The organism is Marinobacter maroccanus (assembly GCF_002933275.1).
GTDB classification, from domain to species: Bacteria; Pseudomonadota; Gammaproteobacteria; order Pseudomonadales; family Oleiphilaceae; genus Marinobacter; species Marinobacter maroccanus.
This window is the reverse complement of the sequence record NZ_PSSX01000015.1, coordinates 54,849-106,325: the sequence shown is the minus strand read 5'-3', so window position 1 is coordinate 106,325 and position 51,477 is coordinate 54,849. Positions and strand designations below refer to the sequence as shown.

Below are 51,477 nucleotides of genomic sequence, written 5' to 3'. Positions count from 1 at the left end.
CTGACATGCCCCCGGCCATCGATAAAAGCGGGGGACAGTAGCTGGTTCTGTGGCCTGACGGCCACTCGGAGGTGGGTCAAAACTAATGGCCAGTAGTGGGTCACTTTAATTGGCCACTAACACCGCTCCGGAATCGAAGCGTGGCGGCGCAACTCTATTCACTGTATGCGAGCAGCTCGGTCCCTCACTTCGATAGTTGCTGCATCCCCAAAAGTCGCCGTATCGGCCATGGCGTTTCTTCATTGGGGCACCACAGACTGAACAGAGTGGTACCCAGGAACGGCAGGCGTCATTGATACAAATTTTGAAACCACCCTGTTTTTTCATGGCACTTCCACATGAAGTGCAACCAGGTTCTGTATTTGAGCAGTGCGGGTAGTTTGAGCAGCCAAAAAACGTAGAGCTGGAAGAACTTCTCGGCACCATCGTCCCTGATTTGCAGACAGAGCAAGACAATTCGGTTGCATGGATTTGATTGAGAGAGGTTAAAAACTCAGCGGTCTCGACCGGATAATTCTCATTTAGAAGTTCCTTAATAAAGACCGAGGCGACACTCATGTCGGTCATAAGATAGGCTCGATGACGGGCTCGCGTTAATGCAACGTAAAAGAGTCTGCGTTCTTCAGCGAAATCATATGGCTCGTCGGGCGGCAGCAATGCATTCAGCAATGGGTGCGTCTCTTTGGTGGAGGGAAAACCGTAATGGCCCTTATCGAGTCCCACTACGATCACAAAGTCTGCCTCTTTCCCTTTGGACGCATGAAAGGTTAAACGTTCGATGCTCAGCTTGGGGAATTTTCGCTCAAGTCCTCGGACGGCAGAGCTATCAGGTAGTCGAAACCAGAATCTCCCCAGAATATAAACTTTTGCTTTACTCTCCACCTGATCTGAGATTGCCTGACACACCTCGTCCAGTTCTGAATCTCGTTCGCGCTCAGCTTGTCCCCGTCGAAGTATCGATACCGCGTTTCGGGAAACAATTTTATGGGTCCTTAGCTCCTTTTTGACCTGAGCCGGATTTTTCATCACGAATTTCGACGCGACGTCGCAAATTCGATTGTTGAACCGGAAGGTTTTGTCCAATGATGTCGTTCTAGTGGAACCAAACTCCTTCTCGAATCCTGTTGTCAGTGTTACGTCGCTGCCTGTAAATCGATAAATCGCCTGCCAATCATCTCCAACGCAGAACACGGTACAGTTTTTGGTTTTATCCCTTAGCGCTTTTACCAGTCTCGCTCGTGGCCGTGATATATCTTGAAACTCATCCACCAAAATATACCGCCAAGAGGGCGTAAAGCGTCCCGATTCGACATAATGAAATGCTCGACCAATCATGTCGTTGAAATCAATGCATTCATTTGATTCAAGGTAGGTATTGTATTGGTCCACAATAGGTTTCAGTAGGTCCATAGCCGCGTGAAACTGAGCTGGGTTTGGTGTACGGCTGGCGCGGACTCTCACCTCCTCCCATGTTTCATGGCTACCTTTAAACGCTCCTACCAACTGGGTCATGAGACGAGAAAATTCATTGATTACCCCTCTTTCCCTGAGTGTGTCGAGAATCGCTTCATTGGGCAAAGGCTCAAATTTTACTCCCAATACGGAGAGCTTCCGTTCAAGCTCACTCAGTAGGCAACCTTCACTTCTCTCGTAAGAAAAGGTTTCAACGAGCGTTGTGTGATGCTCTTTGTGTAATTCGCGTTTCCAGCGGATCCCCTCCTGGTAAAGCTCGGCATCAATATAGGGCGCTGTGGAACCATCGCGTCCTATTCCAAAGTGCTCAAGATAGATATCGTAGTCGGGCAGGTAAAAGTCCGGAAGATAGGACCGAAAGTCGGGTGTCCGAGTTGGCGCTGCCTTGTAAGGCGATTCGTACTGATATTCGACGCCCATTCGAAACAGCCAGTTCGCAATGAGTGCCTCCTCAAGGCTTTTGACGTTTTCGCCTTTAAGAGAATAGATTCTGTTGGCCCGAATGTATTCGAAATATTCGCCTTCATCAGCGAAGTCGAAACAGTTTTTTTCGGGGTAGAGATAGTCGGAAAAGTAGCGTACCACCTTCTCCTGATAGCCGTTATCCTCCAAGAGCGATTGGAGCCAATCATCGACAGTTTTTGCCAGCAAATTTTCATCCTCAGATAGTTTACTTATCTGAGGTTTCCCGCCCTCGACTTCGCCTATAATTTTCAAGCCGAGGGAGTGAAAGGTGGCGGCTTTCACCTTGGCCCCTGGAATTTTTGCTGCGACCCGTTCTTCCATTTCCTCCGCCGACTTGCGTCCAAAGGCCAGCATTAAAATATCGCTATCCTGGGCTCGTCCACTCTCCAAAAGATAGGCGGTTCGTCCAATCATAGTGCTGGTTTTGCCCGTTCCGGCACCAGCAAGAACCAGATTGTTGTCCTCATCGATGACGCAAGCCTCCCTTTGCTTCTCCGTAAGAGGATTGGATTCAACAGCGTCAAATAAAGCCTGGAATCTGGTGAGTTCATCGCGCAAGAAATTGTCTCTCATGTGCTCGATGAGAACGGGGTCCGACCCGGCCCATTGCCGGAGCCTCTTGTAGGGATGAACTAAATTTTCAGGGAAATCGATATCTTCAGGGGGAAGGATCAAGCGATGTCTTTGGGACTCTGCAAACCGGGCTATTGCAGCTGCATGGGTTGATCGAAGATAGCCTGCTTTTTCGACGAGATCGTGGATTCGTTGAAGAGCTGCCGTTGCACGCACGCCATGCAACTCAAGGAGTCGGCTACAGAGGCTTTCCCTTAGCGCTCTGGTAGAGGTTTTGCTGAGCCAGCTGATGCTCTCTTTTTGATTATTGGCTGTGAATTCGAGTTTTGAGAAAAAGAGCCCTTGTCTGATAATGGGAGCAGACGAAAAAGCTTCCCAGGGGATTTGACGAACAAATCCTTTTGCGGACCCCAAAACAAGCCCATCGTCTAAAATTCTGATTTTTAAAGGGGAACGCCCTATAAGTTTAAGAAACCAAAGCTGACAAAAAACGCTCATGACACAATCCTTGAGGGCGACCCTTTGCCGACCAGGCTCGTTGAAAAGGCATCCCGAAATTTTGGGCTGCAACACCAACCCATAGGCGATGTAAACATCTCTGTTTCAGTTGCACCGCCGGTTAATCAATGTTGTGGAACTATAACGCCCCGGCCTTGCCGGGCTCGCTGAAGCTTGATTGCGGTTAGTGGAAAAATAGCTGCGGTTTTCTATCGTTCTATCGGCACACCCCAAACTTCTGCAATCGAAAAGTTGAAATTCGATTCGTTGAGATCATCGGTTCCATACAGATCTGTATTCAATTCAATGCCCGTTGATTCAGAATTTGGGAGCACACGAATGTATCCGGTTGTGGCCGTAGTTTGATCGGTCCAGCCCTCTCCCGACAAATTTAACTCTAGCTCCAGTTTGGTGACGATAAAATTTGGGTTGCTGTTCTTCACTGAAAGATAGTGCAATCCATCGTCTCCAAATTTCAAAGTTGAGGATAGGCCCATGAGTTTAGTGAGGTCTTCGACGTTATCTCGGTCGAGTTTGGTTTCATACTTCTTGTCGCACGTTTTTTTGGCGACAAACAATGCGGTAAACCGGCTGCCTGGTTCCAGGTTATCTGAAGCGATCTTGGCCTGTTGGGTATCGATGCATTCCTCGTGACTGCCAAAAGGCCAGTACTCATTTGCCGCAAAGCCAGCTGCGATACCGATAGCAAATGCAATGATAACTTTGAGCATATTCACTCCATGATTGTGGATGTTCCAGCTTAATTTTTTGGTTAAACGTCGAAGACCAAGCCCGAATATCTATCCGTGCACCTTCTCTGTTAACTCAAGATACTCGGCTTTGAATTTCCTCATTTCGGGCTTCTGGACTGAAGGTAAAAGGCAAAACCCATTTTCAACGCCCTTAACCAAGCGATATCCCCAAAATGCAGACCGAGGAGATAGCGCCAACTCATACTCTTTCAACTTGTATGGCAGCCGTCCCTGTTTGATCTTTCTTCCAGCATCCAGAAGAGCAACAAGCCAAGCGCTAGCTAGTTCGCCATAATCGGACAGTAATCGACTGGCTGTGGAACTTGCCGTAGGGCTCTGAATGATTCGCTGAGCCAAAAATACAAGAATGGCATTCTCATGGTGGGCCCAATCTTGCTCTCTTTGTTCTGTTGAAAGTGGCGAAAAACCACTGAAAGAGGTGCCTGTCACAAAGGCAAGCCACGCGGCGTATCCAAGCAATTGGTGATACTCCTCATACTGTTGAAGGCCCTCTTGCTTTCCAGAAGGGTCTATCGCCTGGGATTCGGAAAAGACATGCGCAAAAATAAAGTAAAAAGCATTCTTCAAGGCTTCTTCGGATACGCTGCTTTCCTTTTGCTTGGTGCTGAGCTTGTATCGATGAAGTTGCCGACACACGCCCACAACCGCCAGTGTTGCCGCTAGCCCTTCGGCACTCAGTTCACCCGCCTTTATATAGTCGCGATTATCTGCCAATCGCTTAACCAGAAGGTTAGTTCTACGGCGGGTATAGTCGACTAATTCTTCAGCCTCTTGATCCGATAAAGCGTTGTGTATCCTCTCCTCTTCCGGCTCCTCATCGTCTGACCCGCGCAAATCCTCCTCATTGCGACCGGAAGCATCTTCACCAAATGCTGCGGCGCTATCTCCCACTTGACTGGAAGTCAGGCTGTAAATCAGCGCGTCCAATAAAAGCGCAATATCACCCTTGGCCGCGCGCAAACCCTGTTCATTCGCTTTTTGATCAAGGGTATCCCGGTTCACAATCAGGCTATCCACCTCCTGGCTATCATCGATAGCTTCGGGTGAAGCTTTAACCTTTGACAGGCCTGAACCTGGCGATCGGCTCCCGCTCATTTGCATCATTTTGTCGATGCAATTAAACAACAATGTGATGTCTGGATTTTCTGTTTCCAAAGAACCCAGTGCCATCTTGAGGCGCTGCTGGTGGCCAGTCATCGCCTGCTGCTCGATCACCTTCGTGTGGTGCGTTAACACAATTGCTGCCAGTTGGTCATCAAGTTCAATATGTAGAGCCATCCCTGACCGCAAATGAACCTTTGCTACCTTCAGAGCGTCTCCGGTTATGGTCACATCTACCTGATTTTTCACGGCCATCGAACCCGAGTAATAAGCAGAAACCTTGCAGGTCCCAGGCTGCAAAGGAATCGTAAGCCACTCGCTATCGGCTACCGAGAGGACGAAGATTTGAATCGACGTTCCTTGCTCGACAAATTCAGGCTCACTTTGCTCGGCAATCGCCTCCACCGGCTGTGCATCAGCCAGCTCCCCTAGACCGAGACTTTTTATACCGGCTTCAGCCAGTGAGCCGTTCAAGAAAAACACAGCTTCAGCATTGCGCTTATCTGGCGACGCAAGCCATGCCGACCAGGTAAGATTTGCACTGCCCGCGATCAGCCAGGATTGTTGATCACCATGAAGTGCGATGACTTTCGCGTGCTTATAAGCAGGCGCACCCCCACGATTCGCAAAGTCATCGGTGTTAACCGTGCGAAATCTAAAATCAGTGCTCAATGCGACGGGCGCGCTTACAAAGTCCGGCTGAATACCGACCAAGGGCGGCGTTTTGCTCTTGCTGGCCAACTCTGCGAGAAATGCCAATTTCTGATCGACAAACGGGGCGATGGCCTCAATCGTTTCCAAGCTGTCCGGCAATGTTGGTAATACCTGATCCCACAGATTTTCTGTAGACGCAGAGGTGTATAAGAACTGGGCACCAGCCGAATTTGGATTCTCTCGCTTTAGCCAGGGACAAAGGTTCAAAGTCTTTTCCAAGGCATCCGGTATAACGAAAGGGAGTGCCTTACCATAGTCACGTAACCAGACACGAAAAGCCTGAAAAGCAGTCCAGAACAGTCCGAGATGCCGGTCGTTTTTATGGTCGTATCTAACCACATTGGTTACTTCCAGGTTTTGTCCATAACCAGACATCGTCAGATTGTGGCTGCCTACTACCAAAAGTCCTTTCTTGGGGCCCAATAACATAAAGACCTTGGGGTGAAAGGCCCCTGGGCAATCCATCGGAGCGAGGGAATACTGATAGCCAGCTTTCAGAGGGGCTTGAGTTAATAGGGCCTGCTGGAGCATTCCTTGGTCAGCCAGGACGACATGATGTCGAATTCCCCTCACCTGCATGCGACGCAGCAGCACATCCTCGTAGAACGGGAAATCCAGATTAAAGGTCGTCATCAAACAGGCTTCGTAACCACCCTTCTGCAACTCGTCGAACAACGCAAGCCGCTCACTCATTGCAAAGGCTCCATCAGCGGATCTGCGACAGGACTAAGGCTGCCGTCAATTTCTTCCAGCACTCCCAAATCCATGAGAATGCGGATGGACTGTGCCAACCTGGGCGAGGTTTCTACCGCTTCGGGAATCTCTTTAACCCATAACCCTCGTTCTGTTACCTCAAAGCGAAACGTGTTTTGGCCCTGCTGACGCAGCTTTCTGAGCCCTACTCGTATATGACCGTTGAGGCAATACTCCTGGCTGAGCAATATCAGGGCTTCTCGTACAGACATTGCCTTGAGCTTTGCTGAAAAGTCTCGCTGCCAGCGATCGATGTTTACGGGATAGTTGTCCAGGTAATTTGGTCTAAATTCAACTGAGCCGTATCCGACAGAGTTTTCTTCGCGAACGATGAGTGCTGTCAGGATACGCAGGGCACCGACCACTATCTCCGAGAGCATGCTCTCATTCGGACTTTTCATCGCACTTAGTTTGCAAACTGATGCGGCAGCATCCATTTCATGATCAGCAGCACGCCAATTCTTTAAATCAGGGAGCGTTTCTCCTTGGTCTATTACCCAGTCACCGAAGGGTTGATCGGAGTTCGCATCGATAACTGCTCCTCCGGGGCCCTCTGTCCAGAACCAGGCACAAAGTGCCCGGGTCGTTGGAAAAGTCCGCGTCGCCCCGAGTAGATCGGCACTCCTTAGCAAGGAGAAAAACAGCCCCTGAAGGGCCACCGAAAACAATTCGTGACGCTGGTAGGCCTGCCATCGACCAGTGACGCGTTGAAATCCAGGCGGTATGGCGAGCTGTTCGCCCTGCTCATTGGCTTGGGTATAGACAAGAAAGCGAAACTTCTCGTTTTCGAATGTCTGTTTCGACGCTCTGGTTTGGCCAGCTAACCAATAGATGTAGGCAAGGCTTGCGGACCTAGCACCTGTCATTTCGTCCTGGCCATTCTCAGGAGGCGACACGTGCCCTCTCATCAAAATTGAAAGCAACAGGTGCCTCTCAGCCTCGCTCTTTTTAAGGACCCACGGGCAAAACGTATGAAGGGCATCAAGATCGGCGGTTGTAAATCGATCAGCCTCCAACAGAGCCATAAAAGCATCGCCATCAACGCCAGCATCCATAGCTTTGGCTAACTCTGTTCCAACGGGTTCCACCAATTTAGCCTCTGAAACGCTATCACCGGTCATAATTCCCAACTGCCAGAGCGATCCAAAATAGTACTGACCAAGGCCACCCGTCGGATTCTTAAAATACCGAGTTTTACCCTCATCGGCTTGGGAAAAAACTGATAAGGACAAGTAGCCGTCCGTGTCCAAGTTTTGCAGCGCGTTTGAAAGTACAGCGGAGCCGACCATAGCGCCGGAGTACGCAGACTGATCATCAACGTTGGCTTGTCCATGGTGCAAAGCAATCAATGCGAACAAACATTCTGCTTTGCGCAGCATAGGCTGCCATTCACGGTATGCTCGCCAGCCTTTCTGCTCAAACTGCCAGAAAAGCCAGGCATAAAAACTGTAATAGCGGGCGCGATCAGTAACGTTGGTGATTCCAGGTAGGAGCTGACCATAGATCTCAATGCCTGGTGCTTGGACACCCAGGTGATCTAGCCCTTTAATTTGATATGGGGGCTTTACCCAACCTGTCTCAAAGTCCGCACGTTCCTTTGCCACTGCAACTACCATAAAAAAACGTCCTTATTCGGTCTGTGGATGATCCTAGGCTATCGTCACAGCTTTCTTTATACAAAACGGGGACGCCCGTTTTGAGTTCCCGTGACCGTCAGGGTTGCTCAGCATGAGATGTGCAAGTTATCGGCTAGTGCGTCGGTAAATGGCTCAACATAGCCCGTGGCTCATACCTGCAACAGCTAGCGCAGTCGACCACTAGTTCTTTCTGGCGCTACTAAAAAGCCCATGAAGTAGTCAAGAATAGAACATCAGTAGCGTTCTTCGTTGCGCAGAGCGCGGGAGGCCTCACTCGCACTTTCTTTCGCGGGAGGGAGGGACGATCTCAATTCAGTCCTATCAGGGAATTCTACCGGTTCCGAGACAACGGAGGTGAGGCGAGCCACAGCTTTGCCATGGCGCATGATGATAAATTCCTCCCCTGCCTCTACCTCGTCCAGCAAACTGGCGAGCTTTTGTCGCATGTTGCGTACATTGATAGTTTGCATCTTCACTCTTCAATGCTGTGCCAGACATGAACATACATACAGTTCAACTCTGGGAGCAAGAGTTCTGCACGAATAATGACCACAAAGCTCTACAACTCCGGCAGAGTCCCCTGTGGCAGTCCTTTGTCGTAGTACCCACGCAATGCAGCGTCAGCAAGGGCGTAGCCCCAATGAATCAGATTCTCTGTATCCGTTTCACTGAAAGGACGAAGCTGTGTGCCCAACTTCTGGAGCTTTTGAAAAGTAGGCGTGTATCGAACGAGCGCAGAATCGACCGGGTACTTGCCTATATCGACATCAATTCCCCAGTAAGCGCCATTGTAACTGTCGTCAGACATCAAGTTTTTCATCAACCAACGTTTGCGCAAAGCCCTCTGCTGATAAATCATGATGTCTGTCATTCGCCTGAACTGTGAACCCCAGTTTTTGCGCCAACCAATTCCTTTAAGGAATTTTCCCCAAAGTCCGCCTGATTGCTTTACCGGCGCTGCAAATGGAGCACCTGCGTCGCAAGAAAACACCGTGTCGTACTCTCGATCAGATCCGGTTTTCCAAAGCATCTCAAGACCAAGATTGTCATAAAGGCCTCCGTCGCATAGGTAAAGTTTCCTTTTGAGTTGCTCTATGTCGTGAAGGTCGGAATATTTAGTGTTCTCCCAGATCCAGTCTTCGTTTTCTACAACTATCGGCGCGAAGAATGGAGGAAAACTACTCGAAATGCAGACGGCTTGGGCGACGGTGAGACCATGATTTACAACCTTCCCGATTCGCCAGTCCCTGAGACATTCTTTACTTATTCGGACACTCACGCCCGTGTCGTAGTTTGTCGCGTAAAACACGAACTGAGGTGCTCTCTCGTTAAGAATACTGTCGAGCCTGGTGTCACCGAATAGAAGCGACTCATATTGCTTCAGAAGCTGGTCCCCAACGCTGCTAGTCGGCAAGATCATGCCTTTAATGGCTGATGGGATGTCGATGTTGTTCTGTGTGAATCGAATCAGTGGTTTCGCGATTACTGCTTGGAAATTCGTCGCTACTGATTTGTTTCCAATCTCTTCAAAATCGAGATCGTCCCACCTCAAGGCAAGGTAGCCCGCCGTAATGGCCCCACCGGAAACACTGGTGATCGTGTCGAGCTGCCGGAGTAACCCGGCATCATTAAAGCGCCAGAGGCTGCCAAGACAGAACAGAGTTGCCCTGTAACCGCCGCCTGAAAGCGCTAAACCAATCTTAGGTTCGTCCATAAGTCACCTTCCGATGTCAGGCCGAGGATTTGTTTTAGGCAAAGCAGGTAAATACTTAGAAAGGTCAATCTCTGTGTAGAGATGCTTTGGGTCAGACTCTCGGGCTTGATTACTTTGGATGTTTTGTCCAGGGAATACTGCTTTCACAGAAGGGTCCGGATGTCCGTAATGATTCTTTCCGTATGAAATCAACATCAATGAGTCTGCATCCATGTATATCTGACAGAAAATTGTGAAATCCCCCAACCCTTTTTTAGAGCCATGGTGAGGTGCAGAAAGAAGGGAAATTCTAGTACTCGGCAAGTGAGGGATTCGATGTAGCGGGCAATCACCAGGAAGGACGACTTGCGACGACTCAGTTATTTGAGAATTGTGAATCGTAACTGCCAGGCCTGTTGAATTTCGATCTTCATAGGGAATCTCCTTGTCGTGTCTACCACATTTCCTGACAAGAACCGTGTGATCCCGAAGGCTTACTCCAACAAGCTTCCCCTCATAATCCTCCGGCCATCTGAATGCATTTTCAAGTTCAGCAGAGAACTTAGCGGCCTGGGGGGAAATCCATTGGTTCGGGACAAGCCACATCGACTTTTTCGCATCGGTGTTTTTCTTTTTGGCAGACCAATAATGATCTTTATCCCAATGGGAGAGAACAATAACGCTTTTACCAAACTCGTGGTTTACAGGCATTCGACTTTTCGTGCGCTCAATGTTCTCTCGGTCCGGATGATCCATTACCCCTCCATAATCGACATACATTAGAGGGAATGAGGTGCGATCTCTTCTTGCTACGATTGCGAAGCAGTCGCCTTGGCCGACGTCGACAAGCCTAATACCTGTTAGATGGCCGTCCGCGAGGTTCCCAGTGAGATGGTCATGCAGCTCACCGCCCAATTGCAGTAAACATTCCAGTGAGGTGACGATTTTGTGGTGTCTCGGCATGATCTGGTTTCCTCAATGTTGTAAGGAAAAGCACAATCAGAGATGAGTTGGAAAATTCAAGAGGGCTAGACCTCTCTCGGCCGATTTGCAGGATGAATTGTGCCTGTCTCGTTCCCACCACTGATTTCAAAAAAATCAATTCTGAGATGCTGGTAAGGCGTAAATTGATAATAAATTGGCTTATGTATATTAAAGTCAGCCTCTGCCAAGTGGCCCAAGCTAAAAACGTTCCTGAGTTTTGCTAACCCATCCCCCTCAACACGACTTTCAAAAACGATCCAAACAACGTCGATCCTTTCCTGCTCGTAGTCAGGCGACTGGAGGCCCGGAACACTGTTAGTTTCTTGCGAATCATAAATGCTGACCTCAAGCCAGGCGGTTTCAACCAATTCGTCAAAGAATGCCGAGTTATCGTCTTCATGAATGGCTAACAAGAATACGGACAACTTGCTTGGGTCCAAGGAATTAAGATGATCTCTGCGTTGCTCTCGACCTGATGGCGAATTGGAGTCAAACGGGGTGTTAACCCACATCAAAGACTCAAAATAGGTTTTCTCAATAGCATCTAGCCACACCAGATGAGTCGGGTCTTTTCCTGAGTTTTTTCTATATAATTCAATGGCCTTTCCTGCCTCATTAGATTCATCGGCGACAGAAATAGAAGCGGAAACGTCCTCAACAAAAGCCAAAAATTGATGGGAAGTCATAAAATCTCACTCCCTGAGACGATATAACTCAACACTGCGAATGGAGAGTGGAACCAAAAGGTCCATGGGTACGGGTTGGTAGTCATTTTTAAACGTAGTCTGCCTACTCATTATTTTCAATAATGCTTATCCCCCGGTCACGGCATAGCTTGAAATAATTATTCAGGTGTCGCTTTAACGAGTGATTGACGAAACACGGAACAGCTAGTTCCTTAGTAACAACTGCAATTGAGGAAGGCTAAGAGGACTCCGGTGTGAGGCCCCGGTTTTGTGCTATACCCTTGAGATGAATTGCTTATGATGTGCCTCGCTGAGGCTTTCGGCTCAAATTGACATCCACTCGAAACCAGGAAGCCAGTTCAATGACCAAGCAGCAATCACAATCGCCCCTGTCGGTTCCGGAAACAGTGACAATTAGCGATCTACGTCGCAATCCGACACGCTGCTTCTCAGATGCGACGGTAGAAGTGACCTACAGAGGAGAAAAGGTAGGTTATTTGATGAGTTCAGAGCAGTTCGAAATCGGTCTGAAAATCCTTGCTCAAGTTGAGGATCCGGAAGTTCTCAAAGAAAAACTGGGACTTACTGACTCTTGGCTAAAAAGTTTGGGCGAGCCAGGCCAACCGTAAGTTGGCTCCGAGCTGAGACCGCCTAGGCCATCCGCATTGAGAGTGCTGCCAAGTTCAAAGTGAGCTTGGGGAATCTTTGCGAAACCGTAAGGCATTGAAATTAGATAACTCTGGGTCCAACCATTTCCTTCCCTCTCCCCGCGACGTCTATGAAATCTGGCCCCTGATCCTAGCGAGTCATGATTTTCAGTACCAGTGTATGCTAGAACGATAGCATGGGCAGTACCTCTGAATGAAGCAATCATCGCTCATGGATTATTCCGTCGGTCAATGCGAATCCGAGAGCTGTGTTTGAAGGTCGGCCATCACTTCTAATTCCTTTGGCGAGTGCCCGGCCCTAAGCGCTTAGATTGCTCCCGCTGGCGCAGTTACCCGCCTGCCTGAACCTTTGTCTAGGTAAAGACTTTTCTTGGTCTGAAAAAACCGATCCCTCAGCTCATTGAGACGAGGCTTGTGCAGCAATAATCGCCCGGTACCCACCTCCCTTCGAGCCCCTTGACGAGGATTCCCCACAACAGCGGCTTGTGCATTTGCTCGACTCCATACCCAAAATCAATCAAAAACCAATTCTCAATAACTTTGTCTACTTCTAAATCCTGTTTTATTTCTCAGCTCACAAAAATTTTTTTTGACTGATTCGATATCTGAACGTTTTCCGTTATATCCAAACGCGATATCCAATATTTTGGTTATTAATAATTGGATAGAAGTTTTCCTTTTAAAATTCATTTAGGTAGCCCAAGAACCACTGCACCCCATTAATATCAGAAAAATTAAATGTCTGTTTTATATGTATTTTTTAGGGTTTCTTATTAGATTTTCTAGTATGGACGCCCCTGTTTTCTGCCGCTAGTCTTCTCCCAAATTCTGGAGAAAAAGACATGGCACGAAAAAATCTTGACCGCTTTTCACAGGTCAAACCAACAATCAACTTCTACTCGAAGAAGAACCGCTCACTAATGTTTTGCGAAAGCTACGTAGAGGTAGGCGCATTGCTGGAGTTGGAGTTCGATCCAACAATCTCACGATATGTGACCCAGCCCATTTCCTTTCAGCTGTATCGTGGCAACAGGAAGACCAGGTATACACCTGACATTCTGGTTAAAGCCCAAGACGGAAGTTTCTGGTACGAGGAAGTAAAGAGCGAGAACAAAGCAAAGTCGCCAAAATTCATCGAAGACCATCAATTCCATGCCTCGGCCCTTTTGGAGGGTACGGGTGTTCCCTTAAAGCTAAGAATCTCTGATGCACCCCACCGATGCACTTACAGGCAAAATCTAAAGTACTTGTACCGGTTTCTGGAGCACGGATTCGATGATCAGGAAATAGATCTGTTTCAAGGCGTACGTCAACCGACTGCCTTGCAGAGAATTCACAGGCAATTGCTTTGTCGGGGTCTGAGTAAGGTCGCAGCGTTCGCTGCACTTGCACAGGGTCTGCTGAGATTCGACAAAAAAGTTCGCGTAGATGATGACTCCATCGTCTGGAGGGGTCAGTGATGCAGAATTTTCTTCGACTTGGCTCGAACATCGTCTACGAAAACCGGAAGGCGACCATTGCATCAGAAGCCAGTAACGCCTTTCTCCTCCGATTCAAGGGTGGGGAAACCGAGTCGGTACCAAAATGCGCTATACAGACTGCGGTTAACCAAGGCCGACTTGTGCCGGATTTAGACCCACCCGGCTCAGACTCAACTGGTCTTCCATTTCTTTCAGAAAAACAAGTGCGTGAAATCGAGCGAAAGTTCGCCTATATCAAGCCTCTTCTTGATGTTGAATTTCCGAACAGCGAAAAGGAAAGACAGCGGGTCATTGAGATCGTTGCGAAGCAACGAGGTGATTCGTTGGCCAAAAGCGAAAAGGATGAAACATCGCGAGAGAAAGCGCCTTCGCTATCGCAAATTCGTCGTTGGCGACAACGCTTTGAGGAATCTGGGCGAAACCCACTGAGCCTAGTGCGCAAGCATGAGCACCGGAAGCGCACAAGCAAGGTCGCCGAAGTCTATCTGGAGTTGATGGATGAGATGATCGACGAGCACTACATGTGCCGAAACCACATGTCCATTACGGGTGCCTACGCTCAATTTTACGCTCGTTGCCTGTCCCGAAATTATGATCCCAAAACCATTCCGACGTACGAGACCTTTCGAAAGCGCGTAAAAACTATTCACCCGCTAGAGGTCTTGCAGTCGCAGGAGGGGGCCGCTGCGGCTCGGATGGCTGGACGCACGGTAAACGGTGTTTACATGCCGCGTAGACCTTTGGAACGCGTAGAACTCGATGCCGTTCATCTCAACTTAGGATTGCTGAATGAAAAAGGCGATTACATTGGGATGGTAGTGCTCTTCATCGCAATAGATGTCTATACGCGGTGTGTGCTTGGATACTCCTATAAGGTAAAGCCTAAGCCTTCAGAGGACGGAGAAACTGCCATTGAATGCCTGAAAATGGCAATGCGTTTCAAGCCAAAGAATAGCTTCCCTTTCCAGCTAGTTAATGAGTGGGAAATGAGCGGCAAAATTGACACCGTTGTCGTCGATCCAGGCACCGCTCTGATTGCGAAATCCATGACAATGTTCCTCGGGGGCCTTGGAGTGCATCGGGAAACTACTGCATCACGCAGCCCTTGGCGCAAACCCTTTATTGAACGGTTTTTCCGAACCCTTCGTGGCGAGTTGATGGAACTTCTTCCTGGATACGCTCGGAAAAGGACAGAAAAATATCTGGTCGACTATAAGCTCCCAAAAGACGCATGCATGACGGTTCAGGAATTCGAATACTGCTTGACGAGGTATATTGTCGACGTATACCACCAGGCTCAGCACCGAGGACTGGGCGGCAAAACACCTCATGAAGCATGGCTTGAGGGGATTCAAGATCACGGGGCTCCGGAACTAGTCCACAACATGGACTTCTTGATGAACTTTGCTGCGAACCAACTCACGTACGCCGCCACAGTGAAGGATGGTGTCGGCATCAAAGAGGTCAAATATAACTCCCGGGAACTTCAAGACCTGATCCTACGGCTACAAAAACCTAATGGTAAATGTCGTGTCGATCTTCTGCGATGCACTCACGATATCTCAAAAATCCAGGTTTACGATCCATTTGAAAAAAAGTACATCGTCGTTCCATCGAAATTCCCAGCATTACGCGAAGGCACCAGCGAAGAGGAATACATGGCTGGAAAGAAAAAGGTGTCTTACGGCCCAAGAGTAAACGTCATTAATAACAATAACCCCGTTATCGCAGGGGCTAAAGACCGGCAAAAGAAAAGAAAAGCTGACAAAAAAGTGCGGAACCAGCCAGCACCCTCCGGACTTAAGACGCTATCTACGATGGAACTCAATGCCCAGCTAAACGAAGCGAACATCGATTTGAACCCGAAAGCCGCTGAAATGACTGAGGTATACCAACAGAGCACTGTATCTGCTCCCGAAGCGGAAACATCTTCGAAACCGAAGAAGTCTGGGAAGAAGCGTTTTAAAACCTGGAGCGCATCATGAATAGACCAAGACTGAAGCCTGAAACTGTTCACCTTCAAAACACGATCATTCTCCATCCGGATTTTGAGGTGGCAATGGATGCGCTGCGCATGTGCCATAAGACTTCCGGCTTTGACGCCAGAGGAACGGTTATCTACGGAGACCCCGGCGTTGGTAAAAGCACACTCTTGAAGGCCTACAAAAAGCAGTTTCCGGATGAAGAATTCCCCGACCGGACCACCAAGCCAATTGTGTACTTCAAAGGACGTTTCGGACGCGCGCCAACGACCAAGATGGTGCAACAGCGGGTATTGAGCACAATGGGGATACCCTACAAGGGCCGGGATACGGAAGCGGACCTCACGGATTCCTTAGCACAAAGCTTCAAAGATCTTGATGTTCAAATGGTATTACTTGATGAATTTCAAGACATTCTGAAGCGAAGTCGAGATTCAGAAGACATCATTCATTTCATCAAACAAATGATGGATGACACCAATGTGCCTTGGGTGCTCGCAGGCATTGAAGAAGTTTGTGACTTCATGGACCGATCGGATGATCAGATTCAGCGTCGATGGCACGGAGCATACAGTCTTGATGCGTTTTCTATCACCACGGATGACGAGATGGAGGATTTCGCTTGCTACATGGAATTGATAGAAGAAAACCTGCCGTTTCGTTGCCCATCGCTTCTGGAAAAAAACATGTTGCTTCGTATCTATCTGGCTACAAAGGGGGTTCCGGGGCTAATTTCCGACCTGATGACAATGCTCGTAGAGTTTCATGATGGTAAGAGTGCGGTGACGTTAAAAGACTTCACTAGGGCACACAGATTAGCAAGACAGGGAAGCCGACGGATGAAAGGATCCGCACCATTTGCACGGGATCCTTTTGACCTTACCCCATCTGAATTACGACGAATTACGGGGGCGATGTGATGGATCCCATTCAAACCATTCTACCGTACAGGCCGCGTCCCCGCAGCGAGGAGGATATTCAAGGATTCACGTTGAGATTGGCTTCGCGGTATGGCTATAAGAACCATACCACGTTTGCTAAAAATGTCTTTGGGTGGACTCTTCCGAAATATTTGGACGCCGAGTCCACGTCTGGACAGCGTTGGCTGGAGCACTTAGAGGCTGCATTGCGAATCGGGCCGCATGAGCTTTCTCCAGGATGGGCCTCGTCTGCGGCAACGCAGTTTACGCTCGGCTCATCCAGGCTGATCCAAGATGTCAGAGTTCGTTCTCCTCGGCTGTGTGAGCATTGCGTAGCGCAACATGGTCGCTTCAACAAAGAATGGCAAATTGCACATCATCTCGCTTGTCCCGTGCACTACTCTCCTCTTCTAAATTGCTGTCCAAGTTGTCAGAGTCCTTTCGTGTGGGAAAGGTCTCTCTTTAAAGGCTGCAAAAAATGCGGGCACGAATGGCAAGCCAAGGAAACAAATTCGACAGCCGCATACGAGCTACTCGCAAATCTGCAATCCAGCATCTGCCCCGAATCTGTCTACCGAGCCTACTTGCATGCGATAAATCCAGAAGGCCATTCAATTTGGCTCCAAAAAAACATTAAATTCGATCCGAGAACTCATCATGATGTGATGCTAACTGCTTACGCTCTGGCTTCATCGCCGGAATTCAGTGAGAAGTTCTTGACGGATTTTTCAGTCGATAGTAATTCAAGCCAAACCGCTGTCGGGGAGCAGCTCGATCGATTGAGAAAGACTCGGATTCGCAACCTGTTAAATGAAGATGCAGCCGGTATTGAAAGTTCGATATTTCCAAGAACTGACTTCATGAGGCCTGATCCAGAGAAGCTTTGGGCCATGGTCCTTCCCAAATATCGCCGGTATCGCGACAACCGAACTATTAACGATCTGGCTGATAGTACTACCGCGAGTGAAGTGTTGGGTATCACGGTTCATGATCTCAATCGATTGGTCGATACTGGCATCATTGACTGTTTGGGAAACTCGACGGTGCTTCGAGACCGGGTATACAGCCTTGCAGCGTTAAATGCACAGGTTGAGCAATTCTTCAAAAAGGCGGAAAAAACGAAGGCCCCCTCTACTGGCCTCAGTCTTAACTCAACGCAGAAGGTGCTAAAACGATTCGGCTTTTCAATGATCGATGCAGTGATTTGGGCATTCGACGCAAAATTACCGTTCTGGATCGCTCCATCGGTTAAAGATGACGGGGCACTGAAATGCGTGTACCTAGAACGGACCTCGCTTGTTCGAAGATGCGAAGAGGAATTCCACAATCGTAGTGATGATGAGGTGCTCACTCGACAACAGGTACGAGACATCACCTGCCTTTCAGACGATGCACTGCATCAGGTTTCTCAGATGGGGCTTCTGCCATCTAAGCGTTGGTCCGGTCACGGAGCACAATTTGAAATCAGGACGATCAAGAGTTTCCTCTCACGATTTCGGAGTACCAGGAGAGAAGCTGCGATCTTGGGAGTTCAATCCAAAGTCGTGAAATCAATTCATCCCGATCTTCTCGATGATCATCAAATTGTACATTTGAGTAAGGTGCTCCACTCCCATCCTTCCCATTCGTCATCTTCACTGAGGAGTAATGCATAGTGGCAAATCATTGGCGCGACAAAAAAGTGGTGTCTCTGTCGGACTATCGTTCCAGACGATCCCTGTTTAATGCCGCAAAAGATTGGGTTCAGTCGCTGCCAAGTCCTTCTCAACAATTCCAATCACTAGTTTTCGTCTACGATGAAAAGCTTGCCATTCAAGGTAGAGAGCTGCTGTTTGCCCACCTCGACGAAATGGCGAACAAGAACAGTCAGATTCTTGTGATCACAGATGTCGGGTATAGCCGGACGGGGTTCTATGTAAACTTTGATGAGATCGGCGAGGGTTTGCAGGATGATCCAGGATACGATGACCTCATTGACACGTGGAGTACTTCACTCCTCAAATAAAATGCTGCCCATCATCGGCTTGCCCCAACTTGCTTCAGCGACCGCTTTAATTTCCGCATAATCAACTCGACACCACCACACCAATCCTGCCCAGCGATTTGCCGTTTTACTTCCATCAGACTTTCTACTAATCTGTTTTCAGGTTTTTCATATTTATCAGTATTTTGGATGCTTCATGACTTACGAACTTCCATCTTTAGCCTGCATTTTCTGAATACTTTCAAAATTACGTTGCAGTTTTTCTGTCAGTAAAATTGGAAGTTTGCGTAACCCTTTGAATTAGGAGAGCGGCGACTTTCAACTCAAAGCTTTTCCTACAGCCCCCACATGATGACTCTCCCGTTCAGTCTCAGCGACGCCAGAACTGCGGTGAGAACATTACGAAAACGGTCAGCAGCTCCAACCGCCCCAGCAGCATGGCCACCATCAAAACCCACTTGGCTGCATCAGGCAATGGCTGGAAATTCCCGGCCGGACCAATCGTGTCTCCAAGCCCGGGTCCTACGTTTGCCAGGGCTGTGGCGGCGCCACTGAGGCTGGTTGTCATATCCAGCCCCAAAAATGCCAGGATCGACGCAACCACTGCCAGAGTTGCCAGAAATATGAAGGAGAAAGCGACGCTGGACGCCACGATTTCATCGCTGATGATTCGACCGTTGTAGTGTCTGGCGATAACCGCATTCGGGTGCAGAAGTCTGAGCACCTGCTCTTTCAATAACAGCATGGATAACTGAAAGCGGAACATCTTCATGCCGCCACTGGTGGAGCCAGAACACCCGCCCACAAAGGTCAGAAAGAAAAACAGTACAACGACAAATGGTCCCCAGAGCGAGTAATCCTGCGATGCATAGCCTGTCGTGGTTACAACGGAGGTCACGTTAAACAAGGCATGGACAAAGGCATCTAATGGGAACGTGCCGTCTTTCCAGACACGATACGCAGCAATTATGCTGGCGATGATCAGTAAGAATTTAATGAAAAAACGGATCTGTTGATCTCGCAGCAGTGGCTGCGCGTGGCCATTCAGCAACCTGACGAACAAAAAAAACGGAATGCCGCCAAGCATCATGAAGATGCTCGACGCGAACAGGATGGAGAGTTGATCAAACTGCCCCATCGAGCTGTCGGACGTTGAGTAACCCCCGGTGGCAACGGTCGTCAGCGCATGATTCACTGCGCCAAAGAGGTCCATGCCCAACGCCCAATAAGTCAGCACGCAACCGAGCGTGAGTGCGAGATAGCTGAATACGAGCCCCCTGGCGAGACGATTGGTACGAGGTACTGCTTTCTCGGTCCACTCGGACGACTCTGTTGCGAACAGCCGCATGCCACCGATCCGCAGGAATGGCAGGATCGCCACGGCCATGCCGATGATTCCAATGCCCCCCATCCACTGCATCATGGAGCGCCACAGCAAAATATCGCCAGGCAGGTGATCAAGGCCGGTCATAACGGTGGAACCGGTGGTTGTAACCCCGGAGATACTTTCAAAAAAGGCGTCGGTAACACTGAGTTCGAGATCGCTCAGCAACAGCGGAAGACTTGAAAACAATGGTATGAATATCCAGGCCGACACCGTAAGGATAAACATTTGCCGTTGTTTCAGTGCATGGCGCTTACGTCCGGCGCTGAAAAAACAAATCAGGCCCACCCCAAAACAGATGCTTGCGGATTTCACGAACGCCAGCCAATCCGGCGTATTTCCGAACATCAGAAGGTTCACCGGCAATGTCATCAGAAAACTGAGGAGAATCAGTAGAAACCCGAGTATCTGAATTACAGGGAGGATATTCAAAAGCGCTACCATCAGGATTGCCCAGACTGTTCACGGATCATTTTCTTCAACACACCTTCTATAATCACTCCGGTTGGAATTGCCGACACGCCCTACTCTCAACCAGATTTGTCTGAGACGGCGTAAGGAAATCACAACTTGTATAAAATGAGGACTGTTCCTCACTAATTTTTACGGTATTTTTACGGCATCTCTTGGGCGACCATAATAGGTGTATGAGAAGATTTCCTCCACTGGTTTTCGAGACAAGTAACCAATATCGGGATCGCACCCATGATTGAAAAACAACAGTTTATTGTTATCGGCCTTGGTGTTTTCGGGGCCACGATTGCGCGAGAGCTGACTCGCCTCGGCCACGAAGTGCTTGGAATCGATTCGGATGAACAGCGGGTTGACCGACTGGCTGAGGAGATTACCCACGCAGTGATTGCCGATGTCACTAACGAAAACTCGCTGATCGAATTGAACGCCGGCAGCTACGACGCTGCGGTTGTAGCCATTGGCCGGAACGTAGAAGCAACCATGCTCGCCACGCTGCAGCTTCGGGAGCTTGGCGTCAAGAAAGTCTGGGCGAAAGCGCTCACTAACCAGCATCACCGGATTCTCGAGAGACTTGGAGCCAACCGCATAATTGCACCGGAGTATGAAATGGGTGTCCGGATCTCCCAGGAACTGAACTATCCGATGGTGCATGATTATTTGGGGCTCGACGACGACTATTTCGTCGTCGACTTCCACACCACGGAAGACCTCGTTGGCAAATCCATCGGTGAAGTGATCAACGGCGAGCCGGTCGAAGCACTGGTTGTGAAGCGACTGAAAGAAGCTCATCCCCATCCGGATCATACCTGGAAGATCCGCGCCGGCGACAGGCTTGTTCTGGGCGGCCAGCTGGAAGACCTCAGGGATCTGGTCAATCGTTTATGAAAATTCATTTCCTGGATCTGGCGACTCACCAGACCAAAAAAGGTAAGACATCTGCCACGAGTGGCATCAACCCGCCCCGGCTGCTGCTTGAGTCGTTTCTTGTTCTCATTGCCATCGGAGCGTGCCTGCTCAAGTTGCCATTTGCGACGGTTGAGCCGGTAACCTGGATGGAGGCGGCCTTCACGGCGACCTCGGCAGTGACCGTAACGGGGCTCGTGGTTGTCGATACCGGAAGCCAGTACACACTGTTTGGCCAGCTGGTGATACTTGCCCTTATCCAGCTTGGCGGGCTGGGACTGATGACGTTTGCTGTCCTCACTGCCCTCGCCCTGGGCTTCAAACTGAGGCTGGAGCACCAGTTGGTTGCGCAGGAAGCATTCAACGAAATCTCGCTCCAGACAGCCAGGCGGGCGGGTGGCTCAATTGCTCTGTTTGCCTTGACGGCCGAAGCCGTCGGTATTGTGCTGCTCAGCCTGTTTTTTGTCCCCGAACTGGGGTGGTCTGACGGGCTTTATGAAGCGCTGTTCTACACCATCTCCGCATTCAACAATGCCGGTTTTGCATTGTCGCCCGACAGTCTCTCTGCCTACGTTGACCATCCGGGTATCAGTCTGTCGGTGACCGCCCTGTTTATCACTGGCGGTCTGGGCTACATCGTGATCATGGAGCTTTTAGACAAACGCTGCTGGTCAAGGCTGTCGGTCTATGTGAAGGTCATATTGCTGGCGACCCTGCTGCTGAACCTGTTCGCTACCGGCGCCATCTTGTTGCTCGAATTTGGCAACCCGGCAACCCTTGGTGCACTGGACAGCTTCTGGGACAAGCTCCTGGCGGCCTGGTTTCAGGGCGTGACTCCACGAACGGCGGGCTTCAATACTCTCGATATTGGTGCGCTAACAGCCGGCACCAGTGTGTTGATGCTGCTTCTGATGTTCATTGGCGGTGCCCCCAACTCCACCGCCAGTGGCATCAAAATTTCCACCTTCGTCATTATGATCGCTGCAACCCGTTCTTTTTTGCGTGGCAATCTGAACGTAAGCTTTTTCAAACGCTCCCTCAGTAGCGAGACGGTGATCAAGGCTCTGGCGACGGCAACCATTGGCATGGCTGTGGTGTTTCTGGGGGTTCTGTCGCTGAGCATTCTGGTTGAGGATGATTTCCTGGATATCGCCTTCGAGGTGGTGTCGGCGTTTGGCACGGTTGGTCTTTCCCGAGGCACAACCGGCGAACTGGGCACGGCAGGGCAGCTGATCATCATGGCGATCATGCTGATCGGTCGCCTGGGTCCCCTCACTCTGGGGTACTCGCTGACAGTGCGTCGCAAATCCCGGGTTCGCTACGCGAAAACTGAGTTTCCTGTTGGCTAACCCCAACTGTCTGACGATAACCCTCACTTTTTAACGAACTTTTTACGACCAGCCCCGGATTTGGTCATCGAATTTTTACGCCCCTCCCCCGCACCATAAAGACACACTCACTGAAGGAGACTGAGCGTGTCTACTTTCCTGTTAATTGTTTCGGTTGCAGTCGGCGCCTACCTGGTCGCCGCCCTGCTCTGGCCCGAGAGGTTCTGACCATGGCACTGATCGGTATTGGCCTCATGCTGGGGCTGTTTGGCCTGTGTTTCCTGTTCATTGATCTGGAGGAACGGCTGTGAACGAGGTCATCATTATCTATGCGGTCACGCTGTTACTGGCATGGCCCTTGGGCAAGTACATTGCGGGCGTTTTCAACGGCGAAAAAGGAACAGCCGGGGCTGTTTTTCTGCCGGTGGAAAGTGGCCTGTATCGGCTGTTCGGGGTAGATCCCTCGCAGCCCATGAGCTGGCAGGGTTACGGCAAGGCCTTGCTTAAACTGCATCTGGTACTGGTGCTGATCGTATTTGGGCTGTTGATGGCTCAGGGGCTGCTCTTCCTTAACCCTGACGGTATTGGCGGCATGAGCTGGGACCTGGCGCTGCACACGGCGGTCTCGTTTCTGACCAACACCAACCAGCAACATTATTCCGGCCAGGCGCAACTGAGCTATCTGGCCCATACCTTCGGTATTGTCACGCTTCAGGTGGTCACGCCGGCGGCGGGCATGGCGGCGCTGGTTGCGATTGTCCGCACCTTGCTGGGCCGTTCTGATAGGAAAAGCCAGCCCTCCGCCGATGGCACCGTGTCTGTCGGTAACTTCTACGAGGACATCACCCGCGCGATTGTCCGGGTGATGTTGCCTGTTGCCGCGGTTGTGGCCCTCATTATCGCCTCGCAGGGTGTACCCAACAGTTATGAAGGTGCCCGTACCGCGATCCCGCTGGACCAGACCGCTGGCATGACGGAACAGAATATCCCGATCGGCCCGGTCGCACCCATGGTCGCAATAAAGCAGGTTGGCACCAATGGCGGTGGCTGGTACGGCCCCAACTCCAGCGTGCCGCTGGAAAACCCGACCCCTGTCAGCAACTTTGTTCAGACGGTTTCCATCGTTCTGATTCCTGCCGCTCTGGTCTTTGCCCTTGGCTTTATGACGGGCCGTCGCCGCCTCGCCATGGTGGTGATGGGTGTGATGGTGGTGATGTCTGTCTCGCTCACGTCTGTCGCCATCTGGTCGGAAAACCAGCCAAACGCTGCGTTTTCTGGTCTGGCTGCGGACGGTCCGAACCTTGAGGGTAAGGAGGTACGGTTTGGTGCGACCGCAACGGCACTGTGGGGAAGCTGGACCACCCAGACGTCCAACGGTTCTGTGAACGGCATGCACGACAGCTTCAACCCCATCGGCGGCATGATTCCGATGATCGATATGTTCATCAACGTCACCTTTGGCGGTATTGGCGTCGGGCTGATTGGTTATCTTCTGTTCCTGCTGCTGGCCGCCTTCCTGGGCTCCCTGATGATCGGGCGGGCACCGGAAATTGCCGGTAAGGCCCTGGAAACCCGGGAAATGAAGCTGGTGTGTATCGCCCTGTTGATCCAGCCCCTGCTGATCCTGGGTTTCAGCGCCATCACTGTGGCTTTCCCGGCGCTGACCGGTAACTCCAACCCGGGCTTTCACGGCATCAGCCAGGTCATTTACGAGTACACCTCCGCCTTTGCCAACAATGGTTCGGGTTTTGAAGGTCTGGGAGATGACACCGTGTGGTGGAACGTTACCTGTGCCGTCAATCTGGCCCTCGGCCGCTTCATTCCGATTCTGGCGCCCCTGGCGGTTGCCGCTTCTCTTGCGGCAAAGCGTTCCGCGCCGGAAGGCCGCGGTAGCCTGAGCATTGATACACCCACCTTCGGCCTGATGACCCTGGCGGTGATTGTGATGTTTACCCTGCTGAGCTTTATGCCGGTGCTGATCCTCGGCCCGATCGCTGAAGCCCTGGCTCTGATGTCCTGATTGGAGAACGATGATGTCCAAGAAAACCCCCAAAATGACTGACTCGCTTGATCTGGGCAAAGTGTTCGGCCAGTCAATCAGGCGCCTGTCGCCCAAGGATCTGGCTCGCAACCCGGTGATGATGGTTGTCGGTGTCGGCACTCTGGTTACCTTCCTTCTGGGCCTTACCCACCTGGCCCAGGGTGAACCCGCCGGGCTTGATTTCGCCATCTGCGCCATCCTGTTGTTTACCGTGCTGTTCGCCAACGGCGCGGAATCCGTGGCTGAAGCTCGCGGGAAAGCCCAGGCCGGCGCCCTCAGGGCGACAAGGAAAGATCTGAAAGCCCGCAAGCTGGACGGTGACCAGCATAAGGAAGTCGCAGCGACAGACCTTCGACGGGGCGACCGCGTGTTGGTCAAACCCAACGAGCTGATCCCCGCCGACGGTGAAATTGTCACCGGCGCTGCGACCATCAACGAATCAGCGGTAACGGGCGAATCCGCGCCTGTACTGCGGGAGGCTCGCACGGACAACAGCGGCGTGAGTGCCGGTACCAAAGTGCTTTCAGACGAGATTGTGGTTGAGGTAACTGTAGACCCCGGTAACTCGCTGCTGGATCGGATGATCGCCCTCGTTGAAGGCGCAAAACGGCAGAAAACACCGAGCGAACTGGCGCTCTCGGTTCTATTGGCCGCCATGACCCTGGTGTTCCTGATTGTGGTGGTCACGCTGGTGCCCTTTGGCGGTTTTGTCGGTGCGACTCCTTCCTATTCGGTTCTGGTTGCCCTTTTGGTATGCCTGATTCCCACTACCATCGGCGGCCTGCTCCCGGCCATCGGTATCGCGGGGATGGACCGTGCCATGCGGGCGAACGTGATCGCAAAATCCGGTAAGGCGGTTGAGGTAGCCGGTTCCATCGATACCCTTCTGCTCGATAAGACCGGTACCATCACGCTGGGCGATCGCAAAGCCACCGCCTTTGAAACGGTTCAGGGCGTGGCACCAGGTACATTGAGAGATGCGGCATTGCTGACTTCCCTGGCGGACCCCACTCCGGAGGGTAAATCCGTGGTGGCCCTGGCCAGAGACAAAGGCTCAGATGTGGAAGCTGCTGAAGGCACTGAATTCATTGAATTCTCCGCCAACATTCGTATGTCTGGTGTCGATTTACCCGATGGCAGGATACTTCGCAAAGGTGCGACGGATGCTATTCGCAAGTTCGTCACCGAAAACGGTGGAAACTATCCTCAGGAAACCGACCGTCTGGTCGATCGGGTCGCCAAAAATGGAGCAACCCCGCTGGTAGTGGCGGAAGGCAACCGCGTGCTCGGCGTTATCGCCCTGTCGGATGTCATCAAATCCGGCATCAAGGAGCGGTTCGCCAAGCTACGGGAAATGGGAGTCAAGACGGTGATGATCACCGGCGACAACCCGGTGACTGCCGCCGCTATTGCTGCCGAGGCCGGCGTTGACGATTTCATCGCTGAGGCTACACCCGAACAGAAACTGGACATCATCCGTAAGGAACAGGCGGAGGGTCGCATGGTGGCGATGATGGGCGACGGCACCAACGATGCCCCGGCCCTGGCCCAGGCCGACCTGGGGCTTGCCATGAATTCCGGTACCCAGGCAGCCCGTGAAGCCGGCAACATGGTGGATCTGGATTCGGACCCCGGAAAACTTCTCCAGGTGGTGGAGATCGGCAAGCAACTGCTGATTACCCGCGGCTCGTTGACCACCTTCTCCCTGGCTAACGATGTAGCCAAGTATTTCGCCATATTGCCGGCGCTGTTCGTAACGAGCCTGCCGGCGCTGGATGCACTCAACATACTGAACCTGGCGAACCCCATGAGTGCGGTACTGGCGGCGACCATTTTCAACGCGCTGATCATACCGGTATTGATCCCGTTTGCCCTCAAAGGCGTTCAGTTCAAGCCGGCCAGCGCGACTCAACTGCTGCGCCGTAACCTGCTGATTTTTGGCCTGGGTGGGCTCTTGCTGCCGTTCGCGGCAATCAAGGCGCTGGATCTGATGCTTACCGTGGTTATCTGAGGAGACCGACAACATGACTGAATCAAACTCTGTGACCGTTACCCGGTCTGCCTCCTGGCTTTCTGCTGTCAGAGCGGCCGTTGTATTTATCGTGCTATGTGGTGGGTTATATCCGCTCCTGGTGACAAACGCTGGAAAGGTGATGTTTCTTCATGAGGCGTTGGGCAGCATGATCATTGTAGATGATACTGTTGTGGGATCAGAATTGGTTGGACAACGGTTTACTGCCCCGGAATACTTCCATGGTCGGCCTTCAGCCGCTGCCTATGATCCGTTTTCCGTTGGCGGTTCCAACTATTCGGCCAGCAATCCGGACTTACGGGCTCGTGCTGCTGAAGACTCATCAATCATCGCGCAGAGAGAAGGTTTTGATCCCGGTTCAATCCCGGTTGATCTGATTTCAGCCTCAGGGTCCGGCATAGATCCGCACATCTCACCTGAATCGGCGACTGTGCAGGCCGAACGGGTGGCGAAAGCCCGCGACATTCCCGTTTCCCACGTAAACGAACTTATTGAACGATACACTGAAGGCCCCACACTCGGTGTTTTCGGCCAGCCCAGGGTTAACGTCCTGCGGATTAATCTGGCGCTGGATGGCAAGGAGATTTCCGATTGAATAAAGGCGATCCCAAACGCCCCAACCCCGACGCGCTCCTGAAGACTCAGGAGCGCGTCGGGGCCGGCGGGCTGAAAATCTTTCTGGGTGCGGCCCCGGGCGTCGGCAAAACCTACCAGATGCTGCAGGCGGCCCACGAGCTGAAGCGGCAGGGCATTGATGTGGTGATTGGCGTGGCTGAAACCCACGGACGCGCAGAAACCCTCGCCCTGTGTGACGGCCTTGAGCAGCTTCCGGCAAAGGAAATCGAGTACGCGGGCAAACAGTTTCGGGAATTCGATCTTGATGCTGCCCTCACCCGCAAACCAGAGGTTTTGCTGCTGGATGAGTTGGCCCATCGAAATATTCCCGGCACCCGTCATCCGCGGCGTTACCAGGACATCGAGGAGCTGATGGACCAGGGCATTACCGTCTGGACTGCCATCAACATTCAGCATCTGGAAAGTCTTTCCGATGTGGTGGCCAGCATCACTGGTGTGCGTATGCGGGAAACCGTCCCCGATTCGATTCTGGAACGGGCCAGAGACATTGTTCTGGTGGATCTCACACCCTCGGAACTGCTTGAGCGCCTGAAGCAGGGCAAGGTCTATGTGCCTGAACAGGCCCGGGCAGCGATGGACGGGTACTTCTCGCCCTCGAACCTGTCCGCCCTCCGGGAAATGGCAGTCCAGGCCATCGCCGAACGGCTGGATTCGGATGTCCGTGAAAACATGCAGTCCAGGGGCATAGAGGGTCCCTGGCACATCCGATCGAGGATGCTTGTTGCCGTGGATGGCTCTGGCCAGGGAGAAACCCTGGTGCGGGCCGGCAGGCGGTTGGCTGAGCGACGCAAGGCACCGTGGACAGTCGTCACCGTCGATAACGGGCGCGCTGGTCCGGCTGAGCGGCAACGCCTTGAACGGGTATTTGAACTTGCTACCAGGCTGGGCGCCGAGGTGAAAACACTTCGAGGCTACGACGTGGCCGAGGAGATTCTGGCATTTGCCAGAGACCAGAACGTGACCACACTGATTCTGGGCCGCTCCCATAATCGCTGGTGGCACTTCCGGAAGTCCATCAGCCGGTACCTGCTGAAGCAGGCCGAAGCGTTTGAAGTAACCTTCATTCCGGTTCCCCGTAAGCAGCGTCGTAAAATCGTCGAAAGCGCGACCCATGGAGGCAAAATCACAGACTATGCCTGGGCCGTTGCAAGTGTGGGTGTCGCAACACTCGTATCCAAAGTGTTTGATCATCTGCTGCCGCTGGGTAACCTGTCCCTGATCTTTCTTACCTCGGTTCTGTGGGTTGCCGCGAGAACCGGCATTCGCCCCGCGCTGTTCACCGCGCTGCTCAGCTTTCTCACCTACAACTTCTTTTTCACTGAGCCACGCCTGACCTTCACCATGACGGAGACTGACGAGATCCTGACCGTCGTTTTCTTCCTGATTATTGCGGTTATCGGGGGGAACCTGGCGGGCCGGCTTCGCGATCAGATCCATTTGCTTCGGGTATCAAACGACCAGACCGATGCCCAATTGGCGTTTACACGGAGGTTGGCGTCGGCTCCGGATATCATCTCCGTTCAGACCGAGGCGGTCGAATCCATGTATGAGCAGTTCAGGATTCCTCTTATCATCGCCCAGAACAACCCGGATGATGGTGATGTCGAGGTGATTACCCGAGGGGGGCCGGCACAGGAACTGAATGAGGCCGCATATTCAGCCATCGACTGGGCCCTCAGAAATGCCAAACCCAGCGGCGCTCTCTCGGATACCCTGAACAGTCTTCCCTGGCGGTTTGAGCCTATTGAGGCAGACAATAAGGTTTACGCTGTTCTCGGGCTTCGGGTGGACGACATGTCTGCGGAGTATTATCGGGGCCTTGCCGTCGGTATCTATGTGCACCAGCTTGGCCTGGCCTGGTTCAGGACGCAGTTGGCGGCAAATCTTTCGGCTTCCAGAGTTGCCGAGGAAACAGAACGGCTGCGCTCCGCCCTGCTCTCGTCCATTTCCCACGACCTGCGCACACCGCTCTCGTCCATGATCGGCTCTGCAAGTACGCTGAAATCGATGTCCGACAAACTTTCTGACGAAGACCGGGAAAGCCTGTTTGATTCCGTCCTCGGCGAAGGCGAACGGTTGGACCGGTACATCCGCAATTTGCTGGACATGACGAAACTCGGCCACGGTACCCTCAAGATCGAAAGGGACTGGATCGCGTTCACCGATATTCTCTCTTCCGCACTCAGACGCACCAGAAACCTGATGGCAAAGGTCCGTGTCGAGCGGGAAGTGGAGGAAGATCTGCCACTGCTGTTCGTGCATCCGGCGCTCATTGAGCAGGCGTTGGTGAATGTGCTGGAAAACGCCGCCAAGTTCGCGCCCGATGGTTCAACTCTGTCTATCCGCGCCCACAGACAGGAAAGCGAATTAATCATAGCAATTTCGGACGAGGGACCGGGCATCCCAGAAGACCAGCGGAGCCAGGTATTTGATATGTTCTTCACAGGCGGCGAGGGAGATCGGGGGCCTCATGGTAGCGGGCTCGGCCTCGCTATCTGTCACGGCATGGTTGCGGCTCATGGTGGCCGGATTCAGGCATTGGCTGGCGAAAATGGTGCCGGTGCCACCATCGAAATCGCCCTGCCCCTGATAGAATCGCCTGAACAAGAGTCTAATCGGGAATCCAGTGAATGACTGAACCAGCAAAAGATCGGGAAAAGCCCTGTATTCTGGTCATCGACGACGAACCGCAAATCCGGCATTTCCTGCGTATCAGCCTGAAAACCGAAGGATACGAACTGCTCGAAGCGGAAAATGGTGAGACCGGGCTCGGGTTGTGCGCGAGGCATTCACCGGATCTCGTGATTCTGGATCTGGGGCTTCCGGATATGGACGGCTCGGAGGTGCTTGCAGGCTTGCGGGAGTGGTCATCAGCCCCGGTGATCATTCTCTCGGTGCGGGATCGTGAACTGGAAAAGGTAAAAGCACTGGATCTCGGAGCCAACGATTATGTAACCAAACCCTTCGGCGTCGATGAGCTGCTCGCTCGAGTTCGAACTCAGTTGCGCATCCATCAGAAAGGGAAAAACGCGGTTGCGCCTGAAACCTCGGCAATTTTTGATAACGGTGAACTTAATATTGATCTGGCCATGCGCAAGGTCACGGTCAGCGGTGAGCCAGTCAGGCTGACACCCAAAGAATTTGCAGTATTGAAGGTCTTGCTGCTTGCGTCTGGAAAGATCGTCACGCAGTCGCAATTGCTAAAGGATATCTGGGGGCCGACTCACACCACTGATACCCACTATCTTCGTATTCTGATTGGGAGATTGAGACAGAAGCTGGGGGATGATCCTACGGAGCAACGGTATATCCAGACTGAGCCTGGAGTCGGTTACCGGTTCCTCGAGGTGAATGAAAAAGAGTGAGCTCTAATCAACTTGAGTCTGGAAGCCGGCAACGGCTATCAGGAGTCCGCGTCTGTTTCCTCAACCACATTCTCGGCATGTCTCTTTGCCAACTCTTCCAGGGTCATGTATTCACATTCCTTTTCGGCCATAAACGAGTCTGCGGAATCGATGAGAATATTGTCATCGCGCATAAATCGCCGGCCCAGCAGTGCTGGATAGGAGAATTTGCTGCGGTCGGTCAGTGAAAACTGGGTGGTGTGGGGGGTTCCGGCGATACAGAAGTCCATCATGACCACATATCGCTTTTGGGATGGCGCTCCCTTTCTCTTGATCAACACTGTCCGCTCCACAGGACGTTCCAACTCAAGAATGATGTCCTCGTGGTCGAGCTCGCCTTCCGTCGGCTGGTCGCTGTGATCTCCTAGGGGTATCTGGAAACTCACCCATTCCTTACCATCTTTTTTAAAGGGTTCGATGTTTACGGCGTGTAGTGATGAGGTTTTTGCGCCAGTATCCAGCCGGGCCTTGAGGCGAAGGCTGGTGTCCTGCATGACCAACCACTCAACGTAACCAAGGGTTTCCGGTGGGCGCTGGTCCTTTTTTGCATCGGTTTCAGCTGCAACCGCCATCGATGATGTCAAAATCAAGGCTGCAGCCAACAACACCCTGTTAACAAACCTCATTCAATACCTCCTGCAAATTTTTGTAAATCCGGGAAAAAAGATAAAAAATGTTTTTCCAGCTCGCACTCGTTTGCGCGAATCTCCACGATCATGCCAGTGAACTCGTTTTTGAAGCGTATGCGCCCCGCAACACGGTCCAGCGCATAGCCGATGTTCTCAAGGTCTCTGTAGGCTCCGAACCAGTCGTGCCACACCATCCTTCGGGTAATCCGGGCCATGTTGTCCGGCATTAGATGTTCTTTTTGCTGCAACTCGTTGTAAATACCCCGAATAAACGCCTCCTGCTCAATGTCACTGAACCTGCCCCAGTGCTTGAGAAGAAAGTGGTCATAGAGAATATCGAGTGCAACGCCGGCAAATCTCCGTCTTTGACGGGAGAACACCTGCTTGCTGGCAAGTACGTTGGGGTGCTGGTCCGTAAAGCTGTCCACCGCCCTATGATGGCGAACACCCTGCTTCACGGCGTCCGGGAGTGTCGAGAGATCGACACCCCGGGTAAAGTCACCAAGGATGCTCCCCACCCTTGCTTCGGGCGAGTCCGGCGCGAGAAATACATGGGCCAGATGGTTCAAACAGTCTCCCCGGTGGCTTGGTCTCAGAAGTTGAACTGAATGCCGACACCCAGACCATCGATTTCAGCATTACTGTCTTCATAGTAACGCATGTACTCGAGGTTGCCGGACAGGTTGGGCGCAAATTCCATGTTCATGCCGATGCCATAGGACACGTCCGTTTCGTCCTCGGTCGCAGTGCCCACGAACGAAGAGGCTTCGATTTCGACCCGGGTGAAGCCGAGAATGGCGTATGGGGTGATTGGCGATTCGTTGGCCAGATTGAACGTGGCGTAGCCACCGAAGAAGTTATCCAGTGAATAGTCGACGCCGCCGATGCGCTCGTCATCCACACCAAAACCGCCCCGGGCTTCGATCCCCAGAAACGGTGTCGCCATCACGCCCACTTTGGCAGACAGGGTGCCCACATCGGCATCTGCATTGCCGCTTTCCAAACTCATGAAGGTGTAATTCAGGCCTGTGTACAATCCGCCCACCCCAGACTTGTACATGTCCTGGGCAGATGCGGTTCCGGCAGCAACCAGACTGGAAGCAAAAACAACAGCAATTGAACGTACGTGTTTCATCTTGAATTCTCCTTAACCGAATCATTCGGTGACCATCGCAAACTTGCAACAGGCTCACGAGTTTTGCCATCAGAAAGATCCGCATTTACGCGATATTTACATCGATTTAATTCGACGGTAATTCTCCGTGCCGCTGTTAATGCACTTCTGTCGCTCGGATTCTCGCGCAAAGAGGATTACTTCAGCCAGAGTATGGCGGGGTTTTCCAGGGGCAGGTTCAGCCGATCATCACACACGCGAAGCCTGGGGGTATAGTGCCCTTGTGGCCGTGAAGGCACGGTGCATTCGTAAAGATAGGTATGGGCAGAGCCACTAAGCGGGTGTTTCATTTGCGTGGCGGCTACGGTTCTTGGCCCGTAATCGGATTGTTCCGCTACCAGTTCCACAGCAATCCGCTGTTCGTCGATTCCATCCAGATAAACTTCCACCGTGCAGGTCTGGCCTTCGGCGGTTTCGCTGGTGCTGAAGCTGTTGAACCGCAATCGGGGCCAATGACGCGTTATTGTGGTGTATTCGTCCAACAGTTCCCTTGAGATTTCCGGCGTACGTTGGCTGCCTTTATCGGCCATGGGCAGGTAGAACTGCTCCACGTACTCGCGCACCATCCGATTGGCAGAATACGCCGCCGTCAGCTGGTCCATGCTGGCGCGCATCCGTCTCAGCCAGTTTCGGGGAATACCCTCGCCGTCCAGGTCGTAGAAGCCCGGAATGACCTCGTTTTCCAGCAGATCAAACAGCTCATTCACGTCTGAAAGGTCGTGGTCATGGTTGTTTGAGCCGCTCAGTTCATCAAAGGTTGCGCCGGGTCGAATGGCCCAGCCCACATCCTGATTCCAGGCCTCCGCCCACCAGCCGTCGTACTGGGACAGGTTCAGACCACCATTCACCAGCACCTTCATGCCACTGGTGCCGCAGGCTTCCCAGGGGTGTCTCGGGCAGTTCAGCCAGACATCCACACCCTGAATCAGCTGGTTGGCCACGCCCAGATCGTAGTCTTCGATGAACACGACCTTGCCTTCCACATCCGGTCGCCGGGAAAAGGCTTTCCACTGGCGGATAATGTCCTTTCCCGGAAGATCATAAGGATGAGCCTTGCCGGCAAGAACAATCTGAAGCGGCCGATCCCGGCTTGCCAGGAGTTTGAGCAGACGGTCCTGGTCTTTGAGCAGAAGGTCCGGTCGTTTGTATTCGGTAAAACGCCGGGCAAAGCCCAGAGTCAGCGTTTCATGGTCGAGTAATAGCCCGCAGGCGGCAGAGTGGTCAAAACCCGGGTTCTGCTCGCAGTGCTGGCTTGAGAGTCGTCGGCGCAGGTAACCGATCAGCCGGGTCCGCTGTAGGCGCCTCATCTCCCATAAGGCCTCATCGCTGATATCGGTCATTGGGCAGGATTTCTGGAGGGGCCTGCGCCACCGGTCCTTGCCGCAGGCCTGAGTCCAGATAGCGTCGGATTCCGGTGAATCCCAGCTGGGCGTGTGAATGCCATTGGTCACATAGTCTGCGGGGATATCCTCTGCGGGCCAGCGGGGAAAGAACGGCTGAAAAATGGTCTGGGTGACCTTCTGGTGAATACGGCTGACGCCATTAAACCGCCCGCTCATGTTCAGGGCCAGTAGAGCCATATTGAGCTTCTGGCTTTCGGGCGGATTACCTTTGTCTCCGTTTTCGCTACCCAAAGCCATGAGCTGGTCGATATCCAGTTCGCGTCCATCAAGCCATGGAGCCAGGTACAAGCGCAGCAGCGAGCGGGAAAAATGATCGAAGCCTGAGGCCACCGAGGTGTGTGTGGTGAACAGGTTGGTTGCCCGCGTTGCGGTACGGGCAACCTGAAAATCGCTACCGTATTGGTCCTGCCAACTGAAGGCGCGCTCTATCAATGCCAACGCGCAATGCCCCTCGTTGAGATGGCAAAGAACGGCCTTTCGGCCAAGCTGTTCAAGCAGGCGCCAGCCACCAATGCCGAGCACCATTTCCTGCTGCAGGCGTTTTTCCGGATCACCGGTGTAAAGCTCACTGGTGATCCCCCGGTCGCCGGGTTCATTGCGGGGGTCGTTGCTATCGAGCAGCAGTAATTCGCAACGGCCCACCTGGGCTTTCCAGGCACGCAGGCGCACGTGTCTCCCCGGGAAAGGCACAACCACCCTTACCCACTGGCCTTCGTCGTCCCTGAGCGGAGCAACGGGCAGCATCGTGGGGTCGTTGTAGGGGTAAAATTCGAGCTGTTCGCCATCGGTGCTGATGGCCTGGCGAAAATAGCCCTGCTGGTAAAGCAGGCCTACGGCTATCACGGGGACACCCAGATCGCTCGACGCCTTGACGAAATCCCCGGCGAGCACTCCAAGCCCACCGCTGTAGAGCGGCAGAGACTCGCTCAGCCCGTATTCCATGCAGAAATAGGCAATGCCCTCGCCCAGATCGCCCGGGCAGTCGGAGGAATACCAGGTGTCCGCCTGGATAAACTCACCATGGGCCGACATCTGCTCACGGTAGCGCGCCTGGAAATCAGGATCGGCAGCCAGTTCCTCAAGCCTCTCACCGGAAACGCTGTTCAGCACCAGCCAGGCGTTCCTGGTTGTGTCCCAGATTTCGGCATCCAGCGCACGCCAAAGCTCGTCAGTGCCATGGTGCCAGGTCCATCGCAGGTCCAGTGCCAACTGAAACAATCCGTTCAGTGATTCAGGCAAGGACCGCGGGGTGTAGGCTGCCAGCGTCAAATTTGAGCTCCGCTCAGGTTGGTCGGGAAATCAGCGAGCGGTATAACCGCCATCGATCACCAGTTCACTGCCAGTCACAAACTTGGATTCGTCGGAGGCCAGATAGACCGCGCCCCAGGCAATGTCATCCGGTTCGCCCATGTGACCGACAGGATGCATCGCCGCTGTCGCCTTTTTGGCTTCTTCAGGGTCTTGTCCGGTGGTTTTGAGATGAGCCTCAACCAGCGGAGTCCAGATAAATCCGGGATGAATGGAATTACAGCGAATGTTTTCGGCGGCATACAACAGGGCATCGGTTTTGGACATCAGCCGCACGGCACCCTTGGAGGCATGGTATGGCGGAATATCCGGCGCACTCACCAGGCCGTAGATTGAAGACAGGTTGATAATGCTGCCAATACCCGCTTTTTTCATGTGAGGAATCGCGTGCTTGGTACAGAAAAACACACCTTTCACGTTCACCGTCTGCACGTGATCCCACTCTTCCTCGGTCAGCTCATGGGTGGGCTTGTTGGCGCCGGCGATACCGGCGTTGTTGACCAGTACGGTCAGACTTCCGAAGGTTTTGGCAACGTCATCCAGAACCCGTTTTACCTCTTGCTCCTTACCTACATCACAGTGCCAGTAATCGGCCTTGAGCCCGCGGTCTGCGAGTTCTTTTGCGAGGGTTTTCCCTTCGGAGTCCTGAACATCCAGTATGGCGACGGAGGCGCCCTCCTCTGCCATTCGGGTTGCGGTTGCAGCTCCGATACCAACGGAGCCACCTGTGATGACAGCAACCTTACCTTTGAGTCGTTCCATGAGAGATCTCCCTGACCAATTTAGTAGGCTTGCTGTCGGCGAACTGGAAAGTAGTTAGCGGGAATATGGTGGCTTTTCAGCCAATGCATCAGTGATGAGATGGTGAAACCGTCGTTCTCAACACCTTCAAAGTCGACACCCAGTCCCTTGTCTGACTTCCGGACTACGTGGGCCTTGAGCCGACGAAACCGCTTTTCCTGGGTGTCCGGAAAACGAAACTCCAGTTCTACGGTCTGGTTTAACTGAACGTCTGTGTAGTCTGTGGCAATGAAGAGCCCACGTTTGGAGGCATCCCGAATCTGTCCGGTTGCGACCGGCATCCCCCGTTTATAGACCAACAGGCCAAGCTTTCCCTGTACGCGTTTACTGAGTCTGTGTTCCATGTTTCCCCCTCGTGACTCATCAATAACGCCAATTGTTGCTACTGCTTGTGTTTTATAGCGAAGGTTGGATAACGCCTTTTTGATGCTGGTCAAAAAATGTTCAGTCCGGCGGAAGGCGTCCATGTTCCTGTACGGCTTCAGAGATACGGTTTGACAGATCTTGCTCAGAAAAATTCCAGTTCAGTTCCCAAATCCAGTTATTTGTAATGGTGCCCGGCGTGTTGAATCGCGCCTCTGTTCCCAGCGCAAGAAAATCCTGCATGGGCACAACAGCGAGAGAACAAACAGACCGGAAAGAAGCCTCAATAATGGGCCATGGCATACCTTCACCGGTGGTTCCCAGGTAATCATTCACATAGCGCCGGGTGTGATCGTCCAGGCTCTGGTACCAGCCCAACGTGGTGTCATTGTCGTGGGTGCCGGTGTAGACAAGATCCCGGGTGTGGTGGTTGTGCAGAAGGTGTGGATTGTTGGGGCTGCCGTCGAAACCAAACTGCATCACAGTCATTCCCGGCAACCGGAACCGTTTACGAAGCTCTTCCACATCGTCGCTGATGATGCCCAGGTTTTCGGCAACCAGCGGCAAATCCGGGAACCGATTGAAGCAGGCCTGTAGAAAATGATCCGCAGGCCCGGGAACCCAATAGCCATTTCTTGGTGCCGGCGCCTCGGCGGGAATTTCCCAATAGGCCTGAAGCCCTCGAAAGTGATCAATCCGGATCAGGTCGAAAAGGTGACGCTGGCTCTCGAGCCGTTCCAACCACCACTGGTAATCATCCTCCGCCATAACCTGCCAGTTATAGAGCGGGTTCCCCCAGTGCTGTCCATCGGCTGAAAAATAATCCGGCGGGACACCGGCAACAACCGTGGGGTCACCTCGGTCGTCGAGTTTGAACAGATGTCGATTGGCCCAGACATCGGCGCTGTCGTGGGCGACGAAGATAGGAATGTCACCAAACAGCAGGACCCCCTTGCTCCGCGCATAATCGCGCAGTGCCTGCCACTGATGATTGAACAGAAACTGCTCAAACCGTATCCGGGCCAGCCGGGCCTGGTTCTGGTCAATAAACGCCTGTAGCGCCGTCGGGTCGCGATCTCTCAGCGGCTCCGGCCATTGAAGCCAGCCCGGCGACTCCTGAACCTCCCTTATGGCACAGAACAGACAGAAATCATCCAGCCAGTAATCGTTTTTTGCCCGGAATTCCTCGAAACCGGCCAGATCAAGGCCGTTCCGAGCTTCCTCCTTGCCATCAAAAAACCGCTGGGCGGCAATGCCCAGTAGCTGCTGGCGGGATTCGGCAATGGGCTGTGTCAGTTCCGTGTCTGCCAGCAGGCCGGCCTGCAGCAATTCGGACAGGTCGATGAAATCCTGGTTGCCGGCATGAGCGCTCAGGGATTGATAGGGGGAAAGATCCCGATGGGTCGGGCCAATTGGCAGAGTCTGCCACACGGTAATACCACTGGCCGCCAGGAAATCAACGAAGCGGCGTGCGCCGGCCCCCAGAACACCCAGGGAGCCCGGCAGGCAGGTTGGATGCAGCAGGACACCCGCCCGCCTGACACTGAACAGATCGTTGGCGTTGGTTAACGTCATGCCGGTTTATCCGCTTCGTGTCCCGGCCGCATGGTTCCGCCACGGGCGGGTTCTCCGCTGCCCTGGCTTAATTGCTGGAATACCGAAGGCGGTGCCGGGTACCCGATCATGTCATAGAGGTTCACCAGGTGGCGGCGGTACAGATGCTCGAAGTCGCTGACGATCTGGGCCGGGTTGTAGTCGCCGAACCACCAGAACCAGTCGGACCCTTCACAGATCGCCAGTTGTTGCATGGCGGCCTCTTTTTGTTCGGAGTTGAGGCTGCCGTTGTCCATCACCCGGTCAAAGTGGGTTTTCGCTTCACACAGCAGATCCCAGGCACGGTTCTTGTCCGGATCGCCAATCCAGGTGGAGAAGGTGCCGTAAATCCAGCTTCCGGCTACCAGGTGTGGTAGATGAGCCGGCTCAGTGACCGGGCTCGCGACCAGATCGCTGTAAGTGGTCAGTTGCAGCGTAGGGTGGTCTGCGAGCACCCGATACAATTCGTCCAGAAAGTGGAACCCGTTTTCCGGGTAGTATTCCCAGGCGTTCTCGCCATCCATAATCACGGAAATAACGTGCCGAGTTTTGCCTTTGCCCTGCCGGGCGATGTTTTCCATATGATGAACCAGGTCGCCCACGGCGTCCTTGGCGTGCCAGTCTGCGTAGGTAAATCCGATCAGGTCGGACAGGCCGTCGTCCCGGAAGAACACCGATGTGCCCGATTCGCCAAAGGTGTAGGGCCGGTGGATGCCGTAATCCGGCAATTCCGGGTCTGTTTCCCTGGCCCGGTGAAGACTGTTGTGCACCACGGAATCCCCGCTGGCTGTCCAACGGAATTGATGGACATCCAGCAAGCCCAGGGTGGCCTGGCTGAGCCCGCCCTCGGATGCCCAGCAGCCGGATGGATCAACGCCGAAGAAACGCTGGAACACCGCTTTAGCTTGCTGGAGCTGCCAGCCAACCCGCGCCTCACCCCCCGGATAGTGACTGTGGGCCGGCAAGACAATGTCTGGCATGGCCTCACGGGCGGATGCCAGGTCGATGAGCAAAGGCAGCATGGCATGGGTATAGGGGCTGACAGAGAGTTCAACCTGGCCTTTCTGGGCAAGATGACGGTACCTGGGCCCGATACCGGATAAAACGTCAAAGATCACATCCAGCAGTGCCCGCCGGTCATCCATCGAGAAGTTGTGACCTTTTTCCTGCAGGCTCTGAATGCAATGGCTTTTCCGGCGGATGGTCTCCCCCATCCAGCCGATGTGGTACCAGACCAACAGATCGGACAACAGACGGCCCGAAATGTATCTCTGAAGTTCCGGTTTCGCGCGGTAGAGCTCGGCCAGCTCTGCCAGTCGTGCGTATGCGGGATAGCGGTTAATGATGCGCTCCCGATTGGCCCGCAGGGACTTTTCCATCAGGCCCAGAAAGGCTGGTGTGCCGGTTTCCGGCAGCTCCTCGGCAACCAATGCGGACAGCAGAGGATCGCCGATCTCTCCGGCGCCATGGCGCCACCGTTCTATCTGCACCAGGTAGGTCTCGATCTGCTCAAGCAGAACAGGCGCGAAATTGACCACCGCCCTGGCGTCCGGATTCGCTTCCAGATGCGCCGCCATGTCGCTGTAGTCCTTGATGGTGTGCAGGTATACCCAGGGGAACAGGAACTGATTGGTGCGCATATCCTGATAGGACGGCTGGTGCATGTGCCAGCAAAGTACAACCGGTGTTTTTGTGTCAGAGGCCATGGGGGTAATCCTGCTCAAGCATCTCGGGCGTGATCAGCACAACTCCTTTGGGGGAAACATGAAACCGTTTCTGATCTTCTACCGCATCAAACCCGATGCGTGTGCCCTCCGGAATTCGGCAACCGCGATCAATCAGAGCATTGCGGATATGGCAATGGCGGCCAATGTCTACATCGGGGTAAATGACAGAGTCTGATACTTCACTGAAAGAGTGGACCTTAACTTGCGAGAATAGAAGAGAATGCTTCACCGATGCGCCGGAGACAATGCAGCCCCCCGCGACCATGGAATCCACTGCCATCCCCCGTCTATTGTCGTCGTCGAACACGAATTTTGCCGGTGGCAGTTGCTCCTGGTAGGTCCATATCGGCCAGTGGGAATCGTAGAGGTTCAGTTCCGGGCTGATGCCGATCAGCTCAAGGTTCGCCTGCCAGAGTGCATCAATGGTACCAACGTCCCGCCAATAGGCCGGTTTGTTCTGGACCGGATTGCGGAACGGGAAGGCAACTACCCGCAGGCGCTTTATCACGGAAGGAATAATATCCTTACCAAAATCGTGGGAAGATTCGCCGTCGAGCTGCTGGTCGCGCATCAGTTCATCAAAAAGCACCTGAGTGCTGAACACATAGATGCCCATGGAAGCCAGCGCCTTGCCGGGTTGGCCCGGCATCGGCTTGGGCTGCTCCGGCTTCTCCACGAATTCTGTAACCCGGAGTTCATCGTCCACCGACATAACGCCGAATGCGGAGGCCTCGTCCAGGGGTACCTCAATACAGCCCACAGTGATATCGGCATCGTTCTCCACGTGATGGGCCAGCATGGTGCCATAATCCATCTTGTAGACATGGTCGCCTGCCAGAATCAGCACATACTCGGGCCGGTGGCTGCGGATGATATCCAGATTTTGCAGGACGGCATCCGCTGTACCCTCATACCAGGAGGTTTCAATGCGCTGCTGTGCCGGCAACAGCTCGACGAATTCGTCCAGTTCCCCTCGGAGGAAGCCCCAGCCTCGCTGAATATGGCGTATCAGGGAGTGGGATTTGTATTGGGTGATCACGCCAACCTGGCCGATGCCAGAATTGATGCAATTGGAAAGTGGAAAATCGATGATCCGGAACTTGCCGCCAAAAGGCACCGCCGGTTTGGCACGCCATTTGGTGAGGTCATGGAGGCGGGAGCCCCGTCCCCCGGCAAGTACCAGCGCAAGAGTCTGACGAGTGAGTCGACTGACGAAACGCTTGGCCGTTTGCATAGCTGCTTCCCTGAAGAAAACCTTCCCTGTAACCGGTCTTTCAACCGCTAGGGTTTGCCACGTTTTTGACGCCTTAAACTATATTAGAACACTATCACGGAATTATGACGTAAACTTGTTTTGGGTCATTTTTTAAACAGGCCCGTTCGCGTCCAATGAAAGGACGCCAAATGCGCTCCACCTGGTCAGGAACAGCACGGTCTATGGACAGCCCATCGCTCAGCGAATTCGACCTCCACCTCTTTGCCGAAGGCCGGCATTGGCACATCTACAATGTGCTTGGGGCTCATGTCTGCAAAAACCGCGGCGTTGAGGGAGTCCGGTTTGCGGTTTGGGCACCGCACGCCAGGGCCGTCAGCGTTACTGGGGATTTCAACCATTGGAATTCCAGCTCCCACCCACTGGCTTTGCACGATGGAACCGGTGTCTGGTCCTGCTTTATTCCCGGCATTGGCACCGGTGCCCTCTACAAATTTGCTATTACCACGGAGAAAGGCCATCAGCTTCTGAAAACCGATCCCTACGGGCAGGCCTTCGAATTGAGGCCGTCTACCGCCGCAGTGGTGACCGAACGCGGCCACTTTGGCTGGAGTGACGGTGACTGGATTGCCCGTCGGGGACGATGGAACTGGCAGGATTCTCCCATCTCTATCTATGAGGTTCACGCAGCCTCCTGGCGCCATCACGGGTCCGGCCGGTGGCTGACCTATCGAGAGCTGGCGGACCAGCTGATTCCCTATGTACTGGAGCTGGGTTTTACCCACATTGAGCTTCTGCCGGTAACTGAACACCCGCTGGACGAGTCCTGGGGTTACCAGACCACTGGCTACTACGCGCCGACCAGTCGTTTTGGAAGCCCGGACGATCTTCGCTATCTGGTAGACCAGTGCCACCGACACAACATCGGCGTGATCCTTGACTGGGTTCCGGGCCACTTCCCCACCGATGAACACGCCCTCGCCCGATTTGATGGCAGCGCGCTCTATGAGCATGAAGACCCTCGCAAGGGCCGTCATCAGGACTGGGGCACCCTGATCTACAATTATGGCCGGCATGAGGTGCGGAACTTCCTGATCGGCAGTGCACTCTTCTGGCTGGATGCCTTTCATATCGACGGTCTACGCGTGGATGCGGTGGCCTCCATGCTTTACCTCAACTATTCGCGCAAGGAAGGCGAGTGGTTACCCAACGAACATGGCGGCCATGAAAACCTCGAAGCCATCGAGTTTCTCCGAGAGTTGAACCGCGTGTGCCAGAGTCGATTCCCCGGAACGCTGGTGTGTGCGGAAGAATCCACATCCTGGCCACGGGTGACTCGGCCGCCGGAAATTGGCGGCCTGGGGTTCAACCTGAAGTGGAATATGGGGTGGATGCACGACACCCTGGATTATCTGGCGCAGGATCCGGTTTACCGCCAGTACCATCATGACAAGCTGACTTTCGGGCTGCTGTATGCGTTCTCTGAGAATTTTCTGCTGCCGCTGTCTCACGATGAGGTAGTTCATGGCAAAGGCAGCCTGATCAACAAAATGACCGGCGACGAATGGCAGCAGCGAGCCACATTAAGGGTGCTATTTACCTATATGTTCAGCTATCCGGGCGCCAAACTGCTGTTTATGGGCGGTGAATTCGGTCAGCGCCGGGAATGGAGCGAATCCCGGGAGCTGGACTGGTCACTGTTGGCGTATCCCGAGCACCAGGGCATCAAAAAACTGGTTCAGGACCTGAACGGCATCTACCGGCGGGAAGTCTCGCTGCACGGTGCCTGCTTCACCCCGGATGGGTTCGACTGGATCGATTGCCATGATTCACCCCAGTCTGTGATCAGCTTCCAGCGTACGGCGAAAGGCGAAACCTCTGTGATTGTGGTGAATTTTACCCCCATGCCCAGACACCACTACCGAATCGGGCTGCCCCAGGGTGGCAACTGGCGGGAAATATTCAATTCCGATTCCGAGTACTACGGTGGCAGTAACCTCGGTAACCCCTATCCCATGCCAGCGGATCAGCAGCCCTGGATGAACCGGGACTGGTCAGTGGAACTTACCCTGCCACCCCTGGGAGCGATCATCCTGAGGCCAGCGTTATGATCCGGGTTCTTTTTGCCACCAGTGAGGTCTATCCACTGGTGAAGACTGGCGGTCTTGCCGACGTCTCTGCCAGCTTGCCGGAAGCGCTCTGCCGCCTGGAATACGATGTTCAGATTCTCTTACCCGGTTACCCGGACGCTGTTAAGGCTGCCAGAAAGGCCGGTTCCCGCAGAAAGGCCCGATTCCAGCTTGGCCAATATAACGTGAGTCTTTGGCAGACCCGACTTCCAGGCACCGCCGTTACACTCTGGCTGGTGGATTGCCCACCCCTGTTTGATCGTCCGGGCAACCCCTACAAAAACGAGGAAGGGAAAGACTGGTGGGACAACGCTCACCGGTTTGAGTTGTTTGGCAAAGTGGGTGCCATGATTGCCATGGGCGAAGCGGGTTTGAACTGGAGGCCAGATCTGGTGCACTGCAATGACTGGCAAACGGGGCTTATACCGGTGTTCCTCGAAGCCTACCAGGACCGGCCCGGCACCGTGTTTACCATTCACAACCTCGCCTATCAGGGGCTGTTCTCCCACGAGACGTTCCGTGCCCTGGGTCTGCCTGACTCACTCTGGAGTCTTGAGCGGCTTGAATTCTACGGCCAGCTTTCGTTCATTAAAGGCGGACTGGTGTTCAGTGACCGGATCACCACCGTGAGTCCTACCTATGCTCGCGAGATACAGAGTCCGGAATTCGGCAACGGTCTTGATGGCCTGCTTCGGCACAGGCAACACGCATTGACCGGCATTCTCAACGGCATCGATACCCGGGTCTGGAACCCGGAGGAAGATCCGGAACTGGCCTTTCACTACGGCCGGGATCACCTCAAGAACAAGGCCCAGTGCCAGGCCAATCTCCAGCAAGAGCTTGGCCTGGAGGTAAACGGCGGCCCGTTACTGGGTTTTATTGGTCGACTGGTGGAACAGAAAGGGGTGGACTGGCTGGTGTCCGTGATGCCGGCTTTGCTCGACCAGGGCTGCCAGTTTGTCATTCTCGGTTCCGGAGAGGCCCGTTACGAGGACCCCCTGAAACAACTGGCACGACAATGGCCGGGGCAGATGTCCCTCACCCTGGGCTATAACGAGGGGCTGTCCCATCGCATCACGGCCGGCTGCGACCTGTTCCTGATGCCTTCGAGATTCGAACCCTGCGGGCTCAACCAGATGTACAGCCTCCGGTACGGCACCATTCCGGTGGTGCACGGTGTTGGCGGACTGGCCGATACAGTTCAGGACCCTCAGGACGTTGGAGTCGACAAGGCCAACGGGTTCATTTTTACCGGCGCCAGCGCCGATTCACTGATCGCTACCGTAAACCGGGCGCTGGAGGTTTTCGAAAAGCGCAAGCAGTGGCGACGGTTGCAGGAAAACGGTATGGCAATCGACTATTCCTGGAAACAGCGGGCTCGCACCTATGGCGAGCTGTATCAGCGCATTCTCAAAGAACGTGACCAACAACAGCTGGATTAGTGCGAGCGTTTGCCCGCCTGGAGGCAACCAACATGCATAAAGCAACGGAATTCCGACTTGAAGCCCATCCCCTGATTCCAGAACCATTGGAACGGCTGGAAGAGCTTGCCAACGACCTGTTCTATAGCTGGGACCACGGCGTGCGCAGCCTCTTCGCCCGGATCGATCTCCGGCTCTGGCAAAAGGTGGAGCACAACCCCAAGCTTTTCCTGCGCCGGGTTGCCCAGGACCGGCTCAATGAAGCCTCCGAAGACCGGGCGTTCCTGGCCGAGTATCGCCGGGTGCTGAGCAGCTACGATGCCTATCTTGAGGCCGGCCCCGGCCCTGAAGTGACGGAGAAGCTGGACCCGGAGCAGGCCCTGGTGGCCTACTTCTGCGCCGAGTTCGGTTTCCACGAGAGTTTTCCAATCTATTCCGGTGGTCTCGGCATCCTGGCCGGGGATCACTGCAAGGCCGCCAGTGATCTAGCTCTGCCCTTTGTGGCCGTCGGGCTTCTGTATCGGCAGGGCTACTTTATCCAGAGTATCGATGCCCACGGTCAACAAATTGCGCGCTATCAGTCCCATTCCAGTGATGAACTCCCCATCACGCCGGTGGAAATCGACGGCAATGTGCTAAAGGTCTCCGTTCCCTTCCCTGACCGCGACGTGGTGGCACGGGTCTGGGAGGCACGGGTTGGTCATATCCGTCTGTATCTGCTGGATAGCAATACCGAGGAAAACGGCCCCGAGGATCAGGATCTTACGCTCCAACTGTATGGTGGCGACGAATCAACCCGTATCGGCCAGGAAATGCTGCTTGGCATCGGCGGAACGCGGGTCCTGGAAGCATTGGGCCTGAAGCCGACCGTCTGGCACATCAACGAAGGCCATGCCGCGTTCCAGATCCTCGAACGCTGCCGAAATACCATGATGAACTCGGAGCTTGGCTTTGAATCAGCGTTGGAAGCTGTTGCCGGCGCTACCCTGTTTACCACCCATACACCGGTACCGGCCGGGCACGACATCTTCCCGAGAGCTCTGGTTCATCACGCTCTTGGTAGATATCTGGAAGAAGCCGGGCTGGATTTCCAGAAGGTGTTCGCGTTGGGTGCAAAAGATGGTGGCGACAGCTTCAACATGACCAGCCTTGGGCTGCGTGGCTCTCGGTACCATAACGGTGTCAGCCGTATTCATGGAGGCGTCGCTTCGATGATGGAAGGCGATATCTGGCCCCAGGTGCCGCCGGCAGAAAACCCCATCGGCTACATCACCAATGGCGTGCACGTGCCCACCTTTCTTGCGCCGGAATGGTCCAGTCTGTTTGATATACAGGCGCCCACCTGGAAGAGCGAGCTGAGAAATCCGGATTTCTGGGAATTTATCGACCAGATTCCGGACTATCACTACTGGAGCGTACACAAGGCGCTAAAACAGCAAATGGGCGAATACATTGTCCGTCGCCTGAAACGCCAGCATAAACGCAATGGCACCGGCCACTCCGTGACAGACCGGATGACTCGTCAGCTGATCTCCTCCGAAAAAGACACCCTGGTCATCGGTTTTGCCAGACGGTTCGCCACGTACAAGCGCGCGACCCTGATTTTTGCCGATCTGGAGCGGTTGGAGCGGATTCTTACCAATCAGGACCGGCCGGTAGTGCTGGTTTTCGCCGGTAAGGCCCACCCGAAAGACAAGCCCGGTCAGCAGTTGATCAAGGTTATCCATGACCTGTCGATGCACCCCTCATTGATGGGACACCTGATTCTGCTGGAGGATTATGACCAGGCCATGGCCCGGCGCCTGCTCAGTGGTGTGGATGTGTGGCTGAACACGCCGGAATATCCGAAGGAAGCCAGCGGCACCTCTGGTGAAAAAGCCGCCCTGAACGGAGCCCTTAATCTCAGCGTACTCGATGGCTGGTGGGGAGAAGGCTACAACGGCAAGAACGGTTGGGGCATTCCGCCCAGGGATACCGAGCTGGATCCAGAGTTCCGGAACGAAGAGGAAGCCCGGGACCTGATCGACCTGATCGAATTCGAAGTTGTGCCCCTGTATTACGATCGCGCGTCCCAGGGGTTTTCCAAGGGCTGGGTGAAGCGCTCCAAGGCCTCCATGAAATCCATAACGCCCCGGTTCAACGCCCAGCGCATGGTGATGGACTACGTGAACAATTATTACCAGCCGGCGTCGCAACAGGGTGCGCTACTGATGGCCGAGGGCGGCCAGGTCGCTGTCGCGCTGGCAGACTGGAAAGCGAGGGTTCGGCAGGCCTGGCCTGGTGTGGAGTTGCGAGTGGTTGGCTGCGTGAAGTCCTCGTGTCCCCACAACGGTGCCGTGGAGCTTCGGGTAGAGGCAGCGCTCAATGGCCTGTCAGCGGCTGATGTTCGCGTGGAATGCCTGGTCAGCCCTGAATGCACCGGAACCCACGGCAGCCCCGGGCCTGACAGTTTCTTTCTGGAGAGGGAAAGTGAAGCGGAGGGCCGAACCGTGTTCGCCACCCGTGTGCAGCCACCCTATCCTGGCTTGCAGACCCTCAGGTTGCGGATGTATCCGTACCATGAATCGCTGACCCATCCGCTGGAAATGGGCGCCATGCTCTGGGTTTGAGCCCGGGCATGGCGGTTTTTCAAAGCAGGTGTCGGCGGATGAACCGGCCAATGTCCTGTATTTCCTCAAGGCACACACTGTGTTCCATGGGGAAGGTCTGGTACGAGGGGTCGTAGCCCATTTCCTTCAGGGTTTCGACACTGCGCACACCCAGTGATTCCGGCACCATCGGATCGAACGTTCCGTGATAGACACTGATTGGCACATCGGCGTTGGCTTCCGAACGCTGAACCGTGTCGGCGGTGGCGAAGTAGGTTGAAAGTGCAAGAATGCCGCCAAACCGTTCCGGATAGCTGAGCCCCAATTCGTAGGCAACTGCCCCGCCCTGGGAAAAACCGGCAATGATGATCCGGTCTGCCGGAACGCCCTTCTCTTTTTCACGCTCTACGAGCTTTGCTACGGCATCGGCGGATGCCCGCAACTGTTCGGTATCCACCACCCGGTCAATGTCCATGGCCTTGATGTCGTACCAGGCTGGCATGGACATCCCACCATTGATGGTGACTGGCAGGTTGGGCGCATGGGGAAAGATGAACCGCACCGCAGCGTCTTCCGGCAGGCCCAGTTCCGGCACCACCGGCTCGAAGTCGTGGCCACTGGCACCAAGGCCATGGAGCCAGATGACGGCTGCGGTCGGGTTGTCTCCGGTTTCAATTTCAATGTACTGAAGATCCTGCACGGTTTACCTCTCGTCTGAAAATTGTGTGCCGGCTTATTCGGAGTTGCCGGATTTCTCGGCATTGGCCTCAAGCGCGGTGACTACCGGATTGGCATACATGTCCAGCAGATAAGGCCGGATGGCCGGATCGCAGGCTTCCAGGCGCCTCTCCATCTCAGCCTCGGCAGCCTCCATCTCCGCCGGTGACCAGGTTTCGGCAGTGACCACCGAATCGCTGACGGTATCCGGTGTGTCGTGAGACTGGGGATGAAGGCCTCGTTGCTGGTAAGCCACCAGGTTTGACGCATGCAGGTGATAGTTCGCATGCATCTCCCGGTCGATACGGCCTGCCAGATCTTTCGGGTTATCCGGTGAGTCATGAATAGGGGCACCAAAATGCACATGTACGTGACCTTTAAAGCCGGTCAATCCCTTCATGATCTGCTCGGTGTCTTCGCCCTCACGCTTGATGTATTGGCCGGTTCTGGCCCGGGTTTCCAGTTCCTGGGCCTTGTCGGCATCACAGGGATCGTATTCATAAGCTATTGAAACCGGCACAACGTGAAGCCGGTTCATGGCTTCTGCGAAACTGAGCCCGCTCTTTTTGCGGCTCATGTAAAACATCTTGATGATGGCCGGATCGGTGAAATCAAGACCGTCCTTCGCCCGGCCTTCCCGTTGGGCAATCCAGATGCTGTGATTGGTATCAATGCTGTGGTTGATGAAGCCGGAAAGCGTGATGTAGGCATCGCGCATTTCCCGCGGGCTGGTCATGCTCCGGCGCACCACAAAGCTCTTGTTAAGCCGCATCATTTCGGCAAACACCCGGTTCGCCAGCAGATTGTCGCCTATGGCAATTCGGGTGGTATGAAAACCGTTCTGGAACAGCAGGTAGTTCACCACCATGGGATCAAAAACGATGTCCCGATGATTTGAGATGAACAGGTAAGCGCCGTGCTTGTCGAGGTTTTCAAGCCCGCTGGACGTCACTCTTGTGGTGGTGCTATCAACCAGTTCACCCACGTAGCCGGAAAGCCCGGCCTGCAGATCATCAACACGGGTGTAGTGGCCAAAATGGCTGCTGAGCCAGCGGCGGGTAAACACACGCAACATGGCCGGCGCCCAGCGTGCCAGGGTCGGAGACTTGAAGCGACCAACCATATCCAGAAATTCCTGATCATTGACCAGGCGGTGAATAGCAGCGCCGGTTTCTTCGTCCGAGTATGGACGGATGGCATCAAATTCCTGCATGGAAGCCCTGTTATTATCAGTGTCTGTCACAGTATGGCGTGAATCGGTGGTTCAAAAACGCGGTATTGTAGCGTTTCTTCCACTACTTTGCCTCCATCCGGCACATGGGTTTGCTGGCCAATCCTCAGGGTTAATCTGGTATCATTGGCCACCGCGCCGAACCCGGCATTTCACCCGTCTCAATACAGCGGCTCCAGGCCGATGAACCGGTTACTCTATGTATCTTGATCAGGACTTCGAACAGCTTTCCACCGAGCGCCCCACCACCTCGGGACGGGATCCGGAACAGGTGCTGCACGAAGTCTTCGGATACGAATCGTTCCGGCCGCTGCAGGGTGACATCATCCGGGAAGTATCGGAAGGGCGCGACGCCCTGGTGCTGATGCCTACGGGCGGGGGTAAATCCCTCTGTTATCAGGTGCCGGCACTGGTGCGCTCAGGCACGGCGATTGTGATTTCGCCTCTGATCGCCCTGATGCAGGATCAGGTTGCGGCACTGAAAGAGCTCGGTGTGCGGGCTGCCTTCCTCAACTCCACCATGGATTTCGAGCAGGCCCGGGCCACCGAGTATGCACTGATGACCGGTGAGCTGGACCTGCTGTACTGCGCGCCGGAAAGGCTGATACAGCCACGCACCATCGAACTGCTCCATGACGCTTCCATCTCGTTGTTCGCCATCGACGAGGCCCATTGTGTGTCCCAGTGGGGCCACGACTTCCGATCCGATTATCTTCAGCTCAGCATGCTGGCCGAGCAATTTCCCGGCATTCCGCGCATTGCACTGACGGCAACGGCCGACGAGCGCACCCGAAAGGAGATTGCGGAAAGGCTGTCACTGACCGAGGCAAGACACTTTGTCAGTGGTTTTGATCGCCCGAACATTCAATATCGAATCGCGCCAAAAATAAACGCGAACAAACAGTTACTCGATTTTATTAAAGCTGAACATGAAGGCGATTGCGGCATTGTCTATTGCCTTTCCCGCAACAAGGTGGACGCTACCGCGAAAACCCTCGCCCAGAAAGGCTATACCGCTCTGCCCTACCACGCGGGCCTGTCCTCGGAGCAACGCGCCCATCACCAGGAGCGCTTCCTGCGTGAAGACGGGGTCATTATTGTCGCCACCATCGCCTTCGGCATGGGTATCGATAAACCCGACGTGCGCTTTGTGGCTCATCTGGATCTGCCGAAAAGCCTTGAAGCCTACTACCAGGAAACCGGCCGGGCCGGACGGGATGGCAAGCCCTCGACGGCCTGGATGGTCTATGGCCTGCAGGATGTGATCAAACTGCGGCAAATGCTGGAGAGCTCCCAGGGCAACGACCACTTCAAACGGGTGGAACGCCAGAAGCTCGACGCCATGCTGGGCCTTTGCGAGGTCACCAGTTGCCGTCGTCAGGTGTTGCTGCGTTATTTCGGGGACGAGCTTGAGCAACCCTGCGGCAACTGCGATACCTGTCTGAACCCTCCGGAAACCTGGGATGGAACCGTGGCCGTGCAGAAAGCGCTGTCCTGTGTTTTCCGTACGGGCCAGCGCTTTGGCGTTACCTACCTGATTGATGTGCTCAGGGGCTCGGAAAACGAACGGATTCTGCAATCCGGCCATCATCAGGTTTCCACCTACGGCATTGGCACAGAACTCAGCGCCAACGAATGGAAATCTGTCTTCCGCCAACTGGTGGCCAACGGCTACCTCCGGGCAGACCCGGAGGGTTACGGGGCACTCCAGTTAACAGAGCAATGCCGCCCCCTGTTAAAAGGTCGGCAGGCCATCGAGCTGCGTAAGGATCCGGTGGTCAAGAAAACAGCTGGCCGGTCCTCCGGTGGCCGGGCCAACAGTCCGGTGAAAGACCAGATTACCGACCAGGCAGGCTGGGAAGCCCTGAGGGCCTGTCGCAAGGAATTGGCCGACAAACAGGGCGTGCCGCCTTACGTCATTTTCCATGACACAACCCTGTTTGGAATGCTTGAACGCAAGCCCCGCACGCTGGAGGAGTTGGCAGAAGTCAGCGGCGTAGGTGCTGCCAAGCTCGAGAAATACGGCGAGATTTTCCTCGAGACTATTGCCCGGCTTGATCAGGCCTGATCCTCAGGCCTCCGCTTTAAAGCCCTTTTTCCGTACCCGGTAATGAGCGATGGAGGTAGCCACATGGTTGCCCTCCTCATCCATCAGCTTCCCTTCCAGGGTGAACTTGGCCCGGCCGGTTTCGTCGGCGTCTGCAAGAATGCCTGCCACGATTTCCGGCGGCAGCGTGAACTCTACGGTGACATCGCTGTTGGCCGGTTGCAGGAACTGCAGAGTCATTTCCTTGAGGATTGGCGTGTAGGCAGGGCCCAGATCAAACAGCGTCAGCACACCACCGGGGATTTCGGCCACCAGGAAATAGGCACCGGCATACAGGCTGCCGAAGTGGTTCTTGTTGCCTTTCAGCCGGATTTTCGCCCGCACATAGCCCGGCCTGACCTCTTCAACACTGAAGTTATTCCTCGGCGCAAAAGGGATGGACAAGCCAATGATCTTGTTCACCGCCGCATAACCGCCGGTTTTCTTCAGCCAGGCCAGCGGGCTGGTCAAGGTAGCCTTCGGATCGGCGCTGGCCACCCATTGGCC

Annotated in this window: 39 protein-coding genes (1 of these 39 cut by a window edge); 18 read left to right on the top strand and 21 right to left on the bottom strand. The window is 53.8% G+C overall.

The window, feature by feature from the left end; genetic code table 11:
• Positions 1 to 105: 105 nt before the first annotated feature.
• The 8 genes from KEHDKFFH_RS15355 to KEHDKFFH_RS15320 all read right to left on the bottom strand — a co-directional run bounded on the left by KEHDKFFH_RS15355 (position 106) and on the right by KEHDKFFH_RS15320 (position 11,350).
• Complete coding sequence (locus tag KEHDKFFH_RS15355) at positions 106 to 3,009, bottom strand: UvrD-helicase domain-containing protein (RefSeq protein WP_104322713.1); 2,904 nt, start codon at positions 3,007 to 3,009, stop codon at positions 106 to 108.
• Between the two features lie 209 nt (positions 3,010 to 3,218).
• Entirely contained in the window at positions 3,219 to 3,740 is a 522-nt protein-coding gene (locus KEHDKFFH_RS15350; RefSeq protein ID WP_104322712.1) for a hypothetical protein, read from the bottom strand.
• Between the two features lie 69 nt (positions 3,741 to 3,809).
• Positions 3,810 to 6,290 carry a phospholipase D-like domain-containing protein gene (locus KEHDKFFH_RS15345; protein WP_104322711.1) on the bottom strand — a complete coding sequence of 827 codons (2,481 nt, stop codon included), beginning with the start codon at positions 6,288 to 6,290 and terminating at the stop codon, positions 3,810 to 3,812.
• Positions 6,287 to 7,966: a hypothetical protein gene (locus KEHDKFFH_RS15340; protein ID WP_104322710.1), complete on the bottom strand. Its 1,680-nt coding sequence runs from the start codon at positions 7,964 to 7,966 to the stop codon at positions 6,287 to 6,289. The genes KEHDKFFH_RS15345 and KEHDKFFH_RS15340 overlap by 4 nt, the downstream gene beginning before the upstream one ends.
• A gap of 254 nt (positions 7,967 to 8,220) precedes the next feature.
• Positions 8,221 to 8,457 (bottom strand): type II toxin-antitoxin system Phd/YefM family antitoxin, encoded by a 237-nt coding sequence (locus tag KEHDKFFH_RS15335; RefSeq protein ID WP_104322709.1) that lies wholly within the window; start codon positions 8,455 to 8,457, stop codon positions 8,221 to 8,223.
• 89 nt (positions 8,458 to 8,546) lie between these two features.
• The gene (locus KEHDKFFH_RS15330) at positions 8,547 to 9,701 is read right to left on the bottom strand and encodes a patatin-like phospholipase family protein (protein WP_104322708.1); all 1,155 of its coding nucleotides are present in this window, start codon (positions 9,699 to 9,701) and stop codon (positions 8,547 to 8,549) included.
• Positions 9,702 to 9,704: 3 nt separating this feature from the next.
• Complete coding sequence (locus KEHDKFFH_RS15325; RefSeq protein WP_146084221.1) at positions 9,705 to 10,436, bottom strand: hypothetical protein; 732 nt, start codon at positions 10,434 to 10,436, stop codon at positions 9,705 to 9,707.
• Between the two features lie 272 nt (positions 10,437 to 10,708).
• A complete protein-coding gene (locus tag KEHDKFFH_RS15320; protein ID WP_104322706.1) occupies positions 10,709 to 11,350 on the bottom strand; it encodes a hypothetical protein in 642 nt (213 codons plus the stop codon).
• Positions 11,351 to 11,712: 362 nt separating this feature from the next.
• Here KEHDKFFH_RS15320 and KEHDKFFH_RS15315 point away from each other — a divergent pair, with 362 nt between their 5' ends.
• The 6 genes from KEHDKFFH_RS15315 to KEHDKFFH_RS15290 all read left to right on the top strand — a co-directional run bounded on the left by KEHDKFFH_RS15315 (position 11,713) and on the right by KEHDKFFH_RS15290 (position 18,406).
• Positions 11,713 to 11,979, top strand: a complete 267-nt coding sequence (locus KEHDKFFH_RS15315) for a type II toxin-antitoxin system Phd/YefM family antitoxin (RefSeq protein ID WP_104322705.1) — start codon at positions 11,713 to 11,715, stop codon at positions 11,977 to 11,979.
• A gap of 881 nt (positions 11,980 to 12,860) precedes the next feature.
• Positions 12,861 to 13,478 carry a TnsA endonuclease N-terminal domain-containing protein gene (locus tag KEHDKFFH_RS15310; RefSeq protein WP_104322704.1) on the top strand — a complete coding sequence of 206 codons (618 nt, stop codon included), beginning with the start codon at positions 12,861 to 12,863 and terminating at the stop codon, positions 13,476 to 13,478.
• On the top strand, positions 13,478 to 15,484 hold the full coding sequence (locus tag KEHDKFFH_RS15305; protein WP_104322703.1) for a DDE-type integrase/transposase/recombinase: 2,007 nt from the start codon (positions 13,478 to 13,480) through the stop codon (positions 15,482 to 15,484). The genes KEHDKFFH_RS15310 and KEHDKFFH_RS15305 overlap by 1 nt, the downstream gene beginning before the upstream one ends.
• Positions 15,481 to 16,401 (top strand): TniB family NTP-binding protein, encoded by a 921-nt coding sequence (locus KEHDKFFH_RS15300; RefSeq protein ID WP_104322702.1) that lies wholly within the window; start codon positions 15,481 to 15,483, stop codon positions 16,399 to 16,401. Before KEHDKFFH_RS15305 ends, KEHDKFFH_RS15300 begins: the two co-directional genes overlap by 4 nt.
• On the top strand, positions 16,401 to 18,056 hold the full coding sequence (locus KEHDKFFH_RS15295) for a TniQ family protein (protein ID WP_104322701.1): 1,656 nt from the start codon (positions 16,401 to 16,403) through the stop codon (positions 18,054 to 18,056). Before KEHDKFFH_RS15300 ends, KEHDKFFH_RS15295 begins: the two co-directional genes overlap by 1 nt.
• Complete coding sequence (locus tag KEHDKFFH_RS15290; RefSeq protein WP_104322700.1) at positions 18,056 to 18,406, top strand: hypothetical protein; 351 nt, start codon at positions 18,056 to 18,058, stop codon at positions 18,404 to 18,406. Before KEHDKFFH_RS15295 ends, KEHDKFFH_RS15290 begins: the two co-directional genes overlap by 1 nt.
• A gap of 349 nt (positions 18,407 to 18,755) precedes the next feature.
• Here the strand turns inward: KEHDKFFH_RS15290 and KEHDKFFH_RS15285 are convergent, their stop codons facing one another.
• Entirely contained in the window at positions 18,756 to 20,213 is a 1,458-nt protein-coding gene (locus KEHDKFFH_RS15285; protein ID WP_241956528.1) for a TrkH family potassium uptake protein, read from the bottom strand.
• Positions 20,214 to 20,474: 261 nt separating this feature from the next.
• On the opposite strand from KEHDKFFH_RS15285, the gene KEHDKFFH_RS15280 reads away from it, so the two are divergent.
• The 8 genes from KEHDKFFH_RS15280 (at position 20,475) to KEHDKFFH_RS15245 (ending at position 30,548) form a co-directional block, all read left to right on the top strand.
• Complete coding sequence (locus KEHDKFFH_RS15280) at positions 20,475 to 21,128, top strand: potassium channel family protein (protein WP_104322699.1); 654 nt, start codon at positions 20,475 to 20,477, stop codon at positions 21,126 to 21,128.
• Positions 21,125 to 22,495 (top strand): TrkH family potassium uptake protein, encoded by a 1,371-nt coding sequence (locus KEHDKFFH_RS15275; protein ID WP_104322698.1) that lies wholly within the window; start codon positions 21,125 to 21,127, stop codon positions 22,493 to 22,495. Before KEHDKFFH_RS15280 ends, KEHDKFFH_RS15275 begins: the two co-directional genes overlap by 4 nt.
• A gap of 126 nt (positions 22,496 to 22,621) precedes the next feature.
• Positions 22,622 to 22,702 carry a K(+)-transporting ATPase subunit F gene (gene kdpF, locus KEHDKFFH_RS20595; RefSeq protein ID WP_412917579.1) on the top strand — a complete coding sequence of 27 codons (81 nt, stop codon included), beginning with the start codon at positions 22,622 to 22,624 and terminating at the stop codon, positions 22,700 to 22,702.
• A gap of 79 nt (positions 22,703 to 22,781) precedes the next feature.
• Positions 22,782 to 24,494, top strand: a complete 1,713-nt coding sequence (kdpA, locus tag KEHDKFFH_RS15265) for a potassium-transporting ATPase subunit KdpA (protein ID WP_104322697.1) — start codon at positions 22,782 to 22,784, stop codon at positions 24,492 to 24,494.
• Positions 24,495 to 24,507: 13 nt separating this feature from the next.
• Entirely contained in the window at positions 24,508 to 26,526 is a 2,019-nt protein-coding gene (gene kdpB, locus KEHDKFFH_RS15260; protein WP_198412802.1) for a potassium-transporting ATPase subunit KdpB, read from the top strand.
• 31 nt (positions 26,527 to 26,557) lie between these two features.
• Positions 26,558 to 27,142, top strand: a complete 585-nt coding sequence (kdpC, locus tag KEHDKFFH_RS15255) for a potassium-transporting ATPase subunit KdpC (protein ID WP_198412793.1) — start codon at positions 26,558 to 26,560, stop codon at positions 27,140 to 27,142.
• Positions 27,139 to 29,817 carry a sensor histidine kinase gene (locus tag KEHDKFFH_RS15250; protein ID WP_104322694.1) on the top strand — a complete coding sequence of 893 codons (2,679 nt, stop codon included), beginning with the start codon at positions 27,139 to 27,141 and terminating at the stop codon, positions 29,815 to 29,817. The genes kdpC and KEHDKFFH_RS15250 overlap by 4 nt, the downstream gene beginning before the upstream one ends.
• On the top strand, positions 29,814 to 30,548 hold the full coding sequence (locus tag KEHDKFFH_RS15245; protein WP_104322693.1) for a response regulator: 735 nt from the start codon (positions 29,814 to 29,816) through the stop codon (positions 30,546 to 30,548). Before KEHDKFFH_RS15250 ends, KEHDKFFH_RS15245 begins: the two co-directional genes overlap by 4 nt.
• Before the next feature lie 38 nt (positions 30,549 to 30,586).
• Here KEHDKFFH_RS15245 and KEHDKFFH_RS15240 read toward each other — a convergent pair whose 3' ends face one another.
• The 9 genes from KEHDKFFH_RS15240 to glgC form a co-directional block, all read right to left on the bottom strand.
• On the bottom strand, positions 30,587 to 31,213 hold the full coding sequence (locus tag KEHDKFFH_RS15240; protein WP_192875797.1) for an ATP-dependent zinc protease family protein: 627 nt from the start codon (positions 31,211 to 31,213) through the stop codon (positions 30,587 to 30,589).
• Positions 31,210 to 31,785, bottom strand: coding sequence for an acyl carrier protein phosphodiesterase (locus tag KEHDKFFH_RS15235; RefSeq protein ID WP_104322692.1), 576 nt, complete (start codon positions 31,783 to 31,785; stop codon positions 31,210 to 31,212). Before KEHDKFFH_RS15235 ends, KEHDKFFH_RS15240 begins: the two co-directional genes overlap by 4 nt.
• 23 nt (positions 31,786 to 31,808) lie before the next feature.
• Complete coding sequence (locus KEHDKFFH_RS15230) at positions 31,809 to 32,351, bottom strand: porin family protein (RefSeq protein WP_104322691.1); 543 nt, start codon at positions 32,349 to 32,351, stop codon at positions 31,809 to 31,811.
• A gap of 176 nt (positions 32,352 to 32,527) precedes the next feature.
• Complete coding sequence (gene glgP, locus KEHDKFFH_RS15225) at positions 32,528 to 35,062, bottom strand: alpha-glucan family phosphorylase (protein ID WP_104322690.1); 2,535 nt, start codon at positions 35,060 to 35,062, stop codon at positions 32,528 to 32,530.
• Positions 35,063 to 35,092: 30 nt separating this feature from the next.
• The gene (locus KEHDKFFH_RS15220; protein WP_104322689.1) at positions 35,093 to 35,863 is read right to left on the bottom strand and encodes an SDR family NAD(P)-dependent oxidoreductase; all 771 of its coding nucleotides are present in this window, start codon (positions 35,861 to 35,863) and stop codon (positions 35,093 to 35,095) included.
• Between the two features lie 20 nt (positions 35,864 to 35,883).
• The gene (locus tag KEHDKFFH_RS15215; RefSeq protein ID WP_104322719.1) at positions 35,884 to 36,246 is read right to left on the bottom strand and encodes a PilZ domain-containing protein; all 363 of its coding nucleotides are present in this window, start codon (positions 36,244 to 36,246) and stop codon (positions 35,884 to 35,886) included.
• Between the two features lie 100 nt (positions 36,247 to 36,346).
• Positions 36,347 to 37,840: a 4-alpha-glucanotransferase gene (gene malQ, locus KEHDKFFH_RS15210; RefSeq protein ID WP_104322688.1), complete on the bottom strand. Its 1,494-nt coding sequence runs from the start codon at positions 37,838 to 37,840 to the stop codon at positions 36,347 to 36,349.
• Positions 37,837 to 39,564, bottom strand: coding sequence for a glycoside hydrolase family 57 protein (locus KEHDKFFH_RS15205; RefSeq protein WP_104322687.1), 1,728 nt, complete (start codon positions 39,562 to 39,564; stop codon positions 37,837 to 37,839). The genes malQ and KEHDKFFH_RS15205 overlap by 4 nt, the downstream gene beginning before the upstream one ends.
• Complete coding sequence (gene glgC / locus KEHDKFFH_RS15200; RefSeq protein WP_104322686.1) at positions 39,554 to 40,819, bottom strand: glucose-1-phosphate adenylyltransferase; 1,266 nt, start codon at positions 40,817 to 40,819, stop codon at positions 39,554 to 39,556. Before glgC ends, KEHDKFFH_RS15205 begins: the two co-directional genes overlap by 11 nt.
• A 203-nt stretch (positions 40,820 to 41,022) precedes the next feature.
• Here glgC and glgB point away from each other — a divergent pair, with 203 nt between their 5' ends.
• From glgB to glgP (KEHDKFFH_RS15185), 3 genes are read left to right on the top strand one after another with little or no spacing between them, the layout of a single operon-like run.
• Positions 41,023 to 42,909 carry a 1,4-alpha-glucan branching protein GlgB gene (gene glgB / locus KEHDKFFH_RS15195; protein ID WP_104322685.1) on the top strand — a complete coding sequence of 629 codons (1,887 nt, stop codon included), beginning with the start codon at positions 41,023 to 41,025 and terminating at the stop codon, positions 42,907 to 42,909.
• Positions 42,906 to 44,369, top strand: a complete 1,464-nt coding sequence (gene glgA / locus KEHDKFFH_RS15190; RefSeq protein ID WP_104322684.1) for a glycogen synthase GlgA — start codon at positions 42,906 to 42,908, stop codon at positions 44,367 to 44,369. The genes glgB and glgA overlap by 4 nt, the downstream gene beginning before the upstream one ends.
• Positions 44,370 to 44,401: 32 nt before the next feature.
• Positions 44,402 to 46,957: an alpha-glucan family phosphorylase gene (glgP, locus tag KEHDKFFH_RS15185; protein WP_192875796.1), complete on the top strand. Its 2,556-nt coding sequence runs from the start codon at positions 44,402 to 44,404 to the stop codon at positions 46,955 to 46,957.
• Between the two features lie 19 nt (positions 46,958 to 46,976).
• On the opposite strand, the gene KEHDKFFH_RS15180 is transcribed toward glgP (KEHDKFFH_RS15185), so the two are convergent.
• Positions 46,977 to 47,636, bottom strand: a complete 660-nt coding sequence (locus KEHDKFFH_RS15180; protein WP_104322682.1) for an alpha/beta hydrolase — start codon at positions 47,634 to 47,636, stop codon at positions 46,977 to 46,979.
• Positions 47,637 to 47,669: 33 nt separating this feature from the next.
• On the bottom strand, positions 47,670 to 48,866 hold the full coding sequence (locus tag KEHDKFFH_RS15175) for a lysophospholipid acyltransferase family protein (protein ID WP_104322681.1): 1,197 nt from the start codon (positions 48,864 to 48,866) through the stop codon (positions 47,670 to 47,672).
• A gap of 217 nt (positions 48,867 to 49,083) precedes the next feature.
• Here KEHDKFFH_RS15175 and recQ point away from each other — a divergent pair, with 217 nt between their 5' ends.
• Positions 49,084 to 50,952: a DNA helicase RecQ gene (recQ, locus tag KEHDKFFH_RS15170; RefSeq protein ID WP_104322680.1), complete on the top strand. Its 1,869-nt coding sequence runs from the start codon at positions 49,084 to 49,086 to the stop codon at positions 50,950 to 50,952.
• Positions 50,953 to 50,955: 3 nt separating this feature from the next.
• On the opposite strand, the gene KEHDKFFH_RS15165 is transcribed toward recQ, so the two are convergent.
• Positions 50,956 to 51,477 carry the 3' portion of a PaaI family thioesterase gene (locus KEHDKFFH_RS15165; protein WP_104322679.1) on the bottom strand. 33 nt of this gene lie beyond the right edge of the window, so the window shows 522 of its 555 coding nt (coding positions 34–555); the start codon falls outside the window, past its right edge — the gene reads right to left on this strand; the stop codon is at positions 50,956 to 50,958.

What these genes read in the sequence shown, in the direction of transcription:
- KEHDKFFH_RS15330 (WP_104322708.1), bottom strand. Translation starts at nt 9,701, where the DNA reads ATGGACGAACCTAAGATTGGTTTAGCGCTTTCAGGCGGCGGTTACAGG.
- glgC (WP_104322686.1), bottom strand. Translation starts at nt 40,819, where the DNA reads ATGCAAACGGCCAAGCGTTTCGTCAGTCGACTCACTCGTCAGACTCTT.
- KEHDKFFH_RS15240 (WP_192875797.1), bottom strand. Translation starts at nt 31,213, where the DNA reads ATGAGGTTTGTTAACAGGGTGTTGTTGGCTGCAGCCTTGATTTTGACA.
- KEHDKFFH_RS15245 (WP_104322693.1), top strand. Translation starts at nt 29,814, where the DNA reads ATGACTGAACCAGCAAAAGATCGGGAAAAGCCCTGTATTCTGGTCATC.
- KEHDKFFH_RS15350 (WP_104322712.1), bottom strand. Translation starts at nt 3,740, where the DNA reads ATGCTCAAAGTTATCATTGCATTTGCTATCGGTATCGCAGCTGGCTTT.
- KEHDKFFH_RS15305 (WP_104322703.1), top strand. Translation starts at nt 13,478, where the DNA reads ATGCAGAATTTTCTTCGACTTGGCTCGAACATCGTCTACGAAAACCGG.
- KEHDKFFH_RS15295 (WP_104322701.1), top strand. Translation starts at nt 16,401, where the DNA reads ATGGATCCCATTCAAACCATTCTACCGTACAGGCCGCGTCCCCGCAGC.
- malQ (WP_104322688.1), bottom strand. Translation starts at nt 37,840, where the DNA reads ATGACGTTAACCAACGCCAACGATCTGTTCAGTGTCAGGCGGGCGGGT.
- KEHDKFFH_RS15285 (WP_241956528.1), bottom strand. Translation starts at nt 20,213, where the DNA reads ATGGTAGCGCTTTTGAATATCCTCCCTGTAATTCAGATACTCGGGTTT.
- KEHDKFFH_RS15300 (WP_104322702.1), top strand. Translation starts at nt 15,481, where the DNA reads ATGAATAGACCAAGACTGAAGCCTGAAACTGTTCACCTTCAAAACACG.
- KEHDKFFH_RS15220 (WP_104322689.1), bottom strand. Translation starts at nt 35,863, where the DNA reads ATGGAACGACTCAAAGGTAAGGTTGCTGTCATCACAGGTGGCTCCGTT.
- kdpB (WP_198412802.1), top strand. Translation starts at nt 24,508, where the DNA reads ATGTCCAAGAAAACCCCCAAAATGACTGACTCGCTTGATCTGGGCAAA.
- recQ (WP_104322680.1), top strand. Translation starts at nt 49,084, where the DNA reads ATGTATCTTGATCAGGACTTCGAACAGCTTTCCACCGAGCGCCCCACC.
- KEHDKFFH_RS15335 (WP_104322709.1), bottom strand. Translation starts at nt 8,457, where the DNA reads ATGCAAACTATCAATGTACGCAACATGCGACAAAAGCTCGCCAGTTTG.
- KEHDKFFH_RS15315 (WP_104322705.1), top strand. Translation starts at nt 11,713, where the DNA reads ATGACCAAGCAGCAATCACAATCGCCCCTGTCGGTTCCGGAAACAGTG.
- KEHDKFFH_RS15230 (WP_104322691.1), bottom strand. Translation starts at nt 32,351, where the DNA reads ATGAAACACGTACGTTCAATTGCTGTTGTTTTTGCTTCCAGTCTGGTT.
- KEHDKFFH_RS15325 (WP_146084221.1), bottom strand. Translation starts at nt 10,436, where the DNA reads ATGGATCATCCGGACCGAGAGAACATTGAGCGCACGAAAAGTCGAATG.
- KEHDKFFH_RS15340 (WP_104322710.1), bottom strand. Translation starts at nt 7,966, where the DNA reads ATGGTAGTTGCAGTGGCAAAGGAACGTGCGGACTTTGAGACAGGTTGG.
- KEHDKFFH_RS15215 (WP_104322719.1), bottom strand. Translation starts at nt 36,246, where the DNA reads ATGGAACACAGACTCAGTAAACGCGTACAGGGAAAGCTTGGCCTGTTG.
- KEHDKFFH_RS15275 (WP_104322698.1), top strand. Translation starts at nt 21,125, where the DNA reads ATGAAAATTCATTTCCTGGATCTGGCGACTCACCAGACCAAAAAAGGT.
- KEHDKFFH_RS15320 (WP_104322706.1), bottom strand. Translation starts at nt 11,350, where the DNA reads ATGACTTCCCATCAATTTTTGGCTTTTGTTGAGGACGTTTCCGCTTCT.
- KEHDKFFH_RS15310 (WP_104322704.1), top strand. Translation starts at nt 12,861, where the DNA reads ATGGCACGAAAAAATCTTGACCGCTTTTCACAGGTCAAACCAACAATC.
- glgB (WP_104322685.1), top strand. Translation starts at nt 41,023, where the DNA reads ATGGACAGCCCATCGCTCAGCGAATTCGACCTCCACCTCTTTGCCGAA.
- glgA (WP_104322684.1), top strand. Translation starts at nt 42,906, where the DNA reads ATGATCCGGGTTCTTTTTGCCACCAGTGAGGTCTATCCACTGGTGAAG.
- glgP (WP_192875796.1), top strand. Translation starts at nt 44,402, where the DNA reads ATGCATAAAGCAACGGAATTCCGACTTGAAGCCCATCCCCTGATTCCA.
- KEHDKFFH_RS15345 (WP_104322711.1), bottom strand. Translation starts at nt 6,290, where the DNA reads ATGAGTGAGCGGCTTGCGTTGTTCGACGAGTTGCAGAAGGGTGGTTAC.
- KEHDKFFH_RS15355 (WP_104322713.1), bottom strand. Translation starts at nt 3,009, where the DNA reads ATGAGCGTTTTTTGTCAGCTTTGGTTTCTTAAACTTATAGGGCGTTCC.
- KEHDKFFH_RS15175 (WP_104322681.1), bottom strand. Translation starts at nt 48,866, where the DNA reads ATGCAGGAATTTGATGCCATCCGTCCATACTCGGACGAAGAAACCGGC.
- KEHDKFFH_RS15280 (WP_104322699.1), top strand. Translation starts at nt 20,475, where the DNA reads ATGATTGAAAAACAACAGTTTATTGTTATCGGCCTTGGTGTTTTCGGG.
- KEHDKFFH_RS15205 (WP_104322687.1), bottom strand. Translation starts at nt 39,564, where the DNA reads ATGGCCTCTGACACAAAAACACCGGTTGTACTTTGCTGGCACATGCAC.